Here is a 54626-nt window from a genome sequence, read left to right on the forward strand (position 1 = left end):
AGCCAATATCCAGAATGGTTAACTTCTGCTGCGGCAGGTTATTGCTTAACAGCGTCGTTACCGCCTGTTGCAGCGGCTGGTAAAAACCGGCATCAAGAAAGTCGCGACGCGCCTGCATCATTTCCGCGCTGTCGCCCGGCTGTTTGGAACGCTTGTGCTGCACGGGCAACAGATTGATGTAACCCTCTTTTGCCCGGTCAAAATGGTGCTGACTGGCACAACGCAGGCCGTTATTGGCAGGGGTCAGTGGCTGCTGGCAGAGGGGACAATTCCAGATCATGGTTTGCTCCGGTTACGCAAAAGAGGCGCAGTTTACCTGTTAATCAGGCGGCTCGAAACCAAAGAAAAGCCCCGGCAAAATGCCGGGGCTTTACTGTACCGAATCAGAGGTGCTTAGCACCGCATCAGGCGGCTAATCAGATAGCAGTGACGTTAACTGCAGCTGGACCTTTCTGACCATCCTGGATTTCGAATTCAACGTTCTGGCCTTCAGCCAGAGTTTTGAAGCCATTACCCTGAATTGCAGAGAAGTGTACGAACACATCTTTGCTGCCGTCTGCAGGAGTAATAAAGCCAAAGCCTTTAGACTCGTTGAACCACTTAACCTGACCTTTAATCTTTGCCATTTTGCAAATTCCTTAGAGTGTTTATATAGCCCGAGGGCTGACTTACAGAGAAACCAGAGACATTACTGCATGAGGCACTAATTAAGGCTCGGCAAGGAAGCGGTATTCAACGAAAACGTTTTTACTCAGAACTTCTTTACTCAAGATGCCACACATAAACAGAGCTGTACCTCGTTTTATCCGGAAATTGTTATCACATATTCGATAATTAATGGCAAGGGTTTTTTAAACGCTGAGCGACTGGACGCACATATTTTATGAACAGCCGCAGCGGAATGCATAAATATGCTTAAGCGAAGCGAAATGTGTTGTTGAACTGCCGTAATTGTGACTACTGCCACTGCACTTGTGCATAGCCCGATCGCCGTTTTTGGCCTCTGTACCGTGCCATTCGGTCGCCTGAGCGATGCCAGCAAAGATGACAGCAATATGACATGACTATTTCGGTAATGCTTTACTGAATTAATTATTTAGGCCTGAATGAAGCCGCCAATTAGTTTAGGGCTAATTATAAAAGCGCAGCGGAAAAACATTTTTTGCACCAAAATCATGAAAAAATAATCGCGCTGCCCCAATTAAATGCAGCGCAAGGATTGCTAGCAAGGATTTATTTGCGACACTTATTTATTTCTGCTGAATGCGTGTTGTTCTATATCAGCCTTACCTGCCATTTAAGATAAATCTTACTAAATAAAATTTAGCGCCCTGCTTTCACCAATACGCCATGCACTGAACAGGCGCTCATCCAACTGTGCCGCCTGCATCGCCTGCGACAAAACCGCCGGTGGCGCATCCAGCGACTCATCTGCCAGCTCAAACACACCCCAGTGAATCGGAATGGTCAGCGGACAGCCAGCAGCACGGTGTAATGCCACGGCCTGCGTCGGATTCATATGCTGGCTCTGCATAAACCATTCCGGTGCCCAGGCACCGATGGGCAACGCAGCCAGATTAAAGGGTCCCAGTCGGCGTGGAATCTCCAGCAGATTGTCTGAATAACCGCTGTCGCCGCTGAACCAGAAGCGCAGCGTCTGGCTGTGAACCGTCCATCCGCACCATAAAGAACGATTACGATCCTTTAAGGTTCGCATGCTCCAGTGGCGCGCGGGCACAGCATGCACCTGAATATCGCCGAATGTCGCCTGCTGCCACCAGTCAAGCTGGACAACGTGCCGGGCGCCCTGTCGCGTAAACCAGGGTTTTAATCCCAATGGCACAACAAAGCGCACGTCCGGAAAGCGCTTAAGAATCTGTCGGATTGTGGGCGCATCAAGATGATCGTAATGATTATGAGAGATCAGCACATAGTCCAGCCGCGGCAGCTGCGCGATCGCTAACGGTGCCGGAGTGTGCCGTTTTGGGCCGTAAAAACGCAGCGGTGAAGCGCGTGGCGACAGCGCAGGATCGATCAGCACCACCTGCTGCTGCAAACGCAGCATGATACAGGCATGGCCGAGAAACCAGACCGCATCGTCATCGCCCTGCAAATGCGCAGGCTGATACCATTGCTGCCGGAAGGCGTCATAACCACCGGCAGGGGGAAAAGGCAATCCGCTGGCTTTACGTTCTTTGCGCCAGCGCTGCAGATCGCCCTGCTGGCGCGTGTCCGCCTCCGGATTACGAAAACCCTGTGGGGTATGATGCGCTTTGGTGGCGTCATACCAGGGATTTTTCCATACCATGCTGTTCTGCCTTGTGCTTAGCGTTCAGGAATAACCCGGATAAAGTCGCGTTCGATCTCTTCCTGCGGCTTGATCTCCGGCTCCGGCTGCAACCATTTTTTCAGCAGGGCATTCTGCTTTTTCTGCTCGTCGAGCAGGTTTTGCAGCAGACGGATCTGTTCATTGGCCCGCACGCTGGCGCGATTGACAAAGAACCACAGCACCAGTCCGATCGCCGTGCCAATCAGGACCGCGACGGGCAACAGTAAACCGCTCGTATTCAACTCGTTCATAGCTGCCTCAACATCTTATTATGCGTTTATTCAGGGCAAGATAATAAGGGTTCCGCTGGTCTGCTGCCAGCAGCAAGGCGGTTTTCAGCCAGATCCGATCGACGCCGCTGCGCTTTTGCCGCATGCTGCAACTGAAACCATTACAGCGCAGGCGACAAGCCACAGGGAGAGAAGATGAAAACTATCACGCGACTGACCGGATTAGTGCTGATTATCTGGTTAGCGATGTTGTTAACCGGCTACGGCGTGTTAGCGGGAAGCACCAAAAATGCCGCAGGCATGGGATTGCGCTGCGATTACCTTACGGCCCGTGGCCTGGTTACCGCGCAGTATCTGCATAGCGAAAGCGGCATTATCGGCGTTACCGATTGCCCGCTGCTGAAAAAAAGCACGCAGGTCATCGATAATTAAGCCGGTTTTAGCGAGGGTTAAAACGGATAATCGTGATAGCCCATCTGTGAAGAGAGCGTACGACCCGCGCGATGCAGCATCTCGACGTACTCAACTTTGCGCTCTTCCGAGAAGCGGATGGTCGGGAACGAGATGCTTAATCCGGCAATCACCACGCCAAAACGATCGAAAACCGGCACGGCGATGCAGCGTAAGCCAATCTCCTGCTCTTCATTATCTTCACCAAAGCCCTGCGCTTTGACCTGATCAAGCACCTTCAGCAAGGCGTCCACGCTGAGAATAGTGTGTTCAGTGCTTGCCCGAAACTCCACATCCTTCAGTAAATCGACAACCTCACTGCGATCGCGCCAGGCGAGCAGCACCTTACCAATCGCGGTGGTGTGCAGCGGATTGCGGCGTCCAATACGCGAGTACATGCGCAGGTTGTAGAGCGAATCGATTTTGTGGATATAGACAATGCTGTCTTCTTCCAGCGCACCAAGGTGAATCGTTTCTTTGGTGAGCCGAGAAATTTCGCGCATCTGAATATCCGCGCTGCGAATCAGATCGACGTTTTGCAGCGCTTTGGCACCCAGTTCAAACAGCTTCAGCGTCAGCGCATACTTCTCGGATTCCCCTTCTTGGCTGACATAGCCGAGGGTTTTCATGGTTTGCAGAAAGCGATAGACGGTGCTTTTCGACATCATCACCCGTTGCGACAGCTCGGTAATGCCATTTTCGCGCTCTTCACCCAGCGCCTGCAAAATGCCGAACACCTTCATCACAGACGAGACGGCGTCGGGTTGTTTATCGTTATCAGCGGCAGACATGGCATTAACCCTCAGGGTTGTTTCATAAAAACTGGAACAGGTTTTTCAGTATAAAGTGACAGCCCTCGCCACCGCAATCGCGTTGCAACAAAGCAGACATATTTGCCGCTGTTTTAGCACAGGCATGCTGCTATTAACGCACAAAGCCCTCAGTCTGAGGGTATTCACCCTGCTTAACCTTTCTCATCACTGAATTAGCTTCTTTTTCTGCTGCTATCGCACTGCCAGAGCGCCATTACGCCGATTGCGCGCTTCCTCCTTTGCCTGTGACCTGGACGCGTAATCCGCTACACCCTGCTGGATCGATTAGCGGCATAGCGGATCCCACCGGAAAAACGTGACTGACGTCACCTTTCCTTGTCGTAGCGCAAAAAATCTAATGTCAATTTATGTCAACTTTGTTCGCAGAGAGAATAAACCGCTATTCTAAACTTTGATGGGAACGACACAGATGAAAATTTCAATAATTGCTGTACTGGTAATGGCTGCTTCTTCATTCGCAGCTCAGGCTCAGACAATGGCGCAAGCCTCTGAAGCTGTTTCTCATGCCTCTCGTATGTTGGACGCTGCTCAGGCCCGTGTAGATGCAGCTGCCAATGCTTACGGAACGGGCTCTGTTCAGGGATGGGCTGATGCATCAAGACAAGCAGCAACTGAACGTGCTGAGGCTCAGGCAACCCTAAATGGTGCTGTAAACAGCCTGGCGAATGCAATTGCTTCAGGACGCATTGCCGCCTCTACCCTGACTGCCGCTAAAGCCCCGGTAACTATCAATGTTGCCGCCTCTACGCTGACACCTTCAACGCCGGTTAGCGTCACGGTGAACGGTGTAACCCAGACGGTTGCAGCGTCCACCCTGGCACCCTCTGTTCAGGTTACCGTTCCTCAGACTGTGTCTTACTTCGCGGGCGTGACTCCCCAGACGGCAAATGGTGGGCGTGACTCTGTGGGCAATCGCTCAGAACACGGAACCGGCAACGGCAGCAATAACGCGGCGAATTCGAACAGCGCGCATGGATTAGGGGGCGGCAACCATATCGGCGGTGGCTCAGCGCAGTCCGGCAGCCGCAACATAGGCCACTGGTAAGGCCCTCATCCTTGCCTTAATGCTGTCAGACATCGGCCTGATTGCGGTTTGGCAGCACATTCCTCACTGCCTAAGCGTTATGGTAAACCGCGGATCATTGCATCAGGCAAGGATCGTGGCTCCTCGCCCGGCAACCGCAAGCGGGTTGCAATAAAGCAGACATATTTGCTGATGATTAATTGCAGGCAAACAATGCATTTAGCGCAAATAATCATTAGCATGATGATATTCACCCCGCTTACCTTTTAACATCATGACACCTTCTTCTGTTTCTGATGGACTGCCGCTGCCACGTCGCTACGGTGCCATTGCGGCGATCGCGCTCGGCCTGACCATGGCTGTGCTGGACGGTGCAATCGCTAACGTTGCGCTGCCGACCATTGCCCGTGATTTACACGCCAGCCCCGCTGCGTCGATCTGGATCGTGAACGCCTATCAGCTGGCGATCATCGTCTCACTGCTGTCGCTCTCTTTTCTTGGCGATATTCTGGGCTACCGGCGCATCTATCAGGCGGGCCTGGTCATGTTTACCTTTACCTCGCTGTTCTGCGCGCTGTCTGATTCACTCAGCATGCTGACATTTGCACGCGTGCTGCAGGGTTTTGGCGGCGCAGCGCTGATGAGCGTCAATACCGCCCTGATCCGCATCATCTATCCGCAACGCCAGCTGGGACGCGGCATGGCGATCAACTCGCTGATCGTGGCGGTTTCAACTGCGGCTGGCCCTACGGTTGCCGCGGCGATTTTGTCGATTGCATCGTGGAAATGGCTGTTTTTTATCAATGTGCCGGTGGGCTTTATCGCCTTCTGGCTGGCGCTACGCTTTTTGCCGGACAACCTGCAAAAAGCCAAAGGTCAGCGTTTCGATATTCCCAGCGCGGTAATGAATGCTTTGACTTTTGGGCTGCTGCTCTCGGCGCTGAGCGGCATGGCGCAGGGCAGCCCGCTTTGGCTCATTGTGGTTCAACTATTAGCGCTGATGATCATCGGCACGCTGTTTATTCGTCGCCAGCTCAGTATGGAATTTCCTTTGCTGCCGGTCGATCTGCTGCGCCTGCCGATTTTTTCCCTGTCGATAGGCACCTCGGTCTGCTCGTTTACCGCACAAATGTTGGCGATGGTGTCGCTGCCGTTCTATCTGCAAAATGTGCTGGAGCGCGATGAAGTCGCAACCGGCCTGCTGCTGACACCCTGGCCGCTGGCGACGATGGTCTTCGCGCCGATCGCCGGTCGGCTGATCGAGCGTTATCACGCCGGGCTGCTCGGTGGCATTGGGCTGATGATGTTTGCCGGCGGGCTGTTTGCGCTCGCATTGCTGCCCACTTCGCCTTCCGACCTGGACATTATCTGGCGCATGATGCTGTGCGGCGCAGGCTTTGGGCTGTTTCAGTCGCCCAATAATCACACTATTATCTCTTCGGCACCGCGTCAGCGCAGCGGCGGAGCCAGCGGCATGCTCGGCACGGCGCGTCTGCTGGGTCAGACCACCGGCGCCGCGCTGGTCGCCATGATGTTTAATCTGTTTGGCGACAGCGGCACTCACGCATCGCTGATTGCTGCCGGTATCTTTTCCAGCGTGGCAGCGGCGATCAGCCTGACGCGCATGAGTCAGCAGCGCCCCGACGCGGCCGGATAGCGGACATAAAAAAAGGCGACCGAAGTCGCCTTTTTTGCAGTGCAGCCTTTATTTCAGGTAGTCGCCGTTGCGCAGTGCTTCAATACGCTTATCCAGCGGCGGATGCGACATGAAAAACTCGCTCAACGATTTTGACTTACCGTTGATACAGAACGCCATCATGCTGCCCGCTTCCTGCGGCTCATAGCTGGTTTTCAGGCGCTGCAAAGCAGCAATCATCTTTTCACGGCCCACCAGCTTGGCTGAACCGGCATCGGCATGGAATTCACGGTGACGCGAGAACCACATGGTGATCATGCTCGCCAGGATGCCAAACACCAACTCCAGCACGGTTGCCACCGCGAAATAGACCAGCGGATTACCGTTGCTGCTGCCCTCTTCATCGCGGTTACCCGACAGAAAGCCGGAAGCCAGCTGCGCCAGAATACGCGAGATAAAGATAACAAAGGTGTTCACCACGCCCTGAATCAGGGTCATCGTCACCATGTCGCCGTTAGCGATGTGGCTCATCTCGTGTGCCAGCACCGCTTCCGCCTCATCGCGGCTCATGTTCTGCAACAGGCCGGTGGAGACCGCCACCAGCGAGGCATCGCGGCGTGCGCCGGTGGCGAAGGCGTTGATATCCGGCGCATGATAAATGGCGACCTGCGGCATAGCGACGCCTGCCTGCTGAGCCTGCTGCGCAACGGTATGCAGCAACCAGCGTTCGGTCTCATTTCGTGGCTGTTCAATAACTTCACCGCCAACGGATCTCAGCGCCATCCACTTCGACATCAGCAGTGAAACAAACGCACCGCCAAAGCCAAACAGACCTGCCATAATCATCAGACCCTGAACACTGCTTGACTGGATTCCCGTCAGGCTGAGGATCAGCCCAAATACCAACATCACAGCCAGGTTGGTTACCAGGAACAAAGCAATACGCATCATAAAGGTTATTTTCCTCACTTAACTAAGCGCAGTTGCGCGGACATATATCGTAGGGCTATTGCACCGCTTTTCAAGCATGAAAAAGGTTTAATTGCCTGAAAACAGATAACTTTACACTTGGTTCTCTCCGGCACGCAGACATAAAAAAGGCACCCGATAAAGGTGCCTTTTCATCCGTGCTGCATGGCAGCTCAAGAACTATTTCTGTGGCTGCGCTTTTTCCAGCTGCGCCAGATCGTTAGCGATATTCACTGTCTCATCAAGATAAGGATCGGGCTCTTTGTACTCTTTCGGCAGATCGTCCAGCTTCGCCAGCGGTTTCTTGCCTTCAGCCTGATAGCGCGCGTTGATACGTTCCAGACGCAGCGCATCCTCTTCCCGATTCTCTTTTTCGCGTTTTGCCAGATTAAGCGACACAATGTTGCGCTTATCCTTCATCGCGTTGAAACGGGCGATATCTTTAATGATGTACTGAAATTCGCGATCTTTAGCGATACGGGCGGCATGCTCTTTCGTCAACTGCGGCACCAGCGGCGTAATATCGCCGGACTTGGTGTAGCTTGCGGCATTGATGCTATCCCACGGCAGCGCGTTGTCTTCGAATTTCTCACCGGTTTCAGAGGCTTCAACACCGGTTGGCATCAGCAGATCGGGCGTAACGCCTTTACGCTGCGTACTGCCGCCGTTAATACGGTAAAACTTCTGAATGGTGTATTGCACCGAGCCCAGCGCTGGCCATTCCGGACGCAGCATCTGATCGTAGATGCGGTTCAGCGAGCGGTACTGCTGCACCGTGCCTTTCCCGAAGGTCGGCTCACCCACCACCAGCGCGCGGCCATAATCCTGCATTGCCGCAGCAAAGATCTCTGACGCAGAGGCACTGAAGCGATCCACCAGCACCACTAACGGGCCGTTGTAATAAACGATGCCGTCGGTGTCACTGTCTTCACGTACGCGGCCGTTGTTATCACGCACCTGCACCGCCGGACCGCTGGGAATAAACAGCCCTGACAGCGATACCGCTTCGGTTAACGCACCGCCGCCGTTGGTCCGCAGATCGATCACCACGCTGTCGACGTTCTGCTTCTGCAGTTTCTGCAGTTGCACTTTAACGTCGTCAGTCAGGCCAACGTAGAAGCCAGGAATGTCCAGCACGCCGACTTTCTCTTTACCGACGTTATGCACCGACATCTTCACCGCGCGATCTTCGAGACGGATTTTCTCGCGGGTCAGCGATACGATGCGGGTTTTGCTGCCTTTACCGGCAGGCAGGATCTCCAGGCGAACCTTGCTGCCTTTCGGCCCTTTAATTTTGGCAACCACGTCATCCAGACGCCAGCCGATGACATCTTCCATCGGCTTGCCTGGCTGCGCGACGCCTACAATGCGGTCACCTACGCTGATGGTTTTGCTGCGCGCAGCCGGACCGCCCGCAACCATCGAGTTGATCACCGTGTAATCTTCGTCCATCTGTAACACCGCACCGATACCTTCCAGAGACAGGCTCATTTCGGTATTGAACTGCTCGGTGTTGCGCGGCGACAGGTAGTTGGTGTGCGGGTCAATCTCATGCGCAAAGGCATTCATCGCCAGCTGGAACACATCTTCACTGTTGCTCTGCGCCAGACGGCGAATGGCAAAGTTGTAGCGCTTGGTCAGGATGTCACGAATTTCCTGCTCAGTTTTGCCGGTCAGCTTCAGGCTCAACTCATCATATTTGACCTTGGCATCCCACAGCGCATTCAGCTCAGGCGTGGTTTTTGGCCACGGCGCCTTGCTGCGATCGACATCAATGGTGTCATCGCCGGTGAAATTCATCGGCTTGCTCAGCACCTGCAGCGCATATTGATAGCGCTCAAAACGGCGCTTCTGCGCCAGATTGTAGAGATCGTAAAACACGTTGAGCTTGCCGCTGCGGAACTCATCGCCCACAGTGGCTTTTTTATTGGCAAATTGGGCGACATCAGACGCCAGCAGCACGTTGTGGCTGTAATCCAGCATGTTCAGATAACGGTCAAAAATCTTGGCGGAAAAATCACCGTTAAGATCGAACTGACGATAGTGAGAACGGGTAAAGCGTGAGGTCACGCGCTCACTTACCGTGGCATGCTGTGGTTCTTCTTTTAGCTGAGGAATTTGATCCGCGCGGGTAATGTTATCGGCGGCAAAAGCATGGCCTGCAACAAGCAGGCCAGCGATGATACTCATTTTAAACAGTTTGTTCATGCCCTGGTCAGCCTCCGTATCAGAACTGCAAGTGTTCTGCGCGCACAATCATTGCCATGCCGGAAGCGAGCTGCACCCGAACGCCATCCTTTGAAACTTCAAGGATAGTGGCGTCCATCGCATTTTTGCCTGCTTTGACTTTGATATTTTGGCCTGGTTGCAAGGTAGATGTGTCAGTAACGGGCTTAGCGCGTGGTTGGCGTGGCGCAGCGTCAGCTCGTGGTGACTCAGAGCGAGGCGTTTTAGGCCGTGGCTTACGTGCCTGCTCACCTTCTGCCGCTTTACGCGGCGCGGGCTTGCGAGGACGACGCGGAGCCGCACCTTCTTCACCCTCAGCCTCACGCTTTTTAGCCTGCTGCTGTTCGCGCTGCGCCTGCACACGTGCTTTCGCCTCTTCCAGCTGCTTGCGGGCGTGCTCAACGTGTTGCTCATCCAGCACGCCACAGGCGTTACCGTCGAGATCGACACGGATTGCGCCAGCTTTGATGCCGTAAAGATAACGCCAGCTGGAGGTATAAAGACGCAGGGCTGAACGCAGTTGCGTTTTGCTCAGGTTCATTTCTCCCTGAACGCGCTCAACAAGATCCTGAAAGATGCCGATTTTTAATGGGCGAGCTTCGCCTTCGGCACTAAAGCATTGCGGAAACCGCTCAGCCAGAAAGGCAATAACTTCTTTACTACTATTCAACTTAGGTTGATTTTCCATGAAATTTCCTGATTACAACGGGTTTGCCAACCAGCGCAGGCATGAACAGCCGACATTATAATGACACCATCGGCAAATGCTACGTGATCCAGCATATAAGCTGCTTCAGGGACAAAGAATTTTTTCGATGTCGCTGTCAGCCAGCAGGTTACAAAGCCCATCAGTCAGGGTTTTTAACCCAGCTTCGTCATCACTGTCGAAGCGGTTGTATGCGGTGCTGTCGATATCAAGCACGCCAATAACACGTCCGTTTACCGTTAACGGCAACACGATTTCGGCGTTGCTGGCGGCATCGCAGGCGATATGTCCGGGGAACGCGTGCACGTCTTCAACGCGCTGAATGCGGGCTTCCGCCACGGCGGTGCCACAAACGCCTTTGCCAACCGGAATGCGTACGCAGGCGATTTTGCCCTGAAACGGGCCGAGCACCAGCGTGTTCGCTTCGGTCAACAGATAGAAGCCCGCCCAGTTGACGTCATGCAGACGTTCAAACAGCAGCGCGCTACAGTTACCTAACAACGGCAGAAACTGAGTTTCGCCCGCCAGCAATGCTGACATATCTCGATTCAGATCGTGGTAAAACGCTTTTTTGTCCATTTCCCAACCATAACAATCCCAAACGGCAACAACATGTTGCCGCTCGTTAAAATAAGCACTAAATATATGGGGCCACAAGGTGAATCACAGGATTAGTTAATATAACCTTAGAATCTTGTGGACCTGACACGCAACGGCGATGTCATACACGCGTTACGTTACGCTTGCGCCTGGTGGCGAAGCGCCGTCTTTTTGCGTTACAGGGCTATGCTGCTTTAACTATGAAAATTACCGCTATCAGCCATGCTTTGCCCCACGCACGTTATCAGCGTTGCCCGCAATGCGATACCCTTTTTTCCTTGCCGGATGTTAAATCATTTCAATCCGCGCATTGCCCGCGCTGCAACGCACGAATCGTTAATGGACGCGACTGGTCGATGACCCGTTTGACCGCCGCCGCGATGGCCATGCTGCTGTTAATGCCCTTCGCTTACACCTTCTCTTTAGTGGATATTCGCCTGCTCGGCGTCAACATCAGCGCCAGTTTATTGGGTGGCGTGGTGCAGATGGCTGAACAGGGTAACGTTATCGCCGCCGCCATGGTCGCCTTCTGCGCCATCGGCGCGCCGGTGACGCTGGTCACCGCCATCTGCTACCTCTATTTCGGTCACCGGCTCGGCATGAATCTCCGGCCAGTGTTGCTGATCATGGATCGCCTGAAAGAGTGGGTAATGCTGGATATCTATCTGGTGGGTATCGGCGTGGCGTCGATCAAAGTGATGGATTATGCCGATATCGCCATCGGCACCGGGCTGTACGCCTTTCTGGCGCTGACGCTGCTCAGTCTGGTCACGCTCATTCATCTCAACGTTGAGCAGCTGTGGCAGCGTTTTTACCCGCAGCCGGAAGCTCAAGTGGCGCTGGAAAAGCTGCAGGTGTGCCTGAATTGTCATCATACCGGCCTGCCCGATGCGCGTGGCCGCTGTCCGCGCTGCCACTCGCCGCTCGATTTTCGTCGGCGTTACAGCCTGCAAAAATCCTGGGCGGCGCTGATCGCCTCGGTGGTGCTGCTGATTCCGGCTAACCTGCTGCCGATTTCCATCATTTATCTGAACGGCAGCCGTCAGGAAGACACCATCTTCTCTGGCATCATGTCACTCGGGTCGGGCAATATCCCGGTGGCGGCGATTGTCTTTATCGCCAGTATTCTGGTGCCGTTTACCAAGGTATTTGTGCTGCTGGCGCTGCTGCTCAGCATTCACTTTAAATGCGAGCAGGGATTAAAAACCCGCGTTCGCCTGCTGCGCGTAGTGACCTGGGTCGGTCGCTGGTCAATGCTGGATCTGTTCGTTATTTCGTTAACCATGTCGCTGGTCAATCGTGATCAGCTGCTGGCTTTTACTATGGGACCGGCCGCCATCTATTTTGGCGCAGCGGTTATTCTCACTATCATGGCCGTTGAATGGCTCGATAGCCGACTGCTTTGGGATGCACATGCAACAGGAAACGCCGACTACACCGACTAGCGCCCACATTAAAAACAAGCGCAAAATCTCCCCTTTTTGGCTATTACCGGTTATCGCTTTACTGATTGCCGGCTGGCTGTTGTGGACCAATTATCAGGAGCGCGGCACCACGGTTACTATCGACTTTGTCTCAGCGGACGGCATCGTGCCAGGCCGGACGCCGGTGCGCTATCAGGGTGTTGAGGTCGGTACCGTGCAGGGCATCAGCATGACCGACGATCTGCGCACGATAAAAATTCGCGCCAGCATCAAAAGCGACATGCGCGATGCGCTGCGCGATGACACGCAGTTCTGGCTGGTGACGCCAAAAGCATCGCTGGCGGGCGTGTCCGGGCTGGATGCGCTGGTCGGCGGCAACTATATCGGCATGATGCCTGGCAAGGGCAAACCGCAGGATCATTTTGTCGCGCTGGATACGCAGCCAAAATACCGCGTTAACAGCGGCGAGATGATGATTCACCTGCAGGCGCCCGATTTAAGCTCGCTGAACACCGGCTCGCTCATCTATTACCGCAAAATTCCGGTGGGCCGTGTTTATGACTACAGCATCAATCCCGATAACAGCGGCGTCACGGTCGATGTGCTGATTGAACGGCGCTTCACCAACCTGGTGAAAAAAGATAGCCGCTTCTGGAACGTCTCCGGCGTCAAAGCCGATGTCGGTCTGGGCGGTGCCAAAGTGCAACTGGAAAGCGTTGCAGCGCTGGTCAATGGCGCAGTCGCCTTTGATTCACCGGTCAATTCTGAACAGGCAAAAGGCGAAGCGACTTATCATCTCTATCCGGATCTGGCCCACAGCCAGCGCGGCGTTGAGGTGACGCTGGACCTGCCGGATGGCCGCGATCTCAAGGCGGGCAGCACGCCGCTGCTCTATCAGGGCCTGGAAGTCGGCACCTTAACCGGCCTCAATCTTCATGACGGTGGCAAAGTCACCGGCGAGCTGACGCTGGATCCGTCGGTGGTTGGCCTGATGCGCAGCGGCACGCGCATTGAAATGCGCAGCCCGAAAATTAGCCTGACCGATACCAGCCTGAGTAGCCTGCTAACCGGCAACACGCTGGAACTGGTGCCTGGCGAAGGCGAGCCGAAAAATCACTTTACCGTGCTGGCCAGCAACGAAACGCTGCTGCAACAGCCGCAGGTGTTGTCCGTCACGCTGACCGCACCGGAAAGCTACGGCATTGATGCCGGTCAGCCGGTCATGCTCTACGGCATGCGCATCGGCCAGGTCATCAGTCGCGATCTCACCGCACGTGGCGTCAGCTTTAAAGCCGCCATTGAACCGCAGTATCGCCAGCTGGTTCACGGCGACAGTTTGTTCGTGATGAACAGCCGCCTCGATGTGAAGTTCGGCCTCGATGGTATGCAGGTGCTGGGCGCCAGCGCCCGTGAATGGGTCGACGGCGGCATCCGTTTGATTCCAGGATCAAAAGCGGGCCCGCGTGACAGCTATCCGCTCTATGCCGATGAAGAGAAAGCGCGCGAAGGCATTATCGGTAACCGTGCGCCGACCACCTTAATGCTGACCGCCAGCAGCCTGCCCGATGTGCAGGCGGGATCGGTGGTGCTCTACCGCAAATTCCAGGTCGGTGAAATTGTCGACGTAACGCCTAAAGCCAACGAGTTTGACGTCGCCGTGCATATCAAGCCGGAATACCGCAAACTGCTCACCGCCGACAGCGTCTTCTGGTCAGAAGGCGGCGCGCGCGTGCAGCTCAACGGCGGCGGCTTAACCGTGCAGGCTTCACCGTTGAACCGGGCGTTAAAAGGTGCAATCAGCTTCGACAATTTGGCCGGTGCTGATAAAGGCCTGAGCCGCAGCGCGAAACGCATGCTCTACCCTTCGGAAACCGCCGCTCGCGCGGTGGGCAGCCAGATCGTGCTGCACACCTATGACGGCAGTAAACTCGCCTCCGGCATGCCGATTCGCTACCTCGGTATCGATATTGGTCAGGTAGAATCGCTGCAGTTAAGTAAGGATAACAATCAGGTGATCGCCAAAGCGGTGCTCTATCCTGAATATGTTGACGATTTTGCCCGTCAGGGCAGCCGTTTCTCCGTGGTGTCGCCGCAGATTTCCGCCGCGGGCGTCAACCATCTGGAAACTATCCTGCAGCCTTATCTCAACGTTGATCCGGGCAAAGGCCGCGCCACGCGTAACTTCGAGCTGCAAGAGACGACGATCACCGATTCACGTTATCTCAACGGTCTGAGCATCGTAGTGGATACCGCTGACGCCGGTTCGCTCTCAATCGGCACGCCGGTGCTGTTCCGCGGTGTTGAAGTCGGCACCGTTACCGGCACCTCGCTGGGTAATATGGCCGATCGCGTGCAGGTGACGCTGAAGATCAGCCAGAAATATCAGCATCTGGTGCGCAACAACTCGATCTTCTGGCAGGCTTCCGGCTACAACTTCGATTTCGGTCTGATCGGTGGCGTAGTGAAAACCGGCACCTTCCAGCAGTTCATTCGCGGTGGCATCCAGTTTGCCACGCCGCCGACGGTGCCGCTGGCGCCTCAGGCGACCTCCAACAAGCACTTCCTGCTGGAAGATGCGGAGCCGAAAGAGTGGCGTAAATGGGGAACCGCCATTCCTCAACCCAACTGATTCACCGGGGCAGCGAAAGCTGCCCCATTTTTTTGCCTGTGATAAACTCGCCGCCTGCTTATTTTCTGGAAATTACCGTGTCCAATCCTGCTCCTCACTTTCCCCCCGCTTTTATCGATCTCATGCGTGACACCCTTGGCAATGACGCACAGCTGGCAGCGTTCCTGGCCATCAGCCAGCAGCCGCTGCGCCGCAGCCTGCGGGTCAACACCCTGAAAATCAGCGTGGTCGATTTTTTACAGCAGGTCAGTGGCTACGGCTGGCAGCTTGAGCCGATTCCCTGGTGTGCGGAAGGGTTCTGGATCCAGCGTGCGGAAGCGGATGAAGCATTGCCACTGGGTAGCGTGGCCGAGCACCTGAGCGGATTGTTCTATATTCAGGAAGCGAGTTCCATGCTGCCGGTCAGCGCGCTCATCGACCGCGTGCCGCAGCCTGAGACCGTGATGGACATGGCCGCCGCGCCCGGATCTAAAACCACCCAGCTGGCCGCGCTGATGCAAAATCAGGGGGCGATTGTCGCCAACGAATTTTCCGCCAGTCGGGTCAAGGTACTGCACGCTAACCTCAGCCGCTGCGGCGTCAGCAACACCGCGCTGACCCATTTCGACGGTCGGGTATTTGGCGCCGCACTGCCGGAGCAGTTCGATGCCATTCTGCTGGATGCCCCCTGCTCCGGCGAAGGCGTGATCCGCAAGGACGCCGATGCGCTGCGCAACTGGTCGCTGGAGAGCACTCACGACATTGCCGCAACCCAGCGCGATCTGCTGGAAAGCGCTTTTCATGCCCTGAAGCCCGGCGGCACACTGGTGTATTCCACCTGCACGCTGAATCGCATTGAGAACCAACAGGTGATCGAAGATTTGCTGCAGCGCTATCCGCAGGCGGTGGAAATTGACTCGCTGACGGGACTATTTGCGGGTGCTGAACAGGCGCTGACGCCGGAAGGTTTTCTGCACGTTTTCCCCATGCTGTTCGACAGTGAAGGCTTTTTTGTCGCTCGTCTGCGCAAAACCGCTGCGGTGGCCCCCTTGCCTGCGCCGCACTACAAACTGGGCAAACTGCCGTTTACGCCGGTGCCGCGCAAGCTGGTGGAGGATATCCGCCAGGCCGCTAAAAAGGTGGGTTTGTACTGGGAGGAGACGCAGGAACTGTGGCAGCGTGATAAAGAGCTGTGGCTTTTTCCCACGCCGATTGTGCCGATGCTGGCACGGGTGCGCTTTTCACGCATTGGCCTCAAACTGGCCGAGACGTTTCCCAAAGGCTACCGCTGGCAGCATGAAGCGATCGTCGCCCTTGCCAGCCCGCAGGCCAGCAACCGCGTTGAGCTGACGGAAGAACAGGCACATGAATGGTATCGCGGACGCGATGTTTACCCTGAGCAGCCGCTACCGGCTGATGAAGTGATCGTGACCTTTCAACAGCAGCCGCTGGGGCTGGCTAAAAAGGTCAATACGCGACTAAAGAACAGCTATCCGCGTGAGCTGGTACGCGACGGCAAACTGTTCCGCCTTTAACCTACTGTACCTGCACTAAAGTCAGCGTATTACCGAACACGGCGCCGGTATCGATGTAATGCACGTTACCGGCATCCAGCACCTTATCCAGCGGCGTATGGCCGAAGTAAAAGGCATCAGCGCCTGCGATATCGCGCACAACGCCGCGCTGGATTTCACCAATGCGCGCCCGGCTCCAGACCACCTGCTGTTCATCTACCGGCTGATCATAAGCATAATGATCGGCGGGATAATCGGCGTGCGCCACCACCACCACTCGCTCACCAAGTTGCAGGTGCACTATCAGCGGCAGTTTCGAGCAGCGCTTCAAAGCATGCCGCGCCGACACCATCGCCGCGCCTTTCATGCTCCAGAACCAGTTGCCGCCGTTGCGTTGCCACATTTCGCGTGAGCCGCCCGCTAACGCCTGCAGCGCCATCTCCTCATGATTGCCGCGCACGCTGCGAAACCAGGGTGCATCCAACAGCCGCAGGCAGCCAAGGCTGTCTGGCCCGCGGTCAATCAAATCGCCGACTGACACCAACAAATCCTTTTCGATATCAAAACCCTGCGCAATAAGCTGCGCATCCAGCAGGCTACGACAGCCGTGCAGATCGCCGACAATATAGATGTGTCGCCAGTGTTGACCGTTAAGCATTTGATACAGCATGTCTTGAGCCTGCGCAGGATAATGAATGATGAAGATGACGTCGGGAATATGCGCTTTACACTAAAGCAAAGTATCGCCAGCGCAACTGCGTCCGGCCCGTTCAACGTGCTGCTGGCGGCCATTAAAGGGGCGATTATCCATACCTGCCGATAAGCAAAGCCTTATCCGGCGCGGTCTGGCACGGCATTAGCCGATCCAGTTATCACTTTGCCTGGCGTCTCACTATCAGAATTTGCCGCATAGATCACAGTGTGGAAACTTAGCCCCTGGCGGTTGACAACTGGCTGGAAAATCTACGCCCCTCTTCTACAGTTTAGCTGTAAGGCGAAGACGCCTGCGTAATGCCAACTTTTAGCGCACGGCTCACCAAGAGCCATTTCCCTGGACCGGATACAGGAATCGTATTCGGTCTTTTTTTGTTCGTTATTATAAAACAGTTACTTACAGCAAAAACAATCACTTAACGCTTATCCTGTTCTACTCTCTTCTACCCTGCCGGAACCTCTGCCGCCATTTTGCCGCCACTCTTTTGCGCCATGATTGCCAGAGGATTGCAGTGCACAGCATCCTCTAAATGACTCGGCGCAAAGTGCGCGTAGCGCATCGTCACGCGTATATCTGAGTGACCGAGAATACGCTGCAACACCAGAATGTTGCCCCCGGCCATCATAAAGTGGCTCGCGAAGCTGTGGCGCAGTACATGGCTCATTTGCCCTTCCGGCAATTCAATACCGGCAAGGCGAATCACTCGGTAGAACTGTCGGTAACATTCAGCAAAAAACCGCCCTTCTTTTGTGCTGAGCTGTTGATAGAGATCGGCGCTAATAGGAACTGTGCGGTTCTTTTTGCCTTTGGTATTGATGAAGGTGATTTTGCCAGGCGAGAGCTGCGTAGATTTGAGGTTAGCCGCTTCACTCCAGCGACAACCGGTCGAAAGGCACACTTTGATGATGAGAGTGAGATCAGGATTGCCGTGCAGTTCACAAGCAGCAAAGAGCTTTTCAATCTGACTTTCTGTTAGCCAGGCCATCTCTTTTTCTGGCTGATCGAACTCACGGATATTTTTCAGTGGGTTGGGAAAGTTGATCTCGCCGAGTCGTTCCAGCTCATTGAATAAAGCGCGCAAGAAGGCATGTTCGCAGTTGATGGTTCCTGCTGATACCTGCAGGGATTTCTGGCTGGTCTTATATCCGTTTGCAATCAGCCCCTGCATACGACGATCGCGATAGTGGGCCCAATCGCGGGCGGTGATAGTGGATGCAATGGGGTTGCCCATTCCATTGCAGATGATATTGAGCTTACCGAGTCGCCCTTTCTTGTCGCTTAATGAGCAGCCGTGTAGCTTGTACCAGAGATCTATTAGCTCGCTTAGCTTTCGAGTATCTTCTTTATCAGCCAGCCACGGCTTCGCTTTGGTTTCTTCCTGTGTGTACTGCTCGAACGCGATGGCTTCAGCGCGAGTTTTAAATTGCCTCCTGACCCGCTTGCCTTCTCGTCCGTTGAGATAGCATTCACATAACCACTTTCCTGTACTTAGCTTTCTGATCGCCATAATGCCCCCGGCAAAAGGGCAAAAATACTGTATATAATAACAGCCATCAATATTTATTTAGCTCTTAACATACATGTTTATAAGTATAGCTTATGCTATGTGTGCTTTATGTACTTCAAGAGGACTCAACAAGCAGTATGTTTAAAAAAGGAAGAAGTTATTAATTGAAAGTATATGGAGATACATGGCATCATGGATTTAATGTTTTTTTAACAGCGATTTTACGCCTTAATATATTCTCTATAAAATCAAAAATAAAAAACTATTATAATAAAAAGTTCATTTATTTTTATTAAATATCCTACCATTCGATTGTGATTTTTACAAAGAGGTGAAAATGAGTAGTCAGAACCATTCCATGAATGATAATTTAACAGATCAGAACATACCAATACATTTACATGAACACATGACGAGTCAGAAAAAATATTTCCTCATACTCTTGAAGAAAGATTTTACTGATATTAATACTATATTTACTGTTGAGGACAAAGAGAAAATAAAAGAAGCTTACAATAAAGCACATCATATTCGGGAATATGAAATTAGTTTATTTTGGTCGCGACTTAATTATCTTTGGGCAATAAATGCAGTATTATTTGCAGCTTGGGGAATAGTAATTAATGGAATGCTGGCGCAGCCTAACTTCGATGCAATTCAACCTAAACAATATGTTATTTTATTTATCATTTCAATTTTTGGCTTAGCTTTATCATATATCTCTCACCTTATAACCCAAGCTGGTAAGCATTGGCAAGAAGTCTGGGAGTATCATGTATACCTTCTTGAGCCGTTTGTATCAGGTTGTCTCTATCAAATGCCATTTTACAAGTCCATTAAAAAACCTTCTATAAGCAGATCTATATCTATATTTTACTATATTATAATTTTCACTTGGATTTTTTCAGCAGTTCTTTCTGCTATTGTTCCATTTTACAATAATAGCTTAATACTTTTGGTTGAAAGTTTTGCGGGAATAATTTTATTACTGACTGTATTTTTTATTGATCGTTACGTTAGAAAAGCATCAATAAAAGACATAAGCATCCATGACACCTCTGATTAAACTCCCAGGAATTTTGAGGGTTGATAGCAACATTTGTAGCCCTCATTATTTCCTAGAGTTTTCATTAAAAAACCTATTTCATTTGATAGAATTAACTAAATTACAACTTCTCTGCTATTTCAAACTAATGTATTTATTTTTATAAAACCTCAATTTCATGAGCTTAATTAGTGCAGCAGAGAGGGTTGCCTTTCGTGGCTGATAAAGAGCGGCACCTTATTAACTGTCCCCGGTGAGACAATCATTGCTGCCACTGACTCATGAGTTTTGAAGGTGCAGCTGCAATTGATGTTTTGGCACTGGTGATAACGCTCTTTGGTTTCTTTAGAAATATAGCGGCTGCTCTTAGCGTGAGCGGCGGTCTGGCACAGCGGGCAATGCATCATTGTTTTTATTCCTGAAGCAAACAGGTCGGAAGATGTTTGCATTTTAATAACAAAACTTGAGATTGCAAACCTTAGTTTGCTTTTTCATCTTCAGTTTCTTCATCGTCGCTTTCAGCTTGATATTCCACATCAGAAAGCAGCACTTCAAAATCCAGCGTCGTCGTGTAGCCGCTGCCGTTCAGGCTGTGCGTGACCTTGCTGATAAGCCACGGCTGCGCATCGATAACCGACTTAAACCCGCTCACCTGCACCGGCGTCTCAGGGAACAGGTCGGCGCGTCCCAGCGCCAGCGTGATCGAGAACTCCGCAACACCGCGCTGCAGCTTGTCCCACTTTGCCTTTGCGGCCCGCATGGCGGCCGCTTTAGTGGCGTAAACCGTGGTCAGCGTAAACACGTTATCCTCGCTACCCGCCAGATAGTCGCCTTCTTTTGCCTCGGGCGTTTTGGTAGTGGTTGCCTTTTTTTTCTTCGCGGCCGGATGCTCCAGCGCACGCAGGTGTTTCTCTTTCGCCCTGCGTTTGAGCTTCACCTTTTTCGGCTTCGGGTCTTTGGTATGCAGCCAGCTGGCCGACACGCCGGTGTAGGCGCCACGGTCGGCAATGCTGAAGCTGTGCCGGTCGCCGTCCTGGCGGGTAAGGGTCAGCTGCGGGATCGGCTTGCCGCTGACAGTTACGCCGTTGCCGGGGCGCAGGAACAGCAGCCGCCCGGCCTTTACCGCCGCCACCGCGCCGTACAGCGTGGCCAGCCGTGTCAGAAAGCTGGCGTCGGTTTCCTGCGTCTGGTCGATGTGCGCCACCGTCATCCCGGCAAAGCCTTCCGCCAGCTGCGGCGTGAGTTTGTTGCGCTCGGCTATCTGCTTCACCACCTCGCCCAGCGTGGTGCCGTGATACGACACCTCCCGGCGTGAGTTGAGCGTGCCGCGAAAGTCGGCGCTGCGGGCGCGGATGGTCAGGGTATCCGGCGCGCCGTGGTGCTCCACCTCGTCAACCGTAAATTCGCCCTTGCCGGTGAGCGGCTGCCCCTTCCACCCAAGGAACAGCTTCAGCACCGCGCCGCGCACCGGCATCGCCAGCTGGCCGTCGGCGTCGTCCAGCTCGATGTCCAGCTGGTCGGCCTCAAAGCCGCGGTTGTCGGTGAGCGTCAGCGACAGCAGGCGCGCGCGCAGGTTGGCCGTGACGTCCTTTGCGTTCACCGTCAGCATAAAGTCGGGCGCCAGCTGCGCCCCGGCCTGCACCGGCAGGCTGCTGATGCCCGTCATGATAAAAACCCGCCCACGGATGAAATCAGGTTGCCCGCCGCCGACTGCGCGCTGCTGATGGCCGACGTGACCTGGCCCGGCAGATTACCGGCGCCGCTTATCAGCCCGTCGGCCTGTTTTTTCAGGTCGCCGAACATGGCGATCAGCGACTCGTCCACGCGCTTCAGGTTCAGGGTGAACAGGATTTTCCTGGCGCTTCCGTCGCTGAAAAACTCGCTGTGCGTGGTCGCGTAGTTCTCCACCACGTACATACCGAAGATGGTGCCGTTACCGCCAATCAGCGGCCACGCCCGGCCCTCGTCGGCCAGCAGCTTAAGCGTGAGCAGCGAGACGGCACCGCCGGTAATCTCCGGGCGCAGCTCGCCCGACAGCGTAATTTTCTCATCGCCCACGCCGGTAAACTGCGCCGACGCCCGCTGGCCAACGCGGCTGTTGGTTGGCCAGCGGTAATCGATGCTCTGCTGCAGCTCCGCATAGGGCAGCGTCTGGCGCATAAACGGCATCATGCCGTAAATCATCATCATGTTTATTCCCATCCCATTTTACTGCGCTGCTGTGCCTGCCGGTTGCGCTGCTCACGCGCCTGATGCTCTGCCATCAGCGCCAGCGCGTCGTCTTTGGTCATGCCCGGATGCATGTTGATTTCATACTGATAGCTGTTCTGGCTCTGGTCGCTGTAACCGGGATTGGCGGCGGGCGTGATTACGGGCCTGTACGGACCGCCGGTAGCGTTCAGGCTCTGCTGCAGGCCGCCCGGCGCCGCGTCGTCATGCTCCGGAATTTTGTCCTTCAGGCCGTCCGATTTGGTGTCGATGATGCCGAGCTTGTCCAGCACCCAGTCGATGCCGCTGCGCAGCTGGTCTAGCGCCTGCCCCGGAATCTTCAGCGCGTCGGCCAGCATGTTGCCGAACCTTTTACCCATGTCTCCGGCGGTGGCCAGCTCCGCCTGCGTGGATTTCACCGGCTCCAGCAGCTTTCCAAACCAGTCCCACAGCGCCTTAACCTTTTCCGTCACCCAGTCAAACACCGGCTTCAGCGTGCCGAACGACTCGCCGATCGGCCCCATCGCGGCGGCGAAGCCCTCCGCCACGCCCGCGATAAAGACACTTATCGGCTCCCAGTATTTGCGGATGAGCAGCGCCCCGGCCACGATGGCGGCGGCAACGGCCACCACGGGCAGCGTTATCAGCCCGAGCGCGCCGGTAATGGCGCCGCCCGCAATGCTGAATCCGGTGGCCAGCAGCCCGGCCCCGGCGATGATGGCGTTAATGCCCGCCATCACCGGCCACGCAATCAGCCCAATGGCGCCCAGCACGCCCACGAAAATCAGCCCGGCCACGGCCGCTCTGGCGATGCCGCCAGCCAGCTCGGGGTTGGCCTGTATCCATTTATCCACCGTCAGCAAAAATGCGGTGGTGTCCTGCGTCAGCTGGCGCAGGGTGCCGTCGAGCTGGTCATAAAGGTCGGTGCCGATGGCCTCCTGCGCCGACTGCAGTTCTTTAAAGTCGCCGCCGAGGTTGTCCTGCTGCACCTTAACCAGCGCGCCCGTACTGCCGTCCGACTGCTGAAAGGTTTTCGTCAGGTCGTCCAGCAGCCCGCTTGTGGCACCCTTCATCAGCGTGACCGCCGAGGAGGCGGCCTCTTCGCCGAAGATGGTCTTCAGGTACTCCGCCTGCTGCGCCGTGCCGAGCTTATTTTTCTCAAAGGATTTCTGCATTTCCTTAAGGATGGTGAAGAACGGTCGCATGTTTCCCTTACTGTCCGCGGTCTTCACGCCCAGCTCTTTAATCGCTTTGAACGCCTCGCCGGTCGGCGCCTGCACGCGCAGCAGCATGGCGCGCACGCCCGTCCCGGCCATGCTGCCGGTGGTGCCCTCCTTCGCCAGCGCGCCGATCATCGCCGTGGTCTGCTCGACGCTCACGCCCGCGTTTTTCGCCACCGGGGCGATGTAGGTCAGGGCGTCGTTGAGGCCGTCGAAGTCCGCCGCCGTTTTGTTCAGCGTTGCCGATATCACGTCGCCCAGGTGCGCCACCTGGCTGTTGGCGAGGCCGAAGGCGTTTTTGGTGCTCATCAGCAGCCTGGCGCTTTCTTCCATCGTCCGGTTGTTGGCCAGCGACATGTTGAGCGTGACCGGCGTTGCCGCCCTGATGTCGTCAACCGTGCCGCCCGACTTGGCGATGATGATCTGCGCCTGCGCGGCGTCGTTGGCCGACGCGGCGGTGTTGTCGCCGATGCTGCGCGCCTGCGTCCTCAGCGACTGAAATTCGGGCGAGGCTTTATCCACGCCGAGCGTGGCCTGCAGCGTGGAGTTGGCCAGCGCAAAGTCGTAGCCGGGACGCAGCACTGACGACGCTGCCACGGCGCCCACGGTGGCCGCCCCGACACCGGCCGCGCCGACGTTGCGCACGCCCGCGGACAGCGCCTGCCCGCGGCGGTAGCGCTCGCTGATGTGGTTCAGCCTTTCCTGCTGCTGGTTCAGGCGCTGCAGTTCCTGCCGCTGGCGGCTCAGGCTCAGCGTGGCCTGCGCGGCCTCGCTTCTCAGGCGCTGCTGCTCGCTGCTCAGCCTCCGGGTGGAAATGCCCGCGGCGTTTAGTGCCTCACGCTGCTGCTGCACGCTCAGGCGCAGGCTGTTAGTTTTGGTCTGCAGGGCGGCGGCGGCCTGCCGGGCCTTCTCCAGCTCCCGCGCCTGCGCCGCCGTGGGGCGGGCGGTGCTCCTGAAGGCCACCGCGAGCGCGGCCGCCTCGTCTTTCGCGTTCTTCAGCTTCTGTTGCGTCACGGCAAGCTGGCTGCTTGTCCGCCGGAATCCGTCGATTTTTGACGCCTGCGCGTCCAGCTGCTTCAACCGGTCCTGTGTCTCGCGGATGCCGCCCGACAGCCGGGTGGTTTCGTTGCGGATGGCCTTAAACGGGCGCGTCGCCTGGTCTACCGCCTTCAGCAGCACCTGCAGCTTAAGGTTATTGCTCATCGGTTTTTGCTCCGCTGCGGATCAGCGCCTGATGCCGCCAGTCGAGCAGCTCGGCCAGCGGCATGGCGTACATTTCAGAGGGGGGCCAGTGAAACACGGTGGCCACGTCGGCCATCAGGTCGCTGACCGTCAGGCCGCCGGGCCAGCTCAGTCGTCCGACTTCGGCGACAAAAAACCGATCACCTTCCCGGCCAGCGCAATCAGGTCGGCCGGGTCGAGGGCGTTGCACTCCGCTTTGGTCAGCGCCGGGACGGTGATGCGCGGCAGCACGGTGATCAGCGCGTCCACGTCGGAGCCTGCAAGGTCGGCCAGCCGCACGCCGCGCAGCGCGCCCGCGTTGGGTTTAATCAGCTCCAGCTGCGTGATGTCGGACTCGCCGCGCTTCAGGGGAAATTCCAGTACCACGACGTTTTCTTTCGGTTCCATGTTGTCTGTCTCTTTGTTCAGTTGATTACTGGCCAGCGGCGGGCGCTGGCGTCGGGTTTACATCAGGCCGATGTTTTTGCGGCGCTGCTCCAGCCGGTCAACGCCGCCGACCTTCTCCACCATGTTGATGGTGTCGATTTCAATCAGCTCTTTGCCGTTCCACGTCAGTTTGAAATAGGTGTTTTTGGTGGTGATTTTGGTTTCGATATCCTCGCCGGTTTTGGCCTCGCCAAAATCAAACGCCTGATGCCGTCCGCGTACCTCGATCTCGACGGCAATTTCCTCGCCGGTGTCGTCGCGCTGGTAGGAGCCGGTAAAGCGCAGCGGCACGTTAGCCGAGGCGCCCCACTGCGTCAGCACCAGGTCGTCCATGCCGCCGATGCTCCATTCCATATCCAGCGCGTCGTCGTCCAGGCCGTTATCGATGTGCGCGGCGCCGTTCATGCCGCCGCCCCGGAACGGGTCGAGCTTGCGCGACAGCTTCGGCAGGGTCACGGCGGTGACCACGCCCTGATAGCTGTTCGAGTCGTTGAAAAGGTTCATCGCCTTCAGTTTTCTTGGCAGTGCCATTTATCCGGCTCCTCAGCTGTTAACGGATGCGGCGAAGGTCGCCAGGTATTTGTCGGTGATGCGCTGGCGCAGGGTCAGGTCTTCCAGCGGCGGCACCGGCGTGTAGTCATAGTCAATCGACAGCTTGCCCGCCTTCAGCGTGTCCTTATCGTTGGCCGTGTCGTCGTACCAGCAGGACGCGCCCAGCAGATAACCGGCGCTGACCAGCTCGCGGAATTTAGCGTTGATGCCCGCGATAATCTCGCGCACCAGTACCGGCGTCAGCGGCTTGTCGTTCGCCCACATGTGCGCCTCGGCCATCGTATCGGCCAGCACCTGCGCCGTGCGGGTGTAGTTCTCAAACTGAAACAGCGGATCGTCGCTGCAGGTGCGGTTGCCCCAGAAGCGGAAGCCGTCCTTACGGATAAGGGTGGTTACGCACGCCTGATTGAGCAGGTCGGCGTCGGTGCCGGTCTGCTGCAAATCCCAGAACACGCCCGCCGAAATGCCGGTGACGCCGTTCACGCCGACGTTGGACAGGGTTTTGTGCCAGCCGGTGTCGTTGTCGATTCTGGCGCGCAGGCCGAGCGCACGCGCCGTGGCGTATGCGGTTTCGGATTGGTTGGCCGTGGTGTTCCAGGCGAGGAAGTCCGGCCAGATAACCATCAGCTCACGCTGGCTGAAGTTGTCGCGGTACTTCATGGCGTCGGAAATGGTTTTGCAGTTCCAGGCGGAGACGTAGGCAAAGGCGCGCAGCTGCTGCGCGATGCTGGCCAGCGACGTCGCCACCTCCAGCGAATCCAGCCCCGGCACGCCGAGAATGCGCGGCTTGACGTCGAGCTGCGTCTGCGCGGAAAGCAGCGCCTTCATGCCGGTGTACTGGCCGTTCTCGTCGGTGGTGCCGATGATGTTGGAAATGGTCTCCGCGTCGGTGGCGCCTTCGGCCACGCGCACCACCACGGTCACGGGTTTGGCCTGGTCAGCGATGGCCTGCAGGGCGCTGGCCAGCGTGCCTTTTTTACCGGCCCTGCCGATGGCCGACAGCACGTTGGTCAGCAGCACCGGCGTGTTGAGCGGGAACGCCGCGGCGTCGGCATCATCTGCAGTGCAGACCATGCCAACGATGGCGGTTGAGACGGTGGAAATGGTGCGCGTGCCGTCGTTGATTTCGACGACACGGACACCGTGATGATAATCAGACATCTGATGCACTCCGTGTTATGGGTGCGCTCAGATTGTCAGCTCAGGGAAAGGGATGCATGCGCTTGCGGTTTGCTGAGTGATGGCACAACAAACTCATTGCCTGTACATCATTCAGTGGCTTAAATAGCTGGCTTATAACACAAAGATGCTGAGTGAGGCCTTTATGAAGATCGAAGAGCATGATTATTATTTTACACGCGGCAGCGACGTAATAAGGGATGGCATGTTTTTGGAAGTATCACGGGACGCAGAAAGTGGAACTGAGCTGGTTGCAGAAGTATTTTTTTCAGATATCACGCTTAACTACACGCTGACTTGCTTTATGGAAGACGTTCCACTGGAGCTTATTGAGGAGCTGATCAGGCAGGCCAAAATTCGGCTTCCCCCGGTTAATGAGAGCAATGGTTAATCTGCAAATTAAGCTACCCCCTTCTAAAAGGGGGATAGATTTACGCAGGCAATGCTGGCCAGTTGATGTTGGGGGCACCTGATATATCTGTTGTCTGTACCGCCTGAATATATTTCATCCATGCGGTCAGCGAGGCTTTATCGTCGTCGGTGATCATGTCGAGGCGCAGCTGCGTCTGCCATGCCTGGGTCACACTATTCGCTTCGTTAATCAGCGCTGCCTGCTGTTTCTCTGCGGCTTCAATATCTGCCGCATTCTGTGCAGCTGCATCCGTCACCCATTTGCTGCCGTCCCAATTATCCCAGGCGGTAGCCGGTTTCAGCGGGGTGGTGTCGGCAGGATAGTCACCCGGCTCCGTCAGTAATACGGGCGAACCGTCGGCGATTGCGTAGACCGTTTCGCCCCGGTGATCGGCGACGACCAACCACCTGCCATCGCGGTAAATTGCCACGCTGCCAGTTTTACCGGCAGGCGGTGCAACGGTACAGGCACTCCCCGGCAGGCCAACTCCCTGCATAAGATACTCATCAGACGCGCCGGTAAACTCACCGCTTTTGCCGTCAAAGTTATAAACCGTCAGCGTGCCGGCCGATGTTGCCAGCCCGTTTTTATCAAGCGTTACCTTTGTCATTATGCTGCTCTCACAATGTAGTTTAATGCCACGTTACGTGGCCTAAATTCGCTTGCGGTAGGCACCTGTCGGGACGCGTCCATTACGGATGTCATACCTTGGGTAGCGGGGACCCCGGCCTGAGGAGCAAGAACAGTACCCGGGTCTAATGCTAAGTTGAAGAAAACACCTGACGAATTGCCGCGAAATGCGTAGAAGTTTGATCCCATCACTTGCCCCGTCAGGTTGCGCATCGCATCTCCCTGCGTGGTGCCGATTCCGCGTCCTGCATCTGCCCCGCGCGCATCATCCCATCCGCGAATAAACTCACCGCGCAAATCAAGTAGTTTCAGAGCCGGATAAACTTTTGCCAGTACGGGGTAAGCCGTCGCGCTGAATGATGCACCGTTGCATTTCAGCCAGCCCTCCGGGGGCTTCGCCGTTGGCCACGGGACAGGGACGCCAACTGGTATGGCAGAGCCTTCGCCTAAACCAAGGTTTTTGAGAAGTTCAGCAACCAGCCCGGCATCCCTGATTTCGGCCAGCGCGCTGGCCGTCTGCAGGTACTGGCCGTGCGGATTGTCTGCGGCAACATGTTTACCCATCAGACTGTCGGCGTAGTCCTTCACCTCGATCACGGCATTGTCCACGTATTTACGCGTTGCCAGCACCACGGACGGGTCGATTTTAAGCGTCACGGCGGTGGTGCTGTTCACGATGAGGATCATGCGCACGGTCTGCGTGCGGCCGCTGCCCTCCTGCAGCTGCGGCTTGTAGGTCTCCGCGCAGTTGGCCACCGCAATCAGCACGCCGTCGGCATCAAACAGACCGATTTCGCGTATCCAGAAACCGCCCTCACTTTCGGGAATAATCTGGCTGCTGTTGGCGGCATCCACCGTCAGCGAGTTAAGCGGCGCCCGGCGCTTTTCACCGATGAGCCTGGTCTGCGAGGCGTCAGGCGTTGGCAGCGTGCCGCCGCCGTCGCCCAGGGCCATTTCGGTGATCTGCAGCTTTGTACCGAGCGCGGTCGCGTTGGCCAGCTTCGCGGCGCCCTGGCTGGTCAGCAGGGCAAAATATTTAGTCGTCATGCTCTCACTTCCGTCAGGTCAATAAGATGGACCGCCGCGCCGGTATAACCGGAGCCGCCAGCGGTGATGATTTCGGGCGTGTACGGGTAAACGGTCAGCTCGTCGCCGCTGTAGCAGGCGGCGGCCGTCGGCAGCCCGCCGGTGGAATCAAGATTGATGGACAGGCCGATAAGGTGGCGACTGCACGGCCTGGCATCTGCTATCAGCCGCTCCAGCTCGTTATACATCTCTTCGTTAATGCCGGTATCCAGCACGCCCACGTCCAGGCGAAACGTGCCGGGCACGTCGCCGGTTTTCCACCATTCAATAATGCGGATAAGGTAGCCGAGCGGCTCCACCACCCGCCGGATTGAGCCGATGGTGCCCTTGTGCCGGTGAACGTATTCCGACGCGGCCACCACGGCGCGTTTGGTGCTTTCGCTCCAGCCGGAATCCCAGCGGTCAACCGACCACGCCCACGCCAGATACGGCAGCAGCTCCGCCGGGCAGTCCTGTGCGCTCCAGAGCCTGCGCAGGGGCACGGGAAGCGTTTCAATCCTGGCGCAGGCTTCGGCGGCGGCCACCTCCAGACTCGACGAGCCAGATGGCAGCAGGCGATCACTCATCCGAACCCCCGACCGCGATGCGGTAGCCGGTGCAGTATGCGGCCTGCGTTTTATCCAGCACCACGTCCTCCGCAGGTGCTGCCAGCTCAACGCGCTGAACGCCCTCAACGTGCAGCGCGGCATACAGCGCCGACCGGCGGATGTCACGGCCGAGCCGGGCCTGCGCCGTCACGAACGCAGCAAGCCTGGCCTCAGCGGCGGCGCGCACCGGCTCCGCTTCCGGTCCGGGATACAGGTAAAGCGTTGCGTCAATCGCATAGTCCACGATGGCGGCCGACTGCACGGTGACGCGGTCGGCAACCGGCCGCACGTCCTCATCGTTCAGCACGCTGTCCACCGCGGCCAGCAGGTCAGCGGCGGCAACGCCGTTGCCCTCACGCGACAGCACGGTGATGGTGACGCAGGCGGGCGACGGACTGATAGCCGAGGCATCCGCCACGCGGCCGTCGGCGCTTTTCGCGTGATACTCATAGGCGCCGGTCGGCCCGGCCACGCTTAAGCCTTCAAACGCGGCGGCGATGCGCATGCGAAAATCATCGTTGCTTTCCATCACGGCGGCGACGGGCGGAATGGCCGACGCGTCACCGGGTGCCAGCGTCAGGCGGGTTACGCCGTTATTGGCCCCGAGCTGGTCCAGATCGCCGTCGCGCGCCCACGCCACCATGACGGCTTTGGCCGCCTCGTTGATGCGCTGGCGCAGGATAACCTCACGATAGGCGTTCTCCTGCAGTAGCTTCACCACCGGCTCGGACTCCAGCGCCAGCGTGCGCGATATGGCGTCCTGCTGGTCAGCCGGATACAGCGAAATCAGCGTGGCTTTGCGCTCGGCCAGCAGGGTTTCATAGTCCAGCGTTTCCACCACGTCGGGCGCGGGCAGCTGGCTCAGGTCGATAGTTGCCATAGTTTCAGCTCACAGGAACGGTCAGGGAAAAATCCTGCGCGGTGTCGGTGCGGCTGCCGGTGATTTCCACCACCATGCCGCCGTCAAACGCGGATTCGTAACGGATGCCGGTCAGCTTCAGGCGCGGCTCCCACTGCAGGATCGCCATGTAGCAGGCCGACATAACCTGCAGACGCAGCGCCGCATTCTGCGGCTGGTCGACAAGGGCGGACAGCAGCGAGCCATAACTGCGGCGCATTACTCTGGTGCCAACCGGCGTCAGGAGAATGTCGTGCACCGACTGCCGGATATGGTCAAGGTCTGACACCGCCGCACCGGTCTCACGGCTCATGCCGGTATATTTAGCAGTCATAGCGGCGCCCCCGTCAGGCCACCGCTGTCGCCAGGGTGTTTATGGGTGTGCAGCACCTTGCCGTTGGATGAGAGGCTGCCGCCGCTGTGCGTGATGTTGCCGTGCATCGTGCCGCCTTCGGTGACTTCCAGCGTGGCAGATTTCAGGAGCGCGGTGCATTCCACCACCGGCGAGTCGAACAGGATTTTCACGGCGGCTTTGATGGTTGCGGTCTGGATGCCTTCCGCTTTCAGCGCACCCGTTTCCGGCTCGTACTCGATTACCGCGCCGTCCGGGAATGACCAGTGCAGCGCATCGGCCGAGGCAGACGGCGCCGGATTGTTGTCAGAGAAAACGCCGGGTAATACGAAGCCGGTATCAAGCTCTCCGCCAATGCACAGGATAAGCACCTGCTCACCAACCGATGGCGCATTCCACGAGCGTGTTTTACCGGCACGGGCGGTCAGCCAGTGCAGCCAGGTTGTGGTGTTATTTCCCGTCGCCACGCGGCAGGTGCCGTCAGTGAGATTTACCTCGGCGACGGTGCCAATGCGGATCAGGTTGCGCAGCAGGCGCAGGATTTCTGAGAGTTGTTCATTCATGGATGTATGATGTATGTAATTTACTTATACTTGCTACCTGCCCAAGTTCTGTCAGCTAACAACAAACAACTGATAATGGAGTGTCTTCAATGTCGTTCTTCGATAATGATCAAACTAAAAAAGCTTTAAAAAATTACATGGCTTTTTTAAAAAGCTTAGAAATTCAAGATACTTTTGAAAAAAGGCTACGCGATGACTTACTGCAACTATTAAACATTATGCACAACGCCTCAGATGAATGGGAAAGAAACACCCCTTACAACATCAAAGATATATCCAATCTTTTCATCACTCAATTAACAGAGAATGATGAGCTTAAGAAAAAAGTTCATTTAACATATGCCTTAGCAATAAGATTCCTAATCGAATTTTATCTAACAACTGACGTGACGTTCAGTGATATTTATTTAAAAATGAAAGATAACGCATACGAATTTATTGATAAAATAAATAGTCCCGATGCGAAATGGCATCTTAGATTCGCTTTCAATGGCATGTCATTAGAAATTACAAAAAACGTATTCAGTCATGAAGGGTTCAAAGTTTTCCAAGATTATACAGCTGCTAAAAATAGCGCTGAGCAGTTAAAAAACGACTGGTTAAAATTTATAAAGGAAAAAGAGGAGGCTGTTAAAAAGCTTGAGAAAACCCTCATTGAACAAAAACACTCTTATCAATTCGTTGCTTTGAACCAAGGTTTCCAGTCTTTACTTGAACAAAAGAAATCACAACTTTCTCTGTCAAGATTTATGTTAATATTTTTAGGATTAATACTACCCACTACGATATTCTTGGAAATGTTCTTTTTTTTAAGAAGTGAACAAGAGGTGCAGTATCAAATTTCATTAATAAAATTCATCCCCGTACTATCCTTAACACTCATCTTAGTTTATTACTTCAGAATAGCCCTCCAAAACTGTCAATCAATAAAAGCTCAAATTTTACAGATAGAGTTCAGAATGACGCTATGTGGATTCATACAAAGTTATGCTGACTATAGCGCAGGAATTAAATCAAAAAACCCTAACTCTTTAAGTAAATTTGAAGATGTAATCTTCTCAAACATAATGACTAGCGAAGATAAAATACCATCCACTTTTGATGGGATAGAACAAATATCAAATCTAATTACCTCAATTAGAGGCGGACGTGATAGCAGCAAGAATTAATTTATATCAAGAGGGATTTGATTATTTCATTTTCAATAGACTTCAAATCTCCCTTATTTATTCCTAGAAGTGGCCGTTCGTCATACGGCACCTCTTTCGAACCGCGTGCCGGGCGGTCGCGCAGCCCGTAATGATGCACCCGCGCCATGCGCTGCACCTTGCCGACAAACTCCACGCTGGCCTCGCTGTTGGTGGCTTTTGCCTTCATGTACTTCGCGGTGCGCAGCTTCGCGAACATCTCACGCTTTACCCGGCCGGTTTTCTTCCGTACCGGCTCCGCCCGCCGGGGCTTGAACGGCGTGCCGTCCGGCGCCTGCTGGCGTTTGATGTTCTGTTGCTGGCTGGCGCGCAGGCGTTTTGCAATGGCTCTGGCCATCTCCTTTTGCGCGGACGGCTCAAGGTTGTTAATCAGGGCGCCCAGCCGTTCGGCAAAGCTCTCCAGCGGCCTCATGGCCGCCACTCGCTGACCAGCTCGCCCTTAACGAACAGCCGCAGCGGCCGCGCATCATCAACCGGCGCCGGGTTTTCGTTCAGGTGGGTGACGTGCAGGGCGCCGTCCTCCTGCTTCACGAGCACGCGCTCGGTCAGCTGCAGGTCAATGCTGATGTCGCAGAGCGTGTCGCTGATGATGTCCGCCTTAAAGGTGAAGCCGGTGCTGCGCTTCTCCTCCGTGGCCATGATGTCGGGCTGGTTTTCGCGCAGCCAGGCCAGCACCGGCACCATCACCAGGTCGATGTCGTCGCCATAGTCGGTGATCACCAGGTTCAGCTGATACTGGTACTCAAACGACAGCGAGCTGGCCAGCGTCGAGGCCAGCCGCCCGGCGTCGATAAACATGTTCAGGCTGTCAGGGTTTCGCTGCAGCAGCGGCACGCTGTCGGTCAGCGCCCGGCGCAGCTGGTTCGGTTTCAGCATCGTGTTCCTCCTGGCATTCCTTGATGATTTCCACCTGCAGCCCGCATGATGCGAGCGCGGCCTCCAGCTGCCGGTTATCCGCCGCCAGATCGCCCTGCGTCAGCAGGCTGTTTCCCGGCAGCGGGCAGCTTGTCACGCGTGGACAGCCAGTCCAGATAATCTCGGGCGTTGCCGAAGGCGGGACGGCCGTGCAGCCGGATAACGTCAGCAGGCAGGGCAGCAGCAGTCCAGTTACGTAAAGCCGGATTGGCATCGGTTTCCCTCTGTATAGTCAGTTCACGGTTCAGCGCGCCGGTGCTGGCGCGCCCCTGCTGCAGGCGCAGCGTGGCCTCGCGTTTCTGGCTGGCCTTGGCGTCGGCGTTCAGCCGGGCGATGGTCCTGTCCCGGCTCTCAATCCCCGCCGACAGTGTGCCGATGATGCGCTGCGCGTCGCCGAGTTCGCCCGTTACGGCGCCGAGCCGCCAGCCGGTCAGGCAGAGCGCGGCGAGCAGCACGGCCAGCACGGTCACAGCCAGGCGCGTCACGCCGCCCCCTTAAGGCACCAGGCCATTTCACGCTGGCGCCGGTTATCCAGCCCCGGCGTGAACGCGCCTTTCACGTACACCCAGCGCGGCAGCTGCAGGCAGGCGGCGCGCCACTGGCCGCGGTTGATAAAGGTCGCCAGCGTCGAGGCGCACGCGGCGTGCACGCCGACGTTGAAGGCAAACGACACCACCGCGTCGTACACCTGCGGCGGCATGTCGCGGCGCATGCAGGCGTCAATCCCGCGTTCGACGCGCATCACGTCGTACACCAGGTTTATCGCTGCCTGCCTTTCGGTTATCCGGCTGTGCGGCGTGACGCCTGCGGTGTGCCCGATGCCGCTGGTCCACACCCCGGCGCTGCACTGGTAGGCCGAGGTGCGGCACCCCTCGGCGTCGGCGATCAGCTGCAGCCCGGTCTCCGAGGTGCGCAGGGTTTTAAACTGCGGCAGCAGCGCGGCGATGGCCAGCACCACGGCGACGGCACAGCGCTTAGCGGTCTGGCTCAAGGTTCACCCCCTTCGTACTCCGGCGCTGCAGCTCAAAGGTCTTGCGGCGGTAGTGCCAGTTGATAAAGAACGTGGCCACGTTGGTGACAAGCGTCACGACGGCCACGCCGGAACCGACCATAAAGGCGATGTCCTGCGGCGTGTGGCGGCCGAACCACATCAGAACGAGGCCGATCAGGTAGTTAATCAGCGAGCTGACTTTCTCCATTTTCATTAGTCCCACAGGTTAACGGTTTCAGCCGCCGGGGCGTCCGGCAGGTCGGGCAGCACTACCCCGCAACCGTGAGGCAGCACGGCGCCGCTTTCTGCCAGCCCCGGATTGGCCGCGTAGACCCGCTCGACCACCTGCTGCGTGCGCCCGTAGTGGCGCCAGCAGATGTCGTCCACGGTGTCGCCCTGCTGCGCGATAACCCTCATCACAGCAGGCTCACGATGCAGCCCGGCCGGTCGCCGATGCGGCTGATGCTGAAGCGGGCGTCGCGCCAGTATTCGTCGGCGCTGGCCTCCACCTCTCCGGCCTTTTTGCCGCCGCTGGCGTCATAGCCGCGGTAGCGCTCGACGATTTCCGCCGAGGTTATGGCGCCGACGGCGGCGAGGTAGTGCGATATTTTTTCGCTCTCGCCGTCGAGGCGCTCCGCGGGCACCTCGGCCAGCGTCCCGAAGCCCGCCGTCATCTGCGCGGCGCGCCAGTCGTACAGCTCGGCGTTCACTTCTGAAATCGCCGTTTTCACCGCGAGGCGCAGGCGCTGCGCGGTCACGGTGCCCTCATAGCGCAGCGACTCCCTGAGCTGCTGCAGGTCGACGTCAGGCCAGAAAAACGTGTTCTTTACCGGCGGCTCGGCGCTTTCTGCCGGTCGCGGGGCGGGGATAACTACCGTTGCGTTCATAGTTGGCCTTTGAATAGGTGGGCGGTGGAGGACGGCGCAGACGCTGAAAGCGCATTGCCGTCCTGCCGCCCGGCGCGGGGCGCGTTCTGTCAGCGGCGGGCTGCTGCCTGTTTTTTCATTTCAGTGGCCAACCGCTCTATGTCCTTGACGACGCCACAGCGGTCATGCAGCTGCAGCGCCCGTGTTAAGTGGCTCATCGCCTCCTGAGTCCTGCCCGCATCGCGAAGCGCATACCCGGTGATTTTGTGCAGCTTGGCGCGCACCTGGTCGGGCATGTCTTCGGATTCCGTCAGCGCAAGTGTTGCCAGCAGCGGATCGATATCGACCGGCGCCTTTGCCGTCCAGGCGCGCGTCGCGGCGCTCGCCACCTCCTCGGCGAGCAGGTAGGCCGTGGCGTCACGCTTAAAGCCGTCGGGCGGAACCAGCCCGTGCGTCAGCGCGTACCGGGCAATCTCCAGCGCGCCCGGCACGTCGCCCGCGTCCAGCCGCCAGATCATGACGGTCATCAGCACCGCGTCCTGTGCGCCCCTGCCCCGGCTCAGCACGCCCGACACCCACGGCAGGTACTCCGGCAGCATCTGCTGCTTGAGTTCCGCCTTGCGCTCGGTTGAGCGCACCTTTTTCAGGCGGCGCCTGTCGTCGTTGAGCTTCATCAGCATCAGCTCGTAGCCGCTGGCGTGACGCTGCGGGTTGTCAGCCTTCTGCGAGGCATCAATGGCCTGCTGGCGCATGCGGTGACGTCGGGCAGGACTCAACATGCGTTACGCCTCCGGGGTGGCCGCTTCCGGCGCCTTCACGGTCGTGAAGTCACCCAGCACGATGTTTTCAATCAGGCATCCGGCCGCGTAGTCCTCGATCACGTAGTCCTCGTTAATCGATTCGTAGTTTTCGATGCGGTCGCGCTTCGGCACCTCGTCGATCATCCGGCGATGCGTGCCCTCCTGGAAATAAATCGACAGGTTATCGAGGCGGGTAACCATCAGGGCGTCGGCCGGGAAGTACGGCACGCGCACCGCGGGCAGGTTGCCGATGCGCTTCTGGCTGATGATTAGGTCGGCGGCCAGCGCCTCGGTGTTCGCCTGAGACTGATTGACCAGCGGGAAATACTTGTCGGCCAGCAGCTGACGGCCGCAGATCACAACCAGCTCCGGGTCTTCCTGGTACCAGGGCTCAATCAGGGTGTTGGTGCTGTCCATCACCAGCGCGTCGAGGTTGGCGTAGTCACCGCCCCTGCCGATGCGGACCGTCTCCGAGACCACGCTGCCGTCGTCGGCCAGCACCCTGCTCAGCACGCGTTCCGGGGCGTGGTCGCGGTACTTCTGCAGCCAGCCCACGGCCACGTCCTGCAGCATCGGATACTTGGCGCGGTTTGAGGTTTTGGCGCGCTGCACGCCGTTAAAGCCGATCATGATGCGGTCAAGGCTCTGGCGCTTCACGATGGCGTCGCGCAGGCGGCTCTGAAAGTCCTCATAGCGCGCCCACAGGTCGAGCGTGTTGTAGCGAATGTGAAAGTCGTAGTTGACCTGCACGCACTCGTAGCCGTTGCTGTCCAGCGCGGCAAAGTCCGCGGTTTCGCGCTCGTCGCCGCCCGCCGTGTCGGTGGTGCTGGCAATCGAGCCGCTCACGCCGATGCCGATTTTCTCGCCCTTCATTTCGGAGACCGGCACGACGTTGATGCGGGTCAGGAAGTCGGACGACACCTGCACGCGGTTCATCAGCGTCTGCGTCACCGACGGCTCGACGGTGAATTTCTTGTTCATGTCGTCGGCCTCAATGCCGTTCAGCTCGGCGAGGCGGGACATAAAGGCGTTAAATTTAAAGCGGGTGTTCTTACGCATGTTCGGGCGTTCCTGTTCTGTGGGGGTGTGGTTTCAGGCGGCGCCTGATTAGCAGTCGGTCTGCGTCCCGGCCTTCGGGTCGCTGCCGGTTGCGGCCGGTCGGCGGCTGAAGCTGCCGTCGGTGGTTTCGAGCTGGCCCTGCAGTGCGGCAAACGCGGCGCGGTCTTCCCCGGCCTGCTGCTCGATGGCCTCAAGGCGTCCGGTCAGTGAGCTTTCCAGCGCGGACAGCTTTTGCGTCTGGCTCTCCGCGTTCAGCTGCACCTGCTCCGCCACGGCCGTCACCGCCGCGCCAACGTCGGCAAACTGCTCGCCGCTGGCCTTTTTCTGGCCGGTGAACATGGCGGAAATGCGCGCCAGCAGGGACGGCGCCGGGTCGGCCACGTCCTCAAACTCGATCACGGTTTCTTCGGCGGCGGTGAACAGGTTACCCCTGTCCTGCTTGCGGGACGCCAGCGGGTTAGCCTGAGCGGTGGCGCTGAAGCTCAGGATTTCAGTGCCAAGGCTCGCCGGGTCATCGGTCACGGCGAGACCAACCAGGTACGCCTCGCCGGTGTCGGCAAACGTCGGGTTGACCTCAATCGAGGTGTAAATTTTCTGGCGGGACCGGGTCAGCTCCACCAGTTCCGGCGTCGGGTCAATCCAGCCGAAAAGCGCCAGCTTTCCCTTCAGCGCACCGTCGGTGATTTCCTCAGCCTCAACGGCGGTCACGTCACCAAAGCGGCGGAAGGTGCTGTCGGCGGCGTAACCCCGGATGTGCTCCATGTTGATGCGGGCGCCATAAACCGCCGGGTCGTAGTTCGCGGCCATCTGCGAGATCCAGTCGCGCGAAATCTCGCGGCCGTCGGTAGTTGCGCCTTCAACTGCGATGCGAAAACGCTTTGCTTTAGTTGCCATTAATCAGGCTCCGGTCAGTGGGTTGGTTCAGGTCGGGGCCAGTTTCTCCGCCCCGCCCCTTTCCCTCAACGAAAACCAGCCCGCTCAGCCGTCAGCAAACAGGGACAGCGGGCGCGGCGTTTTGGCCACCGGTAGCCTTATGACCATGAACATGACACCGACAACCACCATCAGCGATCCGCGCCGTCAGGCCGCGCTGCTTTACTGGCAGGGATATTCCGTGCGCCAGATTGCGGAGACGCTTAAACAGAAAACGCCGACCGTGCAGAGCTGGAAGTTGCGCGACGCGTGGGACGACGTTGCGCCCATCAGTCGCGTGGAGTTCAGCCTCGAGGCGCGGCTTACGCAGCTCATTCTTAAGGACGTCAAGGGGGGAAGTGACTACAAGGAGATCGACCTGCTCGGCCGACAGATTGAGCGGCTGGCCCGCGTGGAGCGCTACCGCAGCTCGGGCAACGAGGCGGATTTAAACCCGAACGTGCGCAACCGCAACCGGGGCGAACGCCAGCCGGTCGTGAAAAACGAGTTCAGCGAGGAGCAGACCGGCAGGCTGACCGAACTGTTTATGGGCGCCTGCTTTGAGTACCAGCTCAACTGGCACCGCGCCGGGCTGGCGCACCGCATCCGCAACATCCTCAAGTCGCGCCAGATTGGGGCCACGTTCTACTTTGCCCGCGAGGCGCTGATTGATGCGCTGACCACCGGCCGCAACCAGATATTTCTCTCCGCCAGCAAGGCGCAGGCGCACGTCTTTAAAAACTACATCATCGACTTTGCCCGGCAGGTTGACGTTGACCTGAAGGGCGATCCGATTGTGCTGCCGAACGGCGCCCGCCTGATATTTCTCGGCACCAACGTGCGCACCGCGCAGAGCTACACCGGCAACCTGTATCTGGATGAATATTTCTGGATACCGAAGTTTCAGGAGCTGCGCAAGGTGGCCAGCGGCATGTCGCTGCACAAGAAGTGGCGCACCACCTATTTTTCCACGCCGTCGAGCCTGTCGCACAGCGCCTATCCGTTCTGGTCGGGCGCGCTGTTTAACAAGGGGCGCCGCAGTAAGGAAGACCGGATCGAAATTGACCTGTCGCACTCCCACCTGGCGAAAGGCGCGCTGTGCGACGACGGCCAGTGGCGCCAGATTGTCACGGTCGAGGACGCGCTGACCGGCGGCTGCAACCTGTTCGACATTAACCAGCTGCAGCTTGAGTACGGCCCGTCGGAGTACGACAACCTGCTGATGTGCGAGTTTGTGGACGACGAGGCGAGCGTGTTTCCGTTCAGGGAGCTGCAGACCTGCATGATTGACAGCCTGGAGGAGTGGGAGGACTTCAACCCGTACTCCCTGCGCCCGTTTGAGTACCGGCCGGTGTGGATTGGTTACGATCCGTCGCACACCGGCGACAGCGCGGGCTGTGCCGTAATTGCGCCGCCGGTCGTGGCGGGCGGCAAGTTTCGCGTGCTGGAGCGCCATCAGTGGCGCGGCATGGACTTCGCCGCGCAGGCGAAATCGATTGAGGAGCTGACGCGCAAATACACCGTGGAGTATATCGGCGTGGACGCCACCGGCATCGGCCAGGGCGTTTTTCAGCTGGTCCGCCAGTTCTTTCCGGCCGCACGGGAAATCCGCTACTCGCCCGAGGTGAAAACCGCAATGGTGCTGAAGGCAAAGGACACCATCGGCAGCGGCCGCCTGGAGTACGACGCCGGGCACACCGACATCACGCAGTCGTTTATGGCCATCCGCAAGACCATGACCGCCAGCGGCAACCGCACGACCTATGAGGCCAGCCGCAGCGAGGACGCCAGCCACGCCGACGTCGCCTGGGCGATTATGCACGCACTACTCAACGAACCGCTCACCGCCGCAAGCGGCGGCGCCAACCCTTCAATTCTGGAATTTTACTGATGAGCAAACGCAGCCGGAAGGCATACAAAGCACAACCCCAGCCCGCCGCGCCGCAGCCGGTCGAGGCGTTCACCTTCGGCGAGCCGACACCGGTCATGGATAAGCGCGACATTCTGGATTACGCGGAGTGCATCGGCAACGGCCGCTGGTACGAGCCGCCGGTCAGTTTTCACGGGCTGGCCAAGAGCCTGCGATCGGCCGTTCATCACAGCTCGCCGATTTACGTGAAGCGCAACATACTGGCCTCAACGTTTATCCCGCACCCGATGATGAGTCAGCAGGAGTTCAGCAAGTTCGCGCTGGATTACCTGGTGTTTGGCAACGCCTTTGCCGAGCTGCGCCGCAATGGCCTCGGCAGGCCGCTCCGGCTGGAGACCACGCCCGCCAAGTTTACCCGCAAGGGGGTTAAGGATGGCGTGTACTGGTTCGTCAACGACTGGAAGGAGCCGCACGAGTTTGCGGCCGGCAGCGTGTTCCACCTTATCGAGCCGGACATTAATCAGGAGCTGTACGGCCTGCCGGAATACCTCAGCGCGCTCAACTCCGCCTGGCTGAATGAGGCGGCGACGCTGTTTCGCCGCAAGTATTACCAGAACGGGGCACACGCGGGTTATATCCTCTACATGACCGACGCGGCGCAGAGCAGCAGCGACGTGGATCGGATGCGTCAGGCGATGCGCGACACCAAAGGCCTGGGCAACTTCCGCAACCTGTTTATGTACGCCCCGAACGGCAAGCCTGACGGCATCAAAATCCTGCCGCTCAGCGAGGTGGCCACAAAGGATGATTTCTTTAACATCAAAAAATCCAGCCGCGACGATTTGCTAAGCGCGCACCGTGTGCCGCCTCAGATGATGGGGATTATCCCTGATAATACTGGCGGGTTTGGTGATGCTGTTAAGGCGGCGCAGGTTTTTGTTCGGAATGAGCTAACGCCATTGCAAGAGCGTATGAGGGAAATTAACGATTGGATCGGAGAGGAGGTGATTCTTTTTAGGAGTTATGAATTAACTGCAGCATAAAAAAGGTTCACCAAACGGTGAACCCTTTAACTATTAATCAATCACATCAAACTCGTTGTGAAGACTAAAAATTTCTTTTTGCGAAATAGAGACATGCCCACGAATCTTGCATAACAATCGATAGTTATGCGGTGCATCGTTGCTGATCTTCTCTACCGCGAGCGCCACTGATTGAGAATCATTAAGCAGCAGATTTTTAATTAGCTTTGCAAAATATCGAGGGCAATATCCTACAACCTCTGCAGGTTGATTAGCCATCACAACCACGGCCTCAGAGTCGAAGTCGTTTTGCAGGTCTAAACACAGCTTAAGCTTCTCACCTGGTTTTAACTGGGAAACCCTCACATTCGCACTATCAGTGAGATAACCAAGCCCATGAAGGAAAAAGGAGTGCTCAAAGCTACCGTCCTCTTCAAGCTCAATTTTTTTGAAAATCTGCAGATTGTCTGTACTTCTCATCCCGCCAGTACGAGCCAAAATGTCGATAGGATTGGCTTTTTCATCTTCAAAACCTAACCATGACATGAAACGAGGATACTCTGGCCGTCTTGGGGAAAGGAGGCGATTTTTAAACAAAGGAAACAGTTCCTCTGAAATGTAAGTCTCGCTTACATCCTTCATCCCACTGAATTTAGTAAACTTAGGTGATGATAGTGCGCCTTTTGTATATTTGAAGACATAACCCGATTTACGCTCTTGCAAATTACCCACAACATGCCAAGCGCGAGTATCCGGTTCCTGCCAGGCAACATAAACTGAGTTAGTGTTATTCATCATCTAAAAGCCTTCTTCTGTTTTCCAAAACCATCAAGGCAGCAAACTCACGGGCACTTTCAGAAATGCACTCTGATGGCACGTCGTTGAAAACCTTAGTTATGGATTCTTCCGACAAACTGTCCAGTCGAGAAAGCCAGTGTTGACTTGCTGCTTCTCTACCAACAACAGATTGCCTATATGCATCTACGGTAAGCAATGGTTTTCTGTCTGTTTTTATTTTGAAAAGTTCTGACCTTGCTTTCCTAACGAAATAGGGTATCTGACGGTTTTTATCTCGACTGCTAAGTCGTTCCTGACGCTCAGCGTCAACCATCTCTCTACCTAAACTGGCTGCATGATCGTATGTAGGACATAAAAATTGTTCTCCAGTTTCATTATTGAGCATGATTGCCCAATTTTCATGATGTCTGTCTTGGTTACTGATCAAAGCATCAAGCATGAGGTAACCGCAAAAAACATCAGCAGCATTTAATCCAGAGAGATCGTAGGGGCTAAAGGGCAGCTTTACTGCGTCTCTATCTAAACACGCCAGCACCCTACTGACCGTGTGCTCTCTCACTCGTACAGGCTTTTCATCGTCCTGAATCGGTTGAGGGTAATCAGATGACGTACTATGCAGGACTTCATTGCCCATGACCATGCGAAATTCATCAGGAATCATGTTGGGAGATATAATTCCCATGCGGCCATATGCTTGCGCTATCTCATACTCAGCATGCGGTATGCCTAGCAGATGACACAACTCCGCAGCACACTTTTCAGACCAATGCTCACCTGTATTTGCGCGTGAATACTTGAACAACCAAGGATTGAGTTCTTTACCGACATACTGGAACCAGAACTTCTCTTTGGTTCCAAGCTGCTCGATATCATTGGCTACTGGCGTTAACTGGATAAACTCATATGGCATTATGCGTCCCTGCTTACTTCATCTGAAGTTGAGGGCCATGATATTACAGTTAACTAAGATAATTCCCAATGGTTAAGATAGTAGCACAATACTGGTTTTATATACAGATATTATGCATTTGGTTTTAGTATGTTCGAATACTACGTCAAACAAGCTATGCGAGAGCTTAGTGTTTCGAGCCCTTTACACAATCCTGCGCCGCTTTATCCTACAATCTACACCGATACAACGGGTTCAAACATATTTCCATCCCCGCGCGCAATGCTATCCCCGCCACGCCTGCCCGCTTTATGCATCGCTTTTCATGCATCTGCATGCCCTGCCCCGAGCCTTGCCAGCGCTGGCGTTGAAAGGGATTTGTGATCCTGTCTGGATCTTGCAAAACCATGCACGCTCATGCGTGGTCATCATATGAAAAAAGCCACCTCAAAAAGGTGGCCTCAGTCATACAAATCTCTAACGAAAGCAACTATTCAACCTGGTAGAAAATCTTGCTCTGAAGGGCAGCCGTTTCGATAGTTCCAGCCATATCACTGATCATCGACAGTGCCATTTTTAATTCATCTGATTTGCACTGCGCGACAAGTGATACATCCGCCACAAACTGAATACGTGCAATAGTCTCGCTTAGTTTATCAATATCCATCAGTTGGTTACCTCCTGGCTGTAAATAATACTGTATATAACAACAGTATCACGCAGATTAGAAATCGTAAACAATCGTATGGTTCGGATTAGTCCGACCGCTTATTTGTTAAGCAGGCTTCGCCGTTGAGTGCCTGGCCGCTAGCGCCTGGAAACGCTCCAGCGGTGACGGTTTTATTGGCTTGCCTCTGTATAGCTGACCACGGCTGCCGCTCCAGTACGTTTGCCCTCCAATTTTGACACCATGCCCACGCATCATGCGTGTTACTTCTCCGGCTGAAAGCCGCATACGTGAGATATCAAAGACAGTAGTTTGTAAGTTCTCCCCTGCTTCGTTGATTGTGGGCGGGCTTGTTACTTTTTTATGAGTTGCGGGCTCTTTACTGCGTATTCGCGACAGTAGTTTTCGCCGCTCTTTACGTGGTTGCGGCTTTGAAAAGTCGAATTCTGTACATGGCTCATCGGCGGGCTTACCTGCTCCCGTACAGTTATTGACAGAACTCCAAGGGGACGCGGACGCGTCCCGAAGTTCAACACCCAAATCAACGGCACGCTTCGGCACAATCTTCCACTGTGCGAGCCGGGTCAAAATCGGGGTATCTTCACCAACAGACGTGGCGTAAACGCCCTTGATGCGCACAGTCTCCTCGCCGTACTCGTTGCAGTCTTCGCTTGCCTGATACCAGGTGCGCACGGCCAGCTCGTCACGCTTCACGAATGGCCCACCCTGCGCGTTAACGTATTCAGCCCACTGCCCGGCATCAGCTGCATCATGCACGGCTGCAAACTCAACGCTCAGGCCGTGAGCGGTTTCACTGTCAGCCATGCGGCGCAGTTCACGATAAACCGTCACCGGCGCACCACCGACAAACTGAAACTGGCGGATGTGCCAGCGCGCCGCCCAGGCAGAAACGGCCGGGGCGGTTTCCTTTAGTTCTTTGCCGCTTTCGTCGTCCAGCTCGCCGTCGAGCGCATAGCCGTCGATGTTCTTTGAAATGTATTTAGCCACGTAACCGGTGGCGCTGCCTTTCTCCGGATCGATGGCTTCAGGGTGAAAGCGCGCTTTTCTGGCTTTGTCTGTGGTCAGCTCATGGCCATCTTTTTCAAAAGCGTAAGCCTGGATGATGCTGCGCACGCGCTGCACATCTTCAGGGCGCATAAACATCAGCATATGCCAGTGCGGCGTGCCGTCATGGTGTGGCTCGGCAACACGAATGCCAAAGATGCGGATGTCTTCCCGGTGGAGCTTGGCGCGCACCTTCTGCCAGACGTTGCAAAGGTAACGCTGCGTTTCGGCCGGGCTGGCACCGTCCCATTTACGGTTACGGTGGCCGGTTTTGATTGTGGCGTGAAAGCGGGCTGGCGCCGTCAGCGTGTAGAACTCGCCAACAAATCCCATTTCATTGCAGATATTTTCAAAGCCACGGATGCGGGTCATCAACTCGCAGCGACGAATAGCCGGATTGGCCACGCTGCCGTCGTACTTCTCAATCAGGCTGATGCGGTTGCCATCCTCATCTTCAAGCTCCATGCCTTTGAGAAACTCGCGGGTACGGCGCTTTTGCTCGCGCCATTCAGATACGGTCATGTTGCTGGCGTAGGGAGTATGTTTCTTGCTGACGTTGGCCAAGGCAATCTGCAGGTGTTCACGCCACGATGCAGCGACGCGGCGCAGGCGCCCTTTCCACCATTTTTCTGTCTGCATACGCATGATCGCCGGGGTGACTTCTTCCGGGTCAAAAAGACGTGATGTAACTTTATCCCACAGAGGCGGTGTCTGGTTCAGTTCGCGGGTGATGGTTGCGGCGGCCATATAAACACGGTGCGTATATTTATAATCTGACTCATCGCTGGCCTGAGCATGGACCTGCACCATTTCCGCCAGGATAAAATTAGCAATATCGCCAGCCAGCAGATCCACATCTGCGCGAACCATGTCAGGCAGCCGGTTATAACGCTTCATCAGCTCCCATAACATCGCTGCTGCATGAGCCGCACCTTGTGGTTTAGCCTGATTACCAGCAAGCATTGTTGCGATGCTGCGATTCATCTCATTAAGTCGGTATTGAGCGCTGACGCATTCAACTCGTGGCAATGTGCGCTCAACAAAGGTTTTTGCAAAGTACGCATTGGCACGGGCTATGCCGTTTGTTTTTTCCAGCTCGCTGATACGCCGTTTTACATCGAGTTGCACGATCGAAGGTTGTACAGCCAGCAGCTGCTGCGCATGCGACAAAGCCGCAATCATTTGATCGCGGCGATGCTGTTCGTCATAGGTAAGATAAGGACTGGCAATAGCTTCCCGTGGAATGTTCCACGGGTAAGCGTATTCTTGCTGGCTTTTAGTTTCAGATTTAGAGTGTCCTCTCTTATCATTTGAGAGAATGGACGATGCCTCAGAAACCATTTACAGACCGCCTTCACTACACGGATCGTATGCATTTCCCGCTCGACGCGTCTTAACTTCCAAACGCTGCAAAACTTTTATCAGCGACCGACATGTGTGCCGCTTGTGACGCGTTTTTGAATCAGACGCAAAATTACGAAGTTGAGCGCTGGCTTCCCGAAAAATCCTGTCGAAATGAGCTTGCTCGTCGTGTGCAATGGAATACCGAAGCAACGTAGCCACATCGCGAAGAGTGGTTAAAAGTAGTGCTGACCTCATTGAAAAACGTAAGCCAACAATATGAGAACACCCGAGTACGCGGATTCCTTCAGTGGGAGACAGTGGAATCTCTAGAGTCAGATATTCATATAGCGGTTCAGGCAACAAAGAAGACTGTTGCGTTTTTCCGTAGCGGGGAGAGGCAATTTCTTCCAATGCCGACAGAACTTTTTCTTGTTCCTGAGCATTTTGGCGAGTTTCTGGCTTCGCTCGTAGCGGGCAATGTTTATCCTCTTTGGTTTGGCCGAGTTGATACGGCTGATACGCCAGGGTGTCGAGATGGGCAGTATCCGTTATATTCCCCTCGAACAATTTAATTACGGTGTTGGCAGGGCTGTTTGCTGCAAAATTCATAATTAATGACCTTTGAAGTGAGTAGCTTTGAGTTCAAATATTTGCTGGCAGCTGACGCAGCGAGTAACACCATAAATAGCCCGGCGCCGCGCTTCTGGTATTGGCGTGTCGCACTCTTCACAAAAGGAAGCGCTGACCGCCACCGGACGATGAATGATTTGCGCAATGCTACGGGCAAGCACTTCTTCACTGCGTTGTTGCGCCATGTCGATTGCGTCAGCCATTAGTGCAGCTCCCTTGATTCATTTCCGTAACGCTCTGCTTCGCGGCGAATCAGTTCGGCGGCTTCAATGCCGTTTAACCCTTGCTGATGAACATGCACAGCCAACTCTGCCAGGCGTGCAGATACAACCAATGCACGATCTCTGCGTTCTTCACTGCGGGCTTTATTCAGCATCGCGGTCATTGCTTCCACATCAGCGGTGTAATAATGGGTTTCGATATTTCGCATTTAACTCTCTCCAGTTTTGGGCAAAAGAATGCCCGACGGGTTTACGTCAATTATTTCGATACGGGATTTTTAATCAGGCAGAAAACAATCCGCAGTTGAGAACCGATGCGGCAGGATATTTCCCCAGCGCACTATTTTATTCATGGCAATGATGATTAACTCTCGGCGCTTTTCATCAAAATGCTCGAACGGCCGGCCAATCTCGTCTTGCTTAAAAGTACCCGGGTGTTCTCGGTTTGCCAGTGTTAAAACACAGAATTTAAACTCGTCATTCTGGCGATTAAAATATCTCAGAGCCGGATTGCTGTTGTTGTCTCGCATCTGTCGCCAGCTTTTCCGAAACTCATCAAAAGTCATTCTTTCAACTTTATCTACACGAGCATGTACCAGACGAATTTCGGTAAAAGATGCCGGTGCGTTCTTACCTGTCAGTGCGAGAGCGGCGTTTGCCATATTTAACCCCCGATAAAACATTTGATGCGCTTTAATACGCTTTGGCGCTTGGTGGACAGTTCACGCAACAACTGCTGCTGATCGTTGCAAGGGTGCCAACGCTTACATGATTTAGTTGCTATCCAGCCATGTCCAAAAGATGGCGACTGATTCTGGCGCTTGAGCAAAGGCGCAATTGAAAAGGACATAACCACCTCAGCTCAGACCGATTGATGCGCCGAGCCCGCTGATAGCATCAACCGTCGATGCCATAGTGGGATTTGCCTGGATACGTGCCTGTACAGCCAGAGCGGCTAATGTCAGGCAGCGGATGCCTGTATTCACGTTTTGCAGCAAGCCGCGTTTGCAACTCGCGGTCATACGCTCAGTAGATATTGCACCAGCAGCAAGCTGGCCGATCTCAGACGTAGCCTTCATGACGTAAACGGGAAGGCTTTCAGTGGCCAGCTCATTTACTGCGACTGCTGGCAGGCAGTTAAGCTGAGAAAGCGCGCCATCCATCAGCGACATGTCCTCAGTAATGGCAATTAGCGATAGCATTTCTTTAACGGTGAGTTCGTGGAACTGTTCCGGGTTGAGCTTGTTGCGCAGCGTCTGCGGTTTAATCCCTGCCCTTTCCGCCAGCTTTGCCAGGTTGTGTCGATTAGCAAAATCACGGCATGCATTATCAAAATGTGGATGTGAAGAAAGCTCAAAATCAAACATGTTGGAATCCTTTCAAACTTGCAAAATCAAATTAAGGTTTGATGTAGCGACATTTAAGTGCCTGTTGACGGTTTTTTTCACGCCATGCAGCCACGTTGATAAGGGGATTTCCATGTTTGGTCATGGTGGTTTCTACAATCTCGCCCGTCTTCTTGTTCTTACGAGCCTGGGTATAGGTAACAGACGGTGTTGGTGCCAGAAGGACAACACCATTGGCAATCCATTTTTCCAATACAGACATGCTGATACGGTTAGCAGAGGCGAAATCCTGCTTTGACATAGTGGGCGAAGTAGAGAGCGAGACAGCCTTCTCTACTGCCTCGTTTACCGCTTCACTTAGCGCAGGCATCAGAATAGCCGCCACGCTGGCAATGAAGTCTTTGGATTGCACCAAGTCAAATGCGTTCTGGCTGTTTGCATTTTCAGTATGCATAACGCAATATCTCCTGTTAGTTAAACGTGTTCTATGGTGTTACATGTGGTGTGCTGACACTTTAGATCCGTTTTTCTTATCTGTAAATAATAAAATCAAATTTAAGGTTCTCAATGCGTATTGAAAATGCCGTTGGTGCGGAAGTTTTAGAGAGAATGCTGTCTGCCTATGGCTTTAGCATGCAGAAAGAGTTAGCAGAACATCTAGGTATAGCTAAGAGCAATGTCGCTGGTTGGGTGCAGCGTGGACAAGTTCCAGGGAACGCTATTGTTCAGTGCGCACTTGATACTGGCGCTGATCTAAATTGGCTGATTAATGGCGAGCTTGAAAAAGCAAACCCTGTAACCTTTTCAAAGCCTGATCCCGTCGGTAAAGCTCTTTATGAAGAGGTTATGGCGAATGGTGGCAAACCTGTACTCCGACGGATCCTCGATGCATATGGTTTTACTATGCAAAAACAGCTTTGTGATTTGCTTGATATCTCGTCGGGAACAGTAAGCACTTGGATACGTCGCAATTATTTTCCTGGTGACGTGGTTATTACATGTGCGCTTGACACTAATGTATCATTACGTTGGTTGGCTACAGGTAAAGAAAAAAAATTCAGCATGGAAGGACCATTAAAGTATGAAAATTGCATTGTAAGGAAAGCGCTTAATGCTGGTGTAATTGAGTATTTAAGTGAGTGGTTTTTAGACTTATCATTCCTTCCCCAGCAGCCATTGTCACCAGTTTTCATAAGCAGTAGGGTAGGTTCGTGGGTAATCGACGAAAAAGTAACAAGCATTAGTAATGGTCGCTGGTTACTAGGGATTAACAATAAATTCGATATCTATGACGTTGCGGTTTTACCTGGAAATATGATAAAGATACAAAACAAAAACTTAAACTTTGATTGTAGCATTGATGATATTGATATCGCTGGAAAAGTAGTGGTTACAATAGAATATAATCTATAAATAGACTTAGCAACTAGATGATGGAATCCCTCCAAATCTAATTCATTTAAAAATTAATATTTATGAGGTTTTATGAGCTTGATTGTTGAAGGAGTTAATTCTTTTTACGAAAAGGTCACTTCTATCCTTTCTTATTTTGAAGATGATGGTGAATATTTTTTAGAGAAAAATCCACAAAAAGAAAAACTATTTTCTAACACAATAAGCGCAGTTAGGAACGTAAGAAGAAGATTAAGGTCCGTACTGAAAATAATTACGGATGACAATATTGCAGCTGAAAAATTCATTGCTTTAAATGGTAAAAACATAGAGGCCGCATCAGCTAGATTTAGTAGGAACTTAAATTACCCTACATCCATTGAAATTATTGAAGAAACTCTAGAAGTTTCTTCTAACATAGTAAGAATGGCACGTGGACTCCGAGACTTTCTTAATGAATATGCGCAAATGAATATTGAGAACAGTCAAAGAAAAATTAAATTAGAATCTATTGATGACATTTACACTAAAACAAAATTCCTTTCTGACGAAATACAAAAAGAATATGAAAAACTTTCATTTTTCACAAATAAAATCCAAAATCAGCAGAAGAAAATAGACAGCTTAGAATCCCAATATCGAGAATCAATAACACATATATCTTTTAATGAAGAAGATCTTAAAAATAAAATATCTTTTATTGAAAAAAGCTATGTTATATCTAAGGACTATTCAGAGACACTCAACAAAGTTGATAGCTATGTTTATGAATTGGATGAAAAATACTCAAAAATAAAAGGCGACATTGATAAGCTTGGACATCGATCAGATACAATCAATGGCATCCTTGAGAAAAAACTAAAAGAAATAGATGATATAGTGAATCAAGCTAATGATGCTTTGGGCAGTGCAAGTAATGTTTTACTCGGGGGGCATTTTAAAGATCAATATGAAAAATCTAAAGAAGGCGCAGAGCGATGGCTAATAGTCGGAGGTTTGTTTCTAATTGGCGCTATTATACAATGCTTGTTTGCTGTATTTTATACTGGGAACATACCATCTCAAACAGCAAATAATGCACATTTAGACTATATGTTTTCAAGATTACTAATTGCACCTCTTTTTTTGATAGGAACATGGTTTTGTGCAAGTCAATATATAAAGCAAAAAAACATAATTGAAGATTATGCTTATAAAAAAGTACTCTCACTTTCATTGCTTTCTATCAAATCTGAAATTGAAAAAACAGGTGTAGAAAACACCAATAGTTTTATTCGGGCTATCCAAAGCGAAATTATGAAGTCTCCATTAGACTCTCTTGAACGCAAACATTACAGCAAAGAAATTAAATTATTAAAAGGCGCTCACTCTGAAATGTTAAGAGACATTCTCTCAAAGAAGAAAAACAAAGAAAAAAACAAAGAAAAAAACAAAGAAAAAAACAAAGAAAGCGACTAAGTTATCGGCCTGCAAGTAATTTTTTGCAGGCCATTTTAAATAGATGGTTTTGATAGCAATAAATATTTCTTTGAAACGATCGGCTTTTACGTTAATTCCATTTCTTTCAAAAAGCTATAGCAAGCCAAATGATCGCCAAAGGAGACTGTAACCTATTGATTTTAAATAAGCATAATAGTATTCGGTCTTTTTTTAGCAACTTAACTACTTCTGGATACAAAACTTCCTCCATGCTAACAGGGCTACTAACCCTGACTGGTTGACTTTATGTTCAGGCAAAGCTCAACATCAGGAATCCTCACAGGAACCTTTTCATTTCTAAAATTGTTATCCATTCCCTTACTTCAATCGCCTCTCATCCCCTGAACAAGCAACCCTCTCCAATAGCCAAACCTCATCCTGCCCCTTCTCACTCCTCATATCTCGCCAACTCAATCAGGTTTAAATCCGGGTCGCGTACGTAAACCGAGGTAATTGGGCCGCGAGCACCGGTGCGCGTAACCGGTCCTTCGATGATATGGGTTTGTGTGGCGTGCAGATGCGTAATCACCTCGTCCAGCGAGATGTTGCATATAAAACAGAGATCCAACGAGCCTGGCACCGGCAAATGCGCCTTCGGTTCAAACTCATGGCCATACTGATGGACGTTGATTTTCTGTGCGCCGTAAACCAGCGCCTGACGATTTTCACCGAAGGTAATCAGCTGCATGCCCAATACGCGGGTGTAAAACGCTGTGCAGGCTTCTGCGTTGTGGGTGGTTAACACCAGATGATCCAGATGGTCGATCATAACTCATCCTCTGTTTTTTAGGCGGCGCTTAATTGTACCAGGCGGAAAGCGAAATCGAGGTGAGGATCTGTTGCGAACTGTTGCTGTGGGAAGAGAGAAATACTACTGCGGATTTAACGGCAATGGCTACGGCGAAAATATCCTCCCCGCCAGAACGGGGAGGATCGCATCAGAAGTTAAAAGCTCTCCCAGCTGCTGTCGCCCGCGGCAACCGGCTGTTTGACACTCAGAGGCGCCGGACGACGAAGCGCTTCCTGCGGTTTATTTACCGCATGATGGTCGCCGATCATTTTGAATGAGGAGACCAGTCGGGTCAGGGTTTCCGCCTGATCCTGCAGCGAACGGGAGGCAGAAGATGCCTCTTCCACCAGCGCGGCGTTCTGCTGGGTCACTTCATCCATTTGGCCAATCGCCTGATGCACCTGCTCAATGCCCCGGCTCTGCTCAATAGCGGATGTCGCTATTTCATGCACGATGGTGGCCACCTGATTGATCGCATCGGTGACTTTTTCTGAGTTTTCACCCACGCCCGCCGCCTGCTGTGCGCCGTTCGCGACCTGCTGCACCGAGGTGCTGATCAGATCTTTGATTTCACGGGCGGCAGACGATGAACGCTGCGCCAGATTGCGCACTTCGCTGGCAACTACCGCAAAGCCGCGGCCATGTTCACCGGCGCGGGCCGCTTCAACCGCGGCGTTCAGTGCGAGGATATTGGTCTGGAAGGCGATACCTTCGATCAGGCCGGTGATTTCAGAAATCTTACCGGAGCTGGTGCGGATATCTTCCATGGTGGTCAGCATCGCTTTCACCGAACCGCCGTTTTCTGCAGAGAGTTTGTTGGCCGCGTTAGCCAGCGCGCTGGCTTCATCGGCGCTGAGCGAGTTGTTTTTCACCGTTTCACTGAGCGCCGCCATGCTGGCCGAGGTCTGCTCCAGCGAGGCCGCCTGCTCTTCCGTGCGCGATGAAAGATCTTCGTTACCGGCGGCAATCTGCGTTGAGCCGGTGCTCACCGACAGCGCAGAGCTGTTTACCGAAGATAACGTCTCAGAGAATTTGCGCATCAGGCGGTTAAAGGCAGCGGCGGTTTTGCCAATTTCATCATGACGGCTTTCATCAGCCAGGCGTGATAAATCCAGGCTGTTGCTGACGTCGGTCATGGTATTTTCGATGCCGGTCAGACTTTTTCGAATGCTAATAATGGTACGGAAGGCGAAAAAGCTTAATAAGACGATAGCAGCAGTCACGCTGGTGGACATAATCCAGAACGTCCGGCTGTAGGTTTCATTATTTTGCTTTCTGAGTTCGTCACCAATTTTAATGTTAAGCTCAATCTGATTATTTAGATCCGTAGCCAGTTTCCTGCCAGCAGTACCAATGCCTGACTCGCCCTGTAATAACGCGAGCGAAGCATTTTTATCCTGTGCACGTGAGGCGGCGATAAAAGCGGGCAGCGCAGCTTTAACCGCATCAATATCGCGATAGATCTCTTCGCTCATTTGACGATCTTCGTCATTTGATACGTCATTCTTCAGATAGTGATCGGTCAGCGTCTTTAGCTCATCAAGAATTGAGTTGATGTGCTGCTCCGCTGCAGGCATGCCAGACGCATCGGCCAGCGTTTGATGGCGGTAGAGCGCAATGCCAAGGTTGCTGGAAGCGCTGATCGATTTGTTGAGATCCTTGATGCTGGGTATCGAGTTTGCCTGCACATATTCAAAGCGCGACTGAAATCCCGATATCACCGACAGAGACATAAAGGCCAGCACGCAAAGCGCGGCAGCCAGCAATGAAAATGTTAAAAACAACCGCTGTGTAATTGTCATGCTCACCCCATCCTCAAAAAGTGTAATAAACGAAAAGGCGGCATTGTGCCCCTGAACAGGAGTTATCGGCTGGCGGGTTTTATACTTTATTGGGGACAGCGTTAATTAATGATTGATGGTTAGTCTTTGCGCTAAACCTATTATTACGCTGCTTTTTTTGTTTGTAATAAAATATTTTCTTTTATGATTAACGGAAGTTGTTAATTTTATTAACATTGCGATCGCCGCTGCTGAAGCATTTAACGGCTTATTTCTTCACGCCTTTATTTATGCAGGGTTAAGGTAATGTTGTATGTCGGCGCGAAGTGGCGATACTGCGCATCGGCTGAGCGATGCGCAGTGTGTCATTCAGGAATGATAGAACGGGAAAGCACCAAAAATGATGCCGCCGAGCAGCAGAGCGAAGCTAACCAGCAGCCCCCATTTAATGGCGAAACGTTGATGGTCGCCGATATCCACTTTTGCCAGGCCCACCAGCAGATAGACCGACGGCACCAGCGGACTGAGCAGATGGAACGGCTGGCCGATGATCGAGGCGCGGGCAATCTCTTCGGCTGAAATGCCATATCCCGCTGCCGTTTGGGCGATAACCGGCAAGATGCCGAAGTAGAACGCATCGTTGGACATAAAGAAGGTAAACGGCAGGCTGACAATGGCGGTGAAAACGGCGAGATAAGGCCCAAAGCTGTGCGGAATAACCGCCAGCAGGCTTTTCGCCATGGCATCAACCATACCGGTGCCGGATAAAATACCGGTGAAGATACCGGCAGCAAAAATCAATGAGGTCACGGCCAGCACGTTGCCAGCATGCTCATTGATGCGCGCTTTCTGCTGCTCCAGCGTGGGATAGTTCAGCATCACCGCCACCGCAAACGCCATCATAAACAGGATCTGAATCGGCATTGCGCCCATAACCAGCAGCACCAGCAGCACGGTGGTCAGAATGAAGTTGGGCCAGAACATTTTTGGCCTGCGGTTCGCTTCACACTCTTCGGCGTTGCCAAAGCCCAGGCTGATGTCGTTGAGATGCTGGTTATCTATTTTAATCACGCCCAGCCGACGACGCTCAAGAATGCCAAACCAGAGCGCCATGCCCACCAGCGTGGCGCAGGCAAAAATCATCGCCGGAATCATTGGAATAAAAATATCAAGCGCGTCGATACGCAGCGCTGCCGCGGCACGCGCGGTTGGCCCGCCCCACGGCGAAAGGTTCATGATGCCGCTGGCCAGGTTAATCAAACAGGTCATCGCCAGGATGTTCATGCCCAGCTTACGATAGAGCGGCAAAAACGCGGCGACGGCAATCATATAGGTGGTGGAGCTGTCGCCATCCAGCGAAACCAGCAGGGTCAGCACGGCGGTACCGACCAGCACTTTAAGCGGATCGCC

63 protein-coding genes and 2 pseudogenes (2 of these 65 cut by a window edge) are annotated in these 54626 nt (G+C 54.5%); 14 read left to right on the plus strand and 51 right to left on the minus strand.

Features of this window, described 5'->3' with window-relative positions; translation table 11 throughout:
* From rlmA to EM595_RS10130, 5 genes and pseudogenes are all read right to left on the minus strand, one after another.
* Positions 1–280: the start of a 23S rRNA (guanine(745)-N(1))-methyltransferase gene (rlmA, locus tag EM595_RS10115; RefSeq protein WP_067431231.1), read on the minus strand. It extends 536 nt beyond the left edge of the window; only the first 280 of its 816 coding nucleotides appear in the window; the start codon lies at positions 278–280; the stop codon falls past the left edge of the window.
* A gap of 136 nt (positions 281–416) precedes the next feature.
* Positions 417–626 carry a transcription antiterminator/RNA stability regulator CspE gene (cspE, locus tag EM595_RS10120; RefSeq protein ID WP_001062678.1) on the minus strand — a complete coding sequence of 70 codons (210 nt, stop codon included), beginning with the start codon at positions 624–626 and terminating at the stop codon, positions 417–419.
* Positions 613–782 (minus strand): annotated as a pseudogene (locus EM595_RS21365) (DUF2627 domain-containing protein). The gene cspE and the pseudogene EM595_RS21365 overlap by 14 nt, the downstream one beginning before the upstream one ends.
* Positions 783–1312: 530 nt before the next feature.
* Positions 1313–2308, minus strand: coding sequence for an MBL fold metallo-hydrolase (locus EM595_RS10125; RefSeq protein ID WP_067431234.1), 996 nt, complete (start codon positions 2306–2308; stop codon positions 1313–1315).
* 17 nt (positions 2309–2325) lie between these two features.
* Complete coding sequence (locus tag EM595_RS10130; protein WP_067431237.1) at positions 2326–2580, minus strand: YebO family protein; 255 nt, start codon at positions 2578–2580, stop codon at positions 2326–2328.
* A 174-nt stretch (positions 2581–2754) separates the two neighbouring features.
* Here EM595_RS10130 and EM595_RS10135 point away from each other — a divergent pair, with 174 nt between their 5' ends.
* Positions 2755–2991, plus strand: a complete 237-nt coding sequence (locus tag EM595_RS10135; protein WP_067431240.1) for a YobH family protein — start codon at positions 2755–2757, stop codon at positions 2989–2991.
* A 17-nt stretch (positions 2992–3008) separates the two neighbouring features.
* On the opposite strand, the gene kdgR is transcribed toward EM595_RS10135, so the two are convergent.
* Entirely contained in the window at positions 3009–3800 is a 792-nt protein-coding gene (gene kdgR, locus EM595_RS10140) for a DNA-binding transcriptional regulator KdgR (RefSeq protein WP_067431243.1), read from the minus strand.
* A 451-nt stretch (positions 3801–4251) separates the two neighbouring features.
* Here kdgR and EM595_RS10145 point away from each other — a divergent pair, with 451 nt between their 5' ends.
* Both EM595_RS10145 and EM595_RS10150 read left to right on the plus strand, forming a co-directional pair.
* Positions 4252–4887, plus strand: a complete 636-nt coding sequence (locus EM595_RS10145; RefSeq protein ID WP_157883865.1) for a hypothetical protein — start codon at positions 4252–4254, stop codon at positions 4885–4887.
* A 253-nt stretch (positions 4888–5140) separates the two neighbouring features.
* Positions 5141–6523, plus strand: a complete 1383-nt coding sequence (locus tag EM595_RS10150) for an MFS transporter (protein ID WP_067431249.1) — start codon at positions 5141–5143, stop codon at positions 6521–6523.
* A 48-nt stretch (positions 6524–6571) separates the two neighbouring features.
* On the opposite strand, the gene htpX is transcribed toward EM595_RS10150, so the two are convergent.
* The 4 genes from htpX to EM595_RS10170 form a co-directional block, all read right to left on the minus strand.
* Positions 6572–7453 (minus strand): protease HtpX, encoded by an 882-nt coding sequence (gene htpX, locus EM595_RS10155; RefSeq protein WP_067431253.1) that lies wholly within the window; start codon positions 7451–7453, stop codon positions 6572–6574.
* 198 nt (positions 7454–7651) lie between these two features.
* On the minus strand, positions 7652–9679 hold the full coding sequence (gene prc / locus EM595_RS10160) for a carboxy terminal-processing peptidase (protein WP_067431255.1): 2028 nt from the start codon (positions 9677–9679) through the stop codon (positions 7652–7654).
* A gap of 19 nt (positions 9680–9698) precedes the next feature.
* Positions 9699–10385 carry an RNA chaperone ProQ gene (gene proQ, locus EM595_RS10165; protein WP_067431258.1) on the minus strand — a complete coding sequence of 229 codons (687 nt, stop codon included), beginning with the start codon at positions 10383–10385 and terminating at the stop codon, positions 9699–9701.
* A gap of 105 nt (positions 10386–10490) precedes the next feature.
* The gene (locus tag EM595_RS10170) at positions 10491–10982 is read right to left on the minus strand and encodes a free L-methionine (R)-S-oxide reductase MsrC (RefSeq protein ID WP_067431261.1); all 492 of its coding nucleotides are present in this window, start codon (positions 10980–10982) and stop codon (positions 10491–10493) included.
* 221 nt (positions 10983–11203) lie between these two features.
* Here EM595_RS10170 and yebS point away from each other — a divergent pair, with 221 nt between their 5' ends.
* From yebS to rsmF, 3 genes are all read left to right on the plus strand, one after another.
* Positions 11204–12448: a membrane integrity lipid transport subunit YebS gene (gene yebS / locus EM595_RS10175; protein ID WP_067435361.1), complete on the plus strand. Its 1245-nt coding sequence runs from the start codon at positions 11204–11206 to the stop codon at positions 12446–12448.
* Positions 12417–15056, plus strand: coding sequence for a PqiB family protein (locus EM595_RS10180; RefSeq protein ID WP_067431263.1), 2640 nt, complete (start codon positions 12417–12419; stop codon positions 15054–15056). Before yebS ends, EM595_RS10180 begins: the two co-directional genes overlap by 32 nt.
* 71 nt (positions 15057–15127) lie before the next feature.
* Positions 15128–16570 carry a 16S rRNA (cytosine(1407)-C(5))-methyltransferase RsmF gene (rsmF, locus tag EM595_RS10185; RefSeq protein WP_067435364.1) on the plus strand — a complete coding sequence of 481 codons (1443 nt, stop codon included), beginning with the start codon at positions 15128–15130 and terminating at the stop codon, positions 16568–16570.
* A gap of 1 nt (position 16571) precedes the next feature.
* On the opposite strand, the gene EM595_RS10190 is transcribed toward rsmF, so the two are convergent.
* On the minus strand, positions 16572–17219 hold the full coding sequence (locus EM595_RS10190) for a metallophosphoesterase (protein WP_067431266.1): 648 nt from the start codon (positions 17217–17219) through the stop codon (positions 16572–16574).
* 21 nt (positions 17220–17240) lie between these two features.
* Between EM595_RS10190 and EM595_RS21465 the strand changes: the two genes are divergently transcribed.
* Entirely contained in the window at positions 17241–17372 is a 132-nt protein-coding gene (locus EM595_RS21465; RefSeq protein ID WP_262410845.1) for a hypothetical protein, read from the plus strand.
* Positions 17373–17706: 334 nt separating this feature from the next.
* On the opposite strand, the gene EM595_RS10195 is transcribed toward EM595_RS21465, so the two are convergent.
* Positions 17707–18771, minus strand: coding sequence for a phage integrase (locus tag EM595_RS10195; protein WP_067431269.1), 1065 nt, complete (start codon positions 18769–18771; stop codon positions 17707–17709).
* 358 nt (positions 18772–19129) lie between these two features.
* On the opposite strand from EM595_RS10195, the gene EM595_RS10200 reads away from it, so the two are divergent.
* Positions 19130–19837, plus strand: a complete 708-nt coding sequence (locus tag EM595_RS10200; protein WP_157883867.1) for a RipA family octameric membrane protein — start codon at positions 19130–19132, stop codon at positions 19835–19837.
* 167 nt (positions 19838–20004) lie between these two features.
* Here EM595_RS10200 and EM595_RS10205 read toward each other — a convergent pair whose 3' ends face one another.
* The 8 genes from EM595_RS10205 to EM595_RS10240 form a co-directional block, all read right to left on the minus strand.
* The gene (locus EM595_RS10205; RefSeq protein ID WP_067431275.1) at positions 20005–20223 is read right to left on the minus strand and encodes an ogr/Delta-like zinc finger family protein; all 219 of its coding nucleotides are present in this window, start codon (positions 20221–20223) and stop codon (positions 20005–20007) included.
* Positions 20224–20294: 71 nt separating this feature from the next.
* Positions 20295–21485 carry a phage late control D family tail protein gene (locus EM595_RS10210; protein WP_067431279.1) on the minus strand — a complete coding sequence of 397 codons (1191 nt, stop codon included), beginning with the start codon at positions 21483–21485 and terminating at the stop codon, positions 20295–20297.
* Positions 21479–22006 (minus strand): phage tail protein, encoded by a 528-nt coding sequence (locus tag EM595_RS10215; protein WP_067431282.1) that lies wholly within the window; start codon positions 22004–22006, stop codon positions 21479–21481. Before EM595_RS10215 ends, EM595_RS10210 begins: the two co-directional genes overlap by 7 nt.
* Positions 22007–22008: 2 nt before the next feature.
* Complete coding sequence (locus EM595_RS10220; RefSeq protein ID WP_067431284.1) at positions 22009–24447, minus strand: phage tail tape measure protein; 2439 nt, start codon at positions 24445–24447, stop codon at positions 22009–22011.
* Positions 24437–24562, minus strand: coding sequence for a GpE family phage tail protein (locus EM595_RS10225; RefSeq protein WP_067431287.1), 126 nt, complete (start codon positions 24560–24562; stop codon positions 24437–24439). The genes EM595_RS10220 and EM595_RS10225 overlap by 11 nt, the downstream gene beginning before the upstream one ends.
* 32 nt (positions 24563–24594) lie before the next feature.
* Positions 24595–24873 (minus strand): phage tail assembly protein, encoded by a 279-nt coding sequence (locus EM595_RS10230; protein WP_067431290.1) that lies wholly within the window; start codon positions 24871–24873, stop codon positions 24595–24597.
* 57 nt (positions 24874–24930) lie between these two features.
* On the minus strand, positions 24931–25443 hold the full coding sequence (locus EM595_RS10235; protein WP_067431293.1) for a phage major tail tube protein: 513 nt from the start codon (positions 25441–25443) through the stop codon (positions 24931–24933).
* A 12-nt stretch (positions 25444–25455) separates the two neighbouring features.
* Entirely contained in the window at positions 25456–26625 is a 1170-nt protein-coding gene (locus EM595_RS10240) for a phage tail sheath protein (RefSeq protein ID WP_067431297.1), read from the minus strand.
* A 163-nt stretch (positions 26626–26788) separates the two neighbouring features.
* Between EM595_RS10240 and EM595_RS10245 the strand changes: the two genes are divergently transcribed.
* Positions 26789–27034: a hypothetical protein gene (locus EM595_RS10245; protein ID WP_067435367.1), complete on the plus strand. Its 246-nt coding sequence runs from the start codon at positions 26789–26791 to the stop codon at positions 27032–27034.
* Positions 27035–27074: 40 nt separating this feature from the next.
* Here the strand turns inward: EM595_RS10245 and EM595_RS10250 are convergent, their stop codons facing one another.
* The 6 genes from EM595_RS10250 to EM595_RS10275 are packed head-to-tail and all read right to left on the minus strand — an operon-like array spanning position 27075 to position 31171.
* Entirely contained in the window at positions 27075–27665 is a 591-nt protein-coding gene (locus tag EM595_RS10250; RefSeq protein WP_067431301.1) for a tail fiber assembly protein, read from the minus strand.
* Positions 27665–28732, minus strand: a complete 1068-nt coding sequence (locus tag EM595_RS10255) for a phage tail protein (RefSeq protein ID WP_067431304.1) — start codon at positions 28730–28732, stop codon at positions 27665–27667. Before EM595_RS10255 ends, EM595_RS10250 begins: the two co-directional genes overlap by 1 nt.
* Positions 28729–29337 carry a phage tail protein I gene (locus EM595_RS10260; RefSeq protein ID WP_067431307.1) on the minus strand — a complete coding sequence of 203 codons (609 nt, stop codon included), beginning with the start codon at positions 29335–29337 and terminating at the stop codon, positions 28729–28731. Before EM595_RS10260 ends, EM595_RS10255 begins: the two co-directional genes overlap by 4 nt.
* Positions 29330–30238: a baseplate assembly protein gene (locus EM595_RS10265; RefSeq protein ID WP_067431310.1), complete on the minus strand. Its 909-nt coding sequence runs from the start codon at positions 30236–30238 to the stop codon at positions 29330–29332. Before EM595_RS10265 ends, EM595_RS10260 begins: the two co-directional genes overlap by 8 nt.
* A gap of 4 nt (positions 30239–30242) precedes the next feature.
* Entirely contained in the window at positions 30243–30590 is a 348-nt protein-coding gene (locus tag EM595_RS10270; protein WP_067431313.1) for a GPW/gp25 family protein, read from the minus strand.
* Positions 30587–31171 carry a phage baseplate assembly protein V gene (locus tag EM595_RS10275; protein WP_067431316.1) on the minus strand — a complete coding sequence of 195 codons (585 nt, stop codon included), beginning with the start codon at positions 31169–31171 and terminating at the stop codon, positions 30587–30589. Before EM595_RS10275 ends, EM595_RS10270 begins: the two co-directional genes overlap by 4 nt.
* Before the next feature lie 89 nt (positions 31172–31260).
* Here EM595_RS10275 and EM595_RS10280 point away from each other — a divergent pair, with 89 nt between their 5' ends.
* Entirely contained in the window at positions 31261–32340 is a 1080-nt protein-coding gene (locus EM595_RS10280; RefSeq protein WP_067431319.1) for a hypothetical protein, read from the plus strand.
* Position 32341: 1 nt separating this feature from the next.
* Here EM595_RS10280 and EM595_RS10285 read toward each other — a convergent pair whose 3' ends face one another.
* The 11 genes and pseudogenes from EM595_RS10285 to EM595_RS10330 form a co-directional block, all read right to left on the minus strand.
* Positions 32342–32791 (minus strand): phage virion morphogenesis protein, encoded by a 450-nt coding sequence (locus EM595_RS10285; protein WP_067431322.1) that lies wholly within the window; start codon positions 32789–32791, stop codon positions 32342–32344.
* Positions 32788–33255 (minus strand): phage tail protein, encoded by a 468-nt coding sequence (locus tag EM595_RS10290; protein WP_067431325.1) that lies wholly within the window; start codon positions 33253–33255, stop codon positions 32788–32790. Before EM595_RS10290 ends, EM595_RS10285 begins: the two co-directional genes overlap by 4 nt.
* Positions 33188–33508, minus strand: a complete 321-nt coding sequence (lysC, locus tag EM595_RS21370) for an Rz1-like lysis system protein LysC (protein ID WP_231938703.1) — start codon at positions 33506–33508, stop codon at positions 33188–33190. The genes EM595_RS10290 and lysC overlap by 68 nt, the downstream gene beginning before the upstream one ends.
* A pseudogene (locus tag EM595_RS10295) lies at positions 33429–33779 on the minus strand (Rz-like lysis system protein LysB); the annotation flags it as partial. The gene lysC and the pseudogene EM595_RS10295, both read right to left, overlap by 80 nt.
* Positions 33776–34285 (minus strand): lysozyme, encoded by a 510-nt coding sequence (locus EM595_RS10300; protein WP_067431331.1) that lies wholly within the window; start codon positions 34283–34285, stop codon positions 33776–33778. The gene EM595_RS10300 and the pseudogene EM595_RS10295, both read right to left, overlap by 4 nt.
* A complete protein-coding gene (locus tag EM595_RS10305) occupies positions 34269–34493 on the minus strand; it encodes an HP1 family phage holin (RefSeq protein WP_067435370.1) in 225 nt (74 codons plus the stop codon). The genes EM595_RS10300 and EM595_RS10305 overlap by 17 nt, the downstream gene beginning before the upstream one ends.
* A gap of 5 nt (positions 34494–34498) precedes the next feature.
* Positions 34499–34702, minus strand: a complete 204-nt coding sequence (locus EM595_RS10310; RefSeq protein ID WP_067431334.1) for a tail protein X — start codon at positions 34700–34702, stop codon at positions 34499–34501.
* Complete coding sequence (locus EM595_RS10315; protein ID WP_067431337.1) at positions 34702–35172, minus strand: head completion/stabilization protein; 471 nt, start codon at positions 35170–35172, stop codon at positions 34702–34704. The genes EM595_RS10310 and EM595_RS10315 overlap by 1 nt, the downstream gene beginning before the upstream one ends.
* Positions 35173–35261: 89 nt before the next feature.
* On the minus strand, positions 35262–35930 hold the full coding sequence (gene gpM / locus EM595_RS10320; RefSeq protein ID WP_067431340.1) for a phage terminase small subunit: 669 nt from the start codon (positions 35928–35930) through the stop codon (positions 35262–35264).
* Between the two features lie 3 nt (positions 35931–35933).
* Positions 35934–37010 carry a phage major capsid protein, P2 family gene (locus EM595_RS10325; protein WP_067431343.1) on the minus strand — a complete coding sequence of 359 codons (1077 nt, stop codon included), beginning with the start codon at positions 37008–37010 and terminating at the stop codon, positions 35934–35936.
* Between the two features lie 48 nt (positions 37011–37058).
* A complete protein-coding gene (locus EM595_RS10330) occupies positions 37059–37904 on the minus strand; it encodes a GPO family capsid scaffolding protein (protein WP_067431346.1) in 846 nt (281 codons plus the stop codon).
* Between the two features lie 145 nt (positions 37905–38049).
* Here EM595_RS10330 and EM595_RS10335 point away from each other — a divergent pair, with 145 nt between their 5' ends.
* Entirely contained in the window at positions 38050–39813 is a 1764-nt protein-coding gene (locus EM595_RS10335) for a terminase ATPase subunit family protein (RefSeq protein WP_067435373.1), read from the plus strand.
* Positions 39813–40835, plus strand: coding sequence for a phage portal protein (locus tag EM595_RS10340; RefSeq protein WP_067431349.1), 1023 nt, complete (start codon positions 39813–39815; stop codon positions 40833–40835). The genes EM595_RS10335 and EM595_RS10340 overlap by 1 nt, the downstream gene beginning before the upstream one ends.
* Positions 40836–40868: 33 nt before the next feature.
* Here EM595_RS10340 and EM595_RS10345 read toward each other — a convergent pair whose 3' ends face one another.
* The 11 genes from EM595_RS10345 to EM595_RS10385 form a co-directional block, all read right to left on the minus strand.
* Positions 40869–41609, minus strand: a complete 741-nt coding sequence (locus EM595_RS10345; protein ID WP_067435379.1) for an HIRAN domain-containing protein — start codon at positions 41607–41609, stop codon at positions 40869–40871.
* A complete protein-coding gene (locus EM595_RS10350; RefSeq protein WP_067431352.1) occupies positions 41602–42522 on the minus strand; it encodes a HipA domain-containing protein in 921 nt (306 codons plus the stop codon). Before EM595_RS10350 ends, EM595_RS10345 begins: the two co-directional genes overlap by 8 nt.
* A 469-nt stretch (positions 42523–42991) precedes the next feature.
* Entirely contained in the window at positions 42992–43168 is a 177-nt protein-coding gene (locus tag EM595_RS21280) for a hypothetical protein (RefSeq protein ID WP_173645370.1), read from the minus strand.
* A gap of 108 nt (positions 43169–43276) precedes the next feature.
* Positions 43277–45574 (minus strand): replication endonuclease, encoded by a 2298-nt coding sequence (locus tag EM595_RS10355; protein ID WP_082691659.1) that lies wholly within the window; start codon positions 45572–45574, stop codon positions 43277–43279.
* Positions 45575–46186: a hypothetical protein gene (locus EM595_RS10360; protein WP_067431355.1), complete on the minus strand. Its 612-nt coding sequence runs from the start codon at positions 46184–46186 to the stop codon at positions 45575–45577.
* A gap of 2 nt (positions 46187–46188) precedes the next feature.
* Positions 46189–46410 (minus strand): TraR/DksA family transcriptional regulator, encoded by a 222-nt coding sequence (locus EM595_RS10365; protein WP_067431361.1) that lies wholly within the window; start codon positions 46408–46410, stop codon positions 46189–46191.
* Positions 46410–46637 (minus strand): DUF2732 family protein, encoded by a 228-nt coding sequence (locus EM595_RS10370; protein WP_067431364.1) that lies wholly within the window; start codon positions 46635–46637, stop codon positions 46410–46412. The genes EM595_RS10365 and EM595_RS10370 overlap by 1 nt, the downstream gene beginning before the upstream one ends.
* A 69-nt stretch (positions 46638–46706) precedes the next feature.
* Positions 46707–47090, minus strand: coding sequence for a hypothetical protein (locus EM595_RS10375; protein WP_157883868.1), 384 nt, complete (start codon positions 47088–47090; stop codon positions 46707–46709).
* 2 nt (positions 47091–47092) lie between these two features.
* Positions 47093–47278 (minus strand): phage filamentation protein Fil family protein, encoded by a 186-nt coding sequence (locus EM595_RS20670; RefSeq protein WP_071852509.1) that lies wholly within the window; start codon positions 47276–47278, stop codon positions 47093–47095.
* Between the two features lie 7 nt (positions 47279–47285).
* Positions 47286–47795: a phage regulatory CII family protein gene (locus EM595_RS10380; RefSeq protein WP_067431367.1), complete on the minus strand. Its 510-nt coding sequence runs from the start codon at positions 47793–47795 to the stop codon at positions 47286–47288.
* Between the two features lie 31 nt (positions 47796–47826).
* Entirely contained in the window at positions 47827–48228 is a 402-nt protein-coding gene (locus tag EM595_RS10385; protein ID WP_067431370.1) for a hypothetical protein, read from the minus strand.
* A 113-nt stretch (positions 48229–48341) separates the two neighbouring features.
* On the opposite strand from EM595_RS10385, the gene EM595_RS10390 reads away from it, so the two are divergent.
* Positions 48342–49187 carry a phage repressor protein CI gene (locus EM595_RS10390; RefSeq protein WP_067431373.1) on the plus strand — a complete coding sequence of 282 codons (846 nt, stop codon included), beginning with the start codon at positions 48342–48344 and terminating at the stop codon, positions 49185–49187.
* A 72-nt stretch (positions 49188–49259) separates the two neighbouring features.
* Positions 49260–50624, plus strand: a complete 1365-nt coding sequence (locus EM595_RS10395; RefSeq protein WP_067431376.1) for a hypothetical protein — start codon at positions 49260–49262, stop codon at positions 50622–50624.
* A gap of 409 nt (positions 50625–51033) precedes the next feature.
* Here EM595_RS10395 and EM595_RS10400 read toward each other — a convergent pair whose 3' ends face one another.
* From EM595_RS10400 to EM595_RS10410, 3 genes are all read right to left on the minus strand, one after another.
* Complete coding sequence (locus tag EM595_RS10400) at positions 51034–51414, minus strand: VOC family protein (RefSeq protein WP_067431379.1); 381 nt, start codon at positions 51412–51414, stop codon at positions 51034–51036.
* 176 nt (positions 51415–51590) lie between these two features.
* Positions 51591–53237, minus strand: a complete 1647-nt coding sequence (locus tag EM595_RS10405) for a methyl-accepting chemotaxis protein (protein ID WP_067431382.1) — start codon at positions 53235–53237, stop codon at positions 51591–51593.
* Between the two features lie 348 nt (positions 53238–53585).
* Positions 53586–54626, minus strand: partial view of a CitMHS family transporter gene (locus EM595_RS10410; protein WP_067431385.1) — the 3' portion only. Its footprint extends 273 nt past the window's final position; 1041 of the gene's 1314 nt are visible here — the last part of the coding sequence; its start codon lies off the right edge, out of view; it ends in the stop codon at positions 53586–53588.

The sequence above is a fragment of the Duffyella gerundensis genome (genome assembly GCF_001517405.1).
GTDB lineage: Bacteria > Pseudomonadota > Gammaproteobacteria > Enterobacterales > Enterobacteriaceae > Duffyella > Duffyella gerundensis.

Coding starts and splice junctions, on each gene's coding strand:
- cspE (WP_001062678.1), bottom strand. CDS start 626: ATGGCAAAGATTAAAGGTCAGGTTAAGTGGTTCAACGAGTCTAAAGGC.
- EM595_RS10125 (WP_067431234.1), bottom strand. CDS start 2,308: ATGGTATGGAAAAATCCCTGGTATGACGCCACCAAAGCGCATCATACC.
- EM595_RS10130 (WP_067431237.1), bottom strand. CDS start 2,580: ATGAACGAGTTGAATACGAGCGGTTTACTGTTGCCCGTCGCGGTCCTG.
- EM595_RS10135 (WP_067431240.1), top strand. CDS start 2,755: ATGAAAACTATCACGCGACTGACCGGATTAGTGCTGATTATCTGGTTA.
- kdgR (WP_067431243.1), bottom strand. CDS start 3,800: ATGTCTGCCGCTGATAACGATAAACAACCCGACGCCGTCTCGTCTGTG.
- EM595_RS10145 (WP_157883865.1), top strand. CDS start 4,252: ATGAAAATTTCAATAATTGCTGTACTGGTAATGGCTGCTTCTTCATTC.
- EM595_RS10150 (WP_067431249.1), top strand. CDS start 5,141: ATGACACCTTCTTCTGTTTCTGATGGACTGCCGCTGCCACGTCGCTAC.
- htpX (WP_067431253.1), bottom strand. CDS start 7,453: ATGATGCGTATTGCTTTGTTCCTGGTAACCAACCTGGCTGTGATGTTG.
- prc (WP_067431255.1), bottom strand. CDS start 9,679: ATGAACAAACTGTTTAAAATGAGTATCATCGCTGGCCTGCTTGTTGCA.
- proQ (WP_067431258.1), bottom strand. CDS start 10,385: ATGGAAAATCAACCTAAGTTGAATAGTAGTAAAGAAGTTATTGCCTTT.
- EM595_RS10170 (WP_067431261.1), bottom strand. CDS start 10,982: ATGGACAAAAAAGCGTTTTACCACGATCTGAATCGAGATATGTCAGCA.
- yebS (WP_067435361.1), top strand. CDS start 11,204: ATGAAAATTACCGCTATCAGCCATGCTTTGCCCCACGCACGTTATCAG.
- EM595_RS10180 (WP_067431263.1), top strand. CDS start 12,417: ATGCAACAGGAAACGCCGACTACACCGACTAGCGCCCACATTAAAAAC.
- EM595_RS10190 (WP_067431266.1), bottom strand. CDS start 17,219: ATGCTGTATCAAATGCTTAACGGTCAACACTGGCGACACATCTATATT.
- EM595_RS21465 (WP_262410845.1), top strand. CDS start 17,241: ATGAATGATGAAGATGACGTCGGGAATATGCGCTTTACACTAAAGCAA.
- EM595_RS10195 (WP_067431269.1), bottom strand. CDS start 18,771: ATGGCGATCAGAAAGCTAAGTACAGGAAAGTGGTTATGTGAATGCTAT.
- EM595_RS10200 (WP_157883867.1), top strand. CDS start 19,130: ATGAATGATAATTTAACAGATCAGAACATACCAATACATTTACATGAA.
- EM595_RS10205 (WP_067431275.1), bottom strand. CDS start 20,223: ATGATGCATTGCCCGCTGTGCCAGACCGCCGCTCACGCTAAGAGCAGC.
- EM595_RS10215 (WP_067431282.1), bottom strand. CDS start 22,006: ATGATGATGATTTACGGCATGATGCCGTTTATGCGCCAGACGCTGCCC.
- EM595_RS10220 (WP_067431284.1), bottom strand. CDS start 24,447: ATGAGCAATAACCTTAAGCTGCAGGTGCTGCTGAAGGCGGTAGACCAG.
- EM595_RS10225 (WP_067431287.1), bottom strand. CDS start 24,562: ATGGCCGACGTGGCCACCGTGTTTCACTGGCCCCCCTCTGAAATGTAC.
- EM595_RS10230 (WP_067431290.1), bottom strand. CDS start 24,873: ATGGAACCGAAAGAAAACGTCGTGGTACTGGAATTTCCCCTGAAGCGC.
- EM595_RS10235 (WP_067431293.1), bottom strand. CDS start 25,443: ATGGCACTGCCAAGAAAACTGAAGGCGATGAACCTTTTCAACGACTCG.
- EM595_RS10240 (WP_067431297.1), bottom strand. CDS start 26,625: ATGTCTGATTATCATCACGGTGTCCGTGTCGTCGAAATCAACGACGGC.
- EM595_RS10245 (WP_067435367.1), top strand. CDS start 26,789: ATGAAGATCGAAGAGCATGATTATTATTTTACACGCGGCAGCGACGTA.
- EM595_RS10250 (WP_067431301.1), bottom strand. CDS start 27,665: ATGACAAAGGTAACGCTTGATAAAAACGGGCTGGCAACATCGGCCGGC.
- EM595_RS10255 (WP_067431304.1), bottom strand. CDS start 28,732: ATGACGACTAAATATTTTGCCCTGCTGACCAGCCAGGGCGCCGCGAAG.
- EM595_RS10260 (WP_067431307.1), bottom strand. CDS start 29,337: ATGAGTGATCGCCTGCTGCCATCTGGCTCGTCGAGTCTGGAGGTGGCC.
- EM595_RS10265 (WP_067431310.1), bottom strand. CDS start 30,238: ATGGCAACTATCGACCTGAGCCAGCTGCCCGCGCCCGACGTGGTGGAA.
- EM595_RS10270 (WP_067431313.1), bottom strand. CDS start 30,590: ATGACTGCTAAATATACCGGCATGAGCCGTGAGACCGGTGCGGCGGTG.
- EM595_RS10275 (WP_067431316.1), bottom strand. CDS start 31,171: ATGAATGAACAACTCTCAGAAATCCTGCGCCTGCTGCGCAACCTGATC.
- EM595_RS10280 (WP_067431319.1), top strand. CDS start 31,261: ATGTCGTTCTTCGATAATGATCAAACTAAAAAAGCTTTAAAAAATTAC.
- EM595_RS10285 (WP_067431322.1), bottom strand. CDS start 32,791: ATGAGGCCGCTGGAGAGCTTTGCCGAACGGCTGGGCGCCCTGATTAAC.
- EM595_RS10290 (WP_067431325.1), bottom strand. CDS start 33,255: ATGCTGAAACCGAACCAGCTGCGCCGGGCGCTGACCGACAGCGTGCCG.
- lysC (WP_231938703.1), bottom strand. CDS start 33,508: ATGCCAATCCGGCTTTACGTAACTGGACTGCTGCTGCCCTGCCTGCTG.
- EM595_RS10305 (WP_067435370.1), bottom strand. CDS start 34,493: ATGGAGAAAGTCAGCTCGCTGATTAACTACCTGATCGGCCTCGTTCTG.
- EM595_RS10310 (WP_067431334.1), bottom strand. CDS start 34,702: ATGAGGGTTATCGCGCAGCAGGGCGACACCGTGGACGACATCTGCTGG.
- EM595_RS10315 (WP_067431337.1), bottom strand. CDS start 35,172: ATGAACGCAACGGTAGTTATCCCCGCCCCGCGACCGGCAGAAAGCGCC.
- gpM (WP_067431340.1), bottom strand. CDS start 35,930: ATGTTGAGTCCTGCCCGACGTCACCGCATGCGCCAGCAGGCCATTGAT.
- EM595_RS10325 (WP_067431343.1), bottom strand. CDS start 37,010: ATGCGTAAGAACACCCGCTTTAAATTTAACGCCTTTATGTCCCGCCTC.
- EM595_RS10330 (WP_067431346.1), bottom strand. CDS start 37,904: ATGGCAACTAAAGCAAAGCGTTTTCGCATCGCAGTTGAAGGCGCAACT.
- EM595_RS10335 (WP_067435373.1), top strand. CDS start 38,050: ATGAACATGACACCGACAACCACCATCAGCGATCCGCGCCGTCAGGCC.
- EM595_RS10340 (WP_067431349.1), top strand. CDS start 39,813: ATGAGCAAACGCAGCCGGAAGGCATACAAAGCACAACCCCAGCCCGCC.
- EM595_RS10345 (WP_067435379.1), bottom strand. CDS start 41,609: ATGAATAACACTAACTCAGTTTATGTTGCCTGGCAGGAACCGGATACT.
- EM595_RS10350 (WP_067431352.1), bottom strand. CDS start 42,522: ATGCCATATGAGTTTATCCAGTTAACGCCAGTAGCCAATGATATCGAG.
- EM595_RS21280 (WP_173645370.1), bottom strand. CDS start 43,168: ATGGATATTGATAAACTAAGCGAGACTATTGCACGTATTCAGTTTGTG.
- EM595_RS10355 (WP_082691659.1), bottom strand. CDS start 45,574: ATGGTTTCTGAGGCATCGTCCATTCTCTCAAATGATAAGAGAGGACAC.
- EM595_RS10360 (WP_067431355.1), bottom strand. CDS start 46,186: ATGAATTTTGCAGCAAACAGCCCTGCCAACACCGTAATTAAATTGTTC.
- EM595_RS10365 (WP_067431361.1), bottom strand. CDS start 46,410: ATGGCTGACGCAATCGACATGGCGCAACAACGCAGTGAAGAAGTGCTT.
- EM595_RS10370 (WP_067431364.1), bottom strand. CDS start 46,637: ATGCGAAATATCGAAACCCATTATTACACCGCTGATGTGGAAGCAATG.
- EM595_RS10375 (WP_157883868.1), bottom strand. CDS start 47,090: ATGGCAAACGCCGCTCTCGCACTGACAGGTAAGAACGCACCGGCATCT.
- EM595_RS20670 (WP_071852509.1), bottom strand. CDS start 47,278: ATGTCCTTTTCAATTGCGCCTTTGCTCAAGCGCCAGAATCAGTCGCCA.
- EM595_RS10380 (WP_067431367.1), bottom strand. CDS start 47,795: ATGTTTGATTTTGAGCTTTCTTCACATCCACATTTTGATAATGCATGC.
- EM595_RS10385 (WP_067431370.1), bottom strand. CDS start 48,228: ATGCATACTGAAAATGCAAACAGCCAGAACGCATTTGACTTGGTGCAA.
- EM595_RS10390 (WP_067431373.1), top strand. CDS start 48,342: ATGCGTATTGAAAATGCCGTTGGTGCGGAAGTTTTAGAGAGAATGCTG.
- EM595_RS10395 (WP_067431376.1), top strand. CDS start 49,260: ATGAGCTTGATTGTTGAAGGAGTTAATTCTTTTTACGAAAAGGTCACT.
- EM595_RS10400 (WP_067431379.1), bottom strand. CDS start 51,414: ATGATCGACCATCTGGATCATCTGGTGTTAACCACCCACAACGCAGAA.
- EM595_RS10405 (WP_067431382.1), bottom strand. CDS start 53,237: ATGACAATTACACAGCGGTTGTTTTTAACATTTTCATTGCTGGCTGCC.